The organism is Parageobacillus caldoxylosilyticus NBRC 107762 (assembly GCF_000632715.1).
Lineage (GTDB): Bacteria > Bacillota > Bacilli > Bacillales > Anoxybacillaceae > Saccharococcus > Saccharococcus caldoxylosilyticus.
In genome coordinates, this window is record NZ_BAWO01000056.1 from 1 (window position 1) to 42,113 (window position 42,113).

The 42,113-nt window shown below is 44.7% G+C and carries 42 protein-coding genes and 2 pseudogenes; 6 read left to right on the forward strand and 38 right to left on the reverse strand.

Features of this window, described 5'->3' with window-relative positions; all coding sequences use genetic code 11:
• Positions 1-247: 247 nt before the first annotated feature.
• The 7 genes and pseudogenes from GCA01S_RS21050 to GCA01S_RS20655 form a co-directional block, all read right to left on the reverse strand.
• The gene (locus GCA01S_RS21050; RefSeq protein WP_071997959.1) at positions 248-640 is read right to left on the reverse strand and encodes an RHS repeat-associated core domain-containing protein; all 393 of its coding nucleotides are present in this window, start codon (positions 638-640) and stop codon (positions 248-250) included.
• 61 nt (positions 641-701) lie between these two features.
• Positions 702-791, reverse strand: a pseudogene (locus GCA01S_RS21490) (phage terminase small subunit); the annotation flags it as partial.
• 182 nt (positions 792-973) lie between these two features.
• On the reverse strand, positions 974-1,225 hold the full coding sequence (locus tag GCA01S_RS14760; RefSeq protein ID WP_042411000.1) for a hypothetical protein: 252 nt from the start codon (positions 1,223-1,225) through the stop codon (positions 974-976).
• A 207-nt stretch (positions 1,226-1,432) separates the two neighbouring features.
• The gene (locus tag GCA01S_RS14765) at positions 1,433-2,599 is read right to left on the reverse strand and encodes an IS256 family transposase (RefSeq protein WP_042411001.1); all 1,167 of its coding nucleotides are present in this window, start codon (positions 2,597-2,599) and stop codon (positions 1,433-1,435) included.
• 145 nt (positions 2,600-2,744) lie between these two features.
• A pseudogene (locus GCA01S_RS14770) lies at positions 2,745-3,638 on the reverse strand (RHS repeat-associated core domain-containing protein); the annotation flags it as partial.
• A 394-nt stretch (positions 3,639-4,032) separates the two neighbouring features.
• Positions 4,033-4,653 (reverse strand): hypothetical protein, encoded by a 621-nt coding sequence (locus tag GCA01S_RS14775; RefSeq protein ID WP_221198415.1) that lies wholly within the window; start codon positions 4,651-4,653, stop codon positions 4,033-4,035.
• Positions 4,654-4,663: 10 nt separating this feature from the next.
• On the reverse strand, positions 4,664-4,906 hold the full coding sequence (locus GCA01S_RS20655) for a hypothetical protein (RefSeq protein ID WP_042411005.1): 243 nt from the start codon (positions 4,904-4,906) through the stop codon (positions 4,664-4,666).
• Between the two features lie 696 nt (positions 4,907-5,602).
• On the opposite strand from GCA01S_RS20655, the gene GCA01S_RS14785 reads away from it, so the two are divergent.
• Complete coding sequence (locus tag GCA01S_RS14785; protein ID WP_042411008.1) at positions 5,603-6,058, forward strand: MarR family winged helix-turn-helix transcriptional regulator; 456 nt, start codon at positions 5,603-5,605, stop codon at positions 6,056-6,058.
• 234 nt (positions 6,059-6,292) lie between these two features.
• Here the strand turns inward: GCA01S_RS14785 and GCA01S_RS14790 are convergent, their stop codons facing one another.
• From GCA01S_RS14790 to GCA01S_RS14845, 12 genes are all read right to left on the reverse strand, one after another.
• Positions 6,293-6,811 (reverse strand): acyltransferase, encoded by a 519-nt coding sequence (locus tag GCA01S_RS14790; RefSeq protein ID WP_042411010.1) that lies wholly within the window; start codon positions 6,809-6,811, stop codon positions 6,293-6,295.
• Between the two features lie 3 nt (positions 6,812-6,814).
• Positions 6,815-7,456 (reverse strand): pyrophosphatase PpaX, encoded by a 642-nt coding sequence (gene ppaX, locus GCA01S_RS14795; RefSeq protein ID WP_042411012.1) that lies wholly within the window; start codon positions 7,454-7,456, stop codon positions 6,815-6,817.
• Positions 7,456-8,391, reverse strand: coding sequence for a nucleoside recognition domain-containing protein (locus tag GCA01S_RS14800; protein WP_042411013.1), 936 nt, complete (start codon positions 8,389-8,391; stop codon positions 7,456-7,458). The genes ppaX and GCA01S_RS14800 overlap by 1 nt, the downstream gene beginning before the upstream one ends.
• A gap of 17 nt (positions 8,392-8,408) precedes the next feature.
• Positions 8,409-9,218: a prolipoprotein diacylglyceryl transferase gene (gene lgt, locus GCA01S_RS14805; protein ID WP_042411014.1), complete on the reverse strand. Its 810-nt coding sequence runs from the start codon at positions 9,216-9,218 to the stop codon at positions 8,409-8,411.
• A gap of 18 nt (positions 9,219-9,236) precedes the next feature.
• On the reverse strand, positions 9,237-10,172 hold the full coding sequence (gene hprK / locus GCA01S_RS14810) for an HPr(Ser) kinase/phosphatase (protein WP_017435686.1): 936 nt from the start codon (positions 10,170-10,172) through the stop codon (positions 9,237-9,239).
• A 123-nt stretch (positions 10,173-10,295) separates the two neighbouring features.
• Complete coding sequence (locus GCA01S_RS14815; RefSeq protein ID WP_042411015.1) at positions 10,296-10,655, reverse strand: phage holin family protein; 360 nt, start codon at positions 10,653-10,655, stop codon at positions 10,296-10,298.
• A gap of 31 nt (positions 10,656-10,686) precedes the next feature.
• A complete protein-coding gene (locus GCA01S_RS14820) occupies positions 10,687-11,766 on the reverse strand; it encodes a DUF4097 family beta strand repeat-containing protein (protein ID WP_042411016.1) in 1,080 nt (359 codons plus the stop codon).
• A 21-nt stretch (positions 11,767-11,787) separates the two neighbouring features.
• Positions 11,788-12,114 (reverse strand): DUF4870 domain-containing protein, encoded by a 327-nt coding sequence (locus tag GCA01S_RS14825; protein WP_042411062.1) that lies wholly within the window; start codon positions 12,112-12,114, stop codon positions 11,788-11,790.
• A 91-nt stretch (positions 12,115-12,205) separates the two neighbouring features.
• Entirely contained in the window at positions 12,206-15,070 is a 2,865-nt protein-coding gene (gene uvrA, locus GCA01S_RS14830) for an excinuclease ABC subunit UvrA (protein WP_042411018.1), read from the reverse strand.
• 10 nt (positions 15,071-15,080) lie between these two features.
• A complete protein-coding gene (gene uvrB / locus GCA01S_RS14835; RefSeq protein ID WP_017435681.1) occupies positions 15,081-17,060 on the reverse strand; it encodes an excinuclease ABC subunit UvrB in 1,980 nt (659 codons plus the stop codon).
• A gap of 158 nt (positions 17,061-17,218) precedes the next feature.
• Positions 17,219-17,440 carry a CsbA family protein gene (locus tag GCA01S_RS14840; RefSeq protein ID WP_042411021.1) on the reverse strand — a complete coding sequence of 74 codons (222 nt, stop codon included), beginning with the start codon at positions 17,438-17,440 and terminating at the stop codon, positions 17,219-17,221.
• A gap of 15 nt (positions 17,441-17,455) precedes the next feature.
• Positions 17,456-18,631: a PDZ domain-containing protein gene (locus GCA01S_RS14845; protein ID WP_042411023.1), complete on the reverse strand. Its 1,176-nt coding sequence runs from the start codon at positions 18,629-18,631 to the stop codon at positions 17,456-17,458.
• Between the two features lie 233 nt (positions 18,632-18,864).
• Here GCA01S_RS14845 and GCA01S_RS14850 point away from each other — a divergent pair, with 233 nt between their 5' ends.
• From GCA01S_RS14850 to GCA01S_RS14860, 3 genes are all read left to right on the forward strand, one after another.
• Positions 18,865-19,383 (forward strand): MerR family transcriptional regulator, encoded by a 519-nt coding sequence (locus GCA01S_RS14850; RefSeq protein WP_042411025.1) that lies wholly within the window; start codon positions 18,865-18,867, stop codon positions 19,381-19,383.
• A gap of 159 nt (positions 19,384-19,542) precedes the next feature.
• Positions 19,543-21,213, forward strand: a complete 1,671-nt coding sequence (locus GCA01S_RS14855; protein ID WP_042411027.1) for a DUF6044 family protein — start codon at positions 19,543-19,545, stop codon at positions 21,211-21,213.
• A gap of 15 nt (positions 21,214-21,228) precedes the next feature.
• The gene (locus tag GCA01S_RS14860) at positions 21,229-22,221 is read left to right on the forward strand and encodes a glycosyltransferase family 2 protein (protein ID WP_017435676.1); all 993 of its coding nucleotides are present in this window, start codon (positions 21,229-21,231) and stop codon (positions 22,219-22,221) included.
• Between the two features lie 95 nt (positions 22,222-22,316).
• Here GCA01S_RS14860 and GCA01S_RS14865 read toward each other — a convergent pair whose 3' ends face one another.
• The 17 genes from GCA01S_RS14865 to flaG form a co-directional block, all read right to left on the reverse strand.
• The gene (locus tag GCA01S_RS14865) at positions 22,317-23,759 is read right to left on the reverse strand and encodes a S41 family peptidase (protein ID WP_042411029.1); all 1,443 of its coding nucleotides are present in this window, start codon (positions 23,757-23,759) and stop codon (positions 22,317-22,319) included.
• Between the two features lie 212 nt (positions 23,760-23,971).
• Positions 23,972-24,676, reverse strand: coding sequence for a pirin family protein (locus GCA01S_RS14870; RefSeq protein ID WP_042411031.1), 705 nt, complete (start codon positions 24,674-24,676; stop codon positions 23,972-23,974).
• Positions 24,677-24,699: 23 nt separating this feature from the next.
• Positions 24,700-25,104, reverse strand: a complete 405-nt coding sequence (locus GCA01S_RS14875; protein WP_042411064.1) for a DoxX family protein — start codon at positions 25,102-25,104, stop codon at positions 24,700-24,702.
• A gap of 128 nt (positions 25,105-25,232) precedes the next feature.
• Positions 25,233-26,567 carry a murein hydrolase activator EnvC family protein gene (locus tag GCA01S_RS14880; protein ID WP_042411032.1) on the reverse strand — a complete coding sequence of 445 codons (1,335 nt, stop codon included), beginning with the start codon at positions 26,565-26,567 and terminating at the stop codon, positions 25,233-25,235.
• 37 nt (positions 26,568-26,604) lie between these two features.
• Entirely contained in the window at positions 26,605-27,498 is an 894-nt protein-coding gene (ftsX, locus tag GCA01S_RS14885; protein WP_042411036.1) for a permease-like cell division protein FtsX, read from the reverse strand.
• Complete coding sequence (gene ftsE, locus GCA01S_RS14890; protein ID WP_017435670.1) at positions 27,488-28,174, reverse strand: cell division ATP-binding protein FtsE; 687 nt, start codon at positions 28,172-28,174, stop codon at positions 27,488-27,490. The genes ftsX and ftsE overlap by 11 nt, the downstream gene beginning before the upstream one ends.
• A 192-nt stretch (positions 28,175-28,366) precedes the next feature.
• A complete protein-coding gene (gene cccB / locus GCA01S_RS14895) occupies positions 28,367-28,699 on the reverse strand; it encodes a cytochrome c551 (RefSeq protein WP_042411037.1) in 333 nt (110 codons plus the stop codon).
• Positions 28,700-28,758: 59 nt separating this feature from the next.
• Positions 28,759-29,619, reverse strand: coding sequence for a YitT family protein (locus tag GCA01S_RS14900; protein ID WP_042411039.1), 861 nt, complete (start codon positions 29,617-29,619; stop codon positions 28,759-28,761).
• 141 nt (positions 29,620-29,760) lie between these two features.
• A protein-coding gene (prfB, locus tag GCA01S_RS14905) for a peptide chain release factor 2 (protein ID WP_155835584.1) occupies positions 29,761-30,862 on the reverse strand; the annotation gives its coding sequence in 2 pieces (ribosomal slippage) (positions 29,761-30,789 and positions 30,791-30,862; 1,101 coding nt in all).
• Positions 30,788-31,003, reverse strand: coding sequence for a hypothetical protein (locus GCA01S_RS20580; RefSeq protein ID WP_017435666.1), 216 nt, complete (start codon positions 31,001-31,003; stop codon positions 30,788-30,790). The genes prfB and GCA01S_RS20580 overlap by 75 nt, the downstream gene beginning before the upstream one ends.
• The gene (gene secA, locus GCA01S_RS14915) at positions 30,982-33,495 is read right to left on the reverse strand and encodes a preprotein translocase subunit SecA (protein WP_042411043.1); all 2,514 of its coding nucleotides are present in this window, start codon (positions 33,493-33,495) and stop codon (positions 30,982-30,984) included. Before secA ends, GCA01S_RS20580 begins: the two co-directional genes overlap by 22 nt.
• 176 nt (positions 33,496-33,671) lie before the next feature.
• The gene (gene hpf, locus GCA01S_RS14920; RefSeq protein ID WP_017435664.1) at positions 33,672-34,217 is read right to left on the reverse strand and encodes a ribosome hibernation-promoting factor, HPF/YfiA family; all 546 of its coding nucleotides are present in this window, start codon (positions 34,215-34,217) and stop codon (positions 33,672-33,674) included.
• Positions 34,218-34,380: 163 nt separating this feature from the next.
• Positions 34,381-34,767, reverse strand: coding sequence for a hypothetical protein (locus tag GCA01S_RS14925; RefSeq protein WP_042411045.1), 387 nt, complete (start codon positions 34,765-34,767; stop codon positions 34,381-34,383).
• An 11-nt stretch (positions 34,768-34,778) separates the two neighbouring features.
• The gene (locus GCA01S_RS14930; RefSeq protein WP_042411047.1) at positions 34,779-35,132 is read right to left on the reverse strand and encodes a flagellar protein FliT; all 354 of its coding nucleotides are present in this window, start codon (positions 35,130-35,132) and stop codon (positions 34,779-34,781) included.
• Positions 35,132-35,533, reverse strand: a complete 402-nt coding sequence (gene fliS, locus GCA01S_RS14935) for a flagellar export chaperone FliS (protein WP_042411066.1) — start codon at positions 35,531-35,533, stop codon at positions 35,132-35,134. The genes GCA01S_RS14930 and fliS overlap by 1 nt, the downstream gene beginning before the upstream one ends.
• 89 nt (positions 35,534-35,622) lie before the next feature.
• Positions 35,623-37,218: a flagellar hook-associated protein 2 gene (locus GCA01S_RS14940; protein ID WP_042411049.1), complete on the reverse strand. Its 1,596-nt coding sequence runs from the start codon at positions 37,216-37,218 to the stop codon at positions 35,623-35,625.
• Positions 37,219-37,233: 15 nt separating this feature from the next.
• Positions 37,234-37,593, reverse strand: a complete 360-nt coding sequence (gene flaG / locus GCA01S_RS14945; RefSeq protein WP_042411051.1) for a flagellar protein FlaG — start codon at positions 37,591-37,593, stop codon at positions 37,234-37,236.
• A 396-nt stretch (positions 37,594-37,989) separates the two neighbouring features.
• On the opposite strand from flaG, the gene GCA01S_RS14955 reads away from it, so the two are divergent.
• Both GCA01S_RS14955 and GCA01S_RS14960 read left to right on the forward strand, forming a co-directional pair.
• On the forward strand, positions 37,990-38,529 hold the full coding sequence (locus GCA01S_RS14955; RefSeq protein WP_042411053.1) for a hypothetical protein: 540 nt from the start codon (positions 37,990-37,992) through the stop codon (positions 38,527-38,529).
• Entirely contained in the window at positions 38,526-39,059 is a 534-nt protein-coding gene (locus GCA01S_RS14960) for a hypothetical protein (protein ID WP_042411055.1), read from the forward strand. The genes GCA01S_RS14955 and GCA01S_RS14960 overlap by 4 nt, the downstream gene beginning before the upstream one ends.
• Positions 39,060-39,252: 193 nt before the next feature.
• On the opposite strand, the gene darG is transcribed toward GCA01S_RS14960, so the two are convergent.
• Together darG and GCA01S_RS14970 are read right to left on the reverse strand one after the other, a co-directional pair.
• Positions 39,253-40,287 (reverse strand): type II toxin-antitoxin system antitoxin DNA ADP-ribosyl glycohydrolase DarG, encoded by a 1,035-nt coding sequence (gene darG / locus GCA01S_RS14965; RefSeq protein WP_042411058.1) that lies wholly within the window; start codon positions 40,285-40,287, stop codon positions 39,253-39,255.
• 14 nt (positions 40,288-40,301) lie between these two features.
• Positions 40,302-41,909 carry a hypothetical protein gene (locus GCA01S_RS14970; protein WP_042411060.1) on the reverse strand — a complete coding sequence of 536 codons (1,608 nt, stop codon included), beginning with the start codon at positions 41,907-41,909 and terminating at the stop codon, positions 40,302-40,304.
• Between the last annotated feature and the right edge of the window lie 204 nt (positions 41,910-42,113).

Sequence of the window (42,113 nt, forward strand, 5' to 3'; positions counted from 1 at the left end):
ACACCCCTTCTTTTTATAGAGAGGCATTATTATCTTTTAAAAGATAATAACGCCCGAAAATAATATAACTAGAAAGGAAAACTTGTTACAACTTTACCGGATGGTTCCCTAATGACTCTTACTCTATTAGTAGGTTTCCCCCTAGTATCTGTTCCTACGGGTCTTTTAAATGTTTTTTCATGGATGGTTCTACCATATCTACCTGTTCTTACGGGCTTTGTCCTCGCAGTTGCTCTAGTGGTTCTCTTTAAAGTTCTATTACTTTTAAACTTACTTTTTGGTTTTTCCCATCTTTCATCTTTTTATTAGATTTAGGACCGGGCTCCTCTTTAATATGGTCCCAGTCTATCTCCCCAAGTTTTTTTCCTAAATACCACGCTCCATAGGCCCCGACAACAGCAGCAGTACCAATTAACATTACTTGTCCAACACCAGGAACAAAATAAAGCCCTACAGCATAAGCAAACTTCCCATCCGGATCCACCACCATCACCGGATTGTTGTTCGCATACGTATATCCGTTTTGCGTGAGAATGTCATCCGCATCCCCCGGATCTGGATCCAAAGAAAGGAACACGCCATGCGTTGGATGATAGTACCGTGCCGTCCGGTAATACCTACCCGTTTCCTCATCGTACAATATTCTATATATGTAAAGAAATTCTGTGCAACCAGTCTTTGTTCCTCCTATTGAAAAAATTACGCCACGACTGTGTTGTTTCACTAGCGATGTCTTTATATTTCATCCCTTTTACATAATCTTTTTCAGCTTTAATGTGATCAGCCGCCATCTACACCACCTGCCACCTCCGACTATTTGTGTTTGTTTTGTACAAAAGAAAAAGCACCACAATGGGTGCAGTAAATAACTATCAAAAGGAGAAAAGAATTTTGCCTCTCTCCTCCTTCCATTAATACTTTTGTGAAAAGACTTTAAGACAAATAGTTTCATAGTTTTATACATTATTTGAAGTTATACAGGTATATCAAATATAACTAATAAAAGGAAAATTAAACCTGCAGCTAGTGATACCATACCAAATAGAAAACCAATTGCAATACCAGAGAGTGGGTTTTCAATAAATATGTCAAATATTATTATTAGAAAGGCTTGTAATTTTCCAAATCCTGATTTTTCTTGTTTGATTTCTTGTATAGCTTTATATACAGAAACAGTAGTCAAAATAATTCCTATACTTAAGAAACCAAATATTAGTAAATACAACCTCTTCATCCTTTCATATACTTATTTTAAATCATATATACTTTTCCGGTACCGTCAAGAATTTTGTGTAATGTAAGATAGATAGGGTATCTCTGAAATGGATTTGAAATGGATAGGGAACCGGTTTCCTTCACACAGGAGACTGAATATTCAGTCTCCTGTGTGGAAAGGGAGAATTCCCTTATTTTGTTTATTTACAGTATTTGGTTAATGATAACGTTCTTCAAACATTCGCTCGAGGGCTTCCTGTGCTTCGGCAAATCCTCGTAACTTTCGTCCTGCCCATTTCTCATTAAAATCTTGAATGGTCAAATATACGACTTTTTCAGCGGCTTCTAAACTATTCAAACTGTTCATCGGCTTTAGACGTTTCCGAATCTCCTTGATCGTTCGTTCGATGGCATTGGTCGTATAAATCACACTTCGAATACTGCTTGGATAATCCATAAATGTAAGGAGGACATCCAACTCATTGGCCCAAGATTGGACTTCTCTTGGATACTTGCTCGACCATTTTGACTCAAACTGTTCAAACATCTCCAGTGCAATTTTTTTATTCGGAGATCGATAAATGAGTTTCAAATCTTCCGCCATTTCGAATTGGTCTTTTTTCCGAACACGATGGAGCGTGTTACGGACTTTGTGAACGACACAACGCTGTACATCAGCTTTCGGATAAACGGCCTTAAAGGCTTCCTCCAGCCCCGGAAGACCATCGAATACGCCCAGAAGCACTTCCTTGACGCCTCTTTGGTAGAGCTGTTGAAGAATCTCCTGCCATCCATAGGCACTTTCCTGTCCTCCTATGAAAAAATCAAGAATTTCACGATACCCTTCTTCGTTGACCCCCAACACCACATAAATGACTTCTTTCTCCACGGTTTCGCGACGAAGTTTTACGTATAAACCATCCAAATATAAGACGGAATAACGCTTGTGCAGTGGACGAGTGTGCCATTTCTCGATGTCTTCCTTCACGACATCGGTAATACGACTGATCGTTGCAGGAGAATAGGCATTGCCTAGAATTCGTTCAATAAACTTGCCAATTTCACGCGTACTCATGCCACTTTGATACATCCTGATGATGGCTTCCTCGAGCCAGCCGGTGTGGCGCTGGTAAGGAGCGAACAATTGGGTTTGAAATTCTCCGTTTCGGTCTCTAGGGACCAAAAGACCTTCAATCCGGCCATATTGCGTATCTAGATTTCGTTGATAGTAGCCGTTTCTCATATTCGATGTTCCGGCCTGCTCTATTTCGAGGAAATTCTTGATTTCTTCCCGCATGATCAGTTCTAATTTTTCCTTTACAAACTGACGAATGACACTTTCCAGTTGATTTGCCCAGTCTACATTCGGTATACTTTTAGACATAGGTAGGGTTCTCCTTTCTCTGGAATGTTTTGGTCCAAATCAGAGAATACCCTACCTTTTTTCTTTTGATCTAGTAAAATGCTTTACACAAAATTTTATACATCATCACTTTTCCTAATTATTTACATTTATAATATTCAACATCCTATCTTTTTTTTCTCCAACTCTTATACTTACTTTTGTCCCAAACATAAGCTTTCCCAAATAAGTGTTTTCCATAAGCAGAAATTGCTCCTTTAGCTGCTCCTAAATGATAACCTATAACAGCTCCTCCTATAGTCCCCACTCTTGGAACTGTCTTTTTACCGACTAACCCTCCATAAGCTTTTCCTATTTTAATATAATTATAGAACGCGGACCATCCCGAACCTGCTAAACCACCATAAATTGCACCAGTTACCGCGCCTTTAGCAGCACTCTTACCAACTTCTTTATATACATACTTCTTTTTACTCCATCTTGTAAATTTCTTATCATACTTCTTTATATACTTATAAACTATTGCATATTTCCCATTAGGATCAACATACATGACTGGGTTATTATTCGCATACGCATACCCATTCTACGTGAGGATATCGTCCACATCCCCTGGGTCTGGATCCGAAGAAAGGAACACGCCATGCGTTGGATGATAGTACCGGGCGATCAGATAGTACAGACCCGTTTCTTTGTCATATTGGTATCCCGCATATCGGTATGGGTTTTCGCCCGCCAAAGCGCCGGATTGGGAAAGAATGTTCCCCCCACGCATCGTATTGATAGCGGGCAACAATGTTTCCTTGTTCATCCGTCAGGGCGATGACATCCCCATGCGCGTTATAGTGGTAAAAATACGTCTCATTGCCTTTTTTCATGGCAAGGAGTTGCCCGTTTTCTCCGTATATATATGATCTTACCACATTTCCACTTGCATCGTTTTCATACAGAACGTTTAGGCTGTCGCCTTGGTAAGGTAGTTCGTAATGATACCATTCACATTCTTTTGGATGCGCCGGCCGTCTTCGTCATACTTGTACGTCACAAATGGCGTACATTCAAGAGTTAATAGAGATGGAGTAATTCTCTCGCTGTAGTAATCGGAATAAGGGGAGAAAAAGTTGCGAAAAAAATTTCAAAAGGCAAGGAGAAAGCGAAGGTGAGCTTTTGGGAGATAAAAATGGTAGTAACTGATGATTTTTCAGCTGTTTATTGTTGATGAAAATTATAAAATTGGACATCTTTTTCAAACTGAAATTATAAAATTGGATGATTTTGGTGTACAATAAAACGAAAAAAAATATCTTGCAGGAGTTTCGTGGGTTATGTGTATAGATTGTTGCTCTTGTGGTTTATTCGCCACTCCACCCTTTCTAAAAAAGAAACCTTGAAAGGCTTATAGCCAATCAAGGTTCTCTTTGTTTTATTTTTGTGCCCGGGATAAGCATCTACATTTACTTAACGCCGTTAGAATAATTTAAGAAAAGAGTATCAGCAATTTCTTGTGAAAGTTGTTGATTTACAAAATTGAGTTCCACCCACGATAAAACTGTTTTATCAAAAGAACGCCAAGTTTTTAAAATCTGCAATAAACCCGTACCATTGTTTACATCTTGAATCCCTAAAACACAAACCCCATAACTTCTTTCTCCCCATATTGCCCATTTCATTGAAGGAGGTAGCCAAATAACGGTATAAGAATTGTATAGCACCGCATCCGCCGGGCTTTCCTCAGGGCCTAATTCAAGAACATCTAAATATTCATCAGGTGATAAATTGACAGGGAGTTTCATCCAATTATAATAATTAAACTCTTTATAAAAATATTCTACTGGATTAGGATCTAACACTGCGGTAAGGACATAATCATCTTTCGTTTCTTTAGATAATTGTTGGATTGTGCTCCAAAAATCTTCGTCCATTGCCCAGTCAAACTCTTCAAACAAAAAATAATTGAATTGTTCTCGGAATACCTGTTTAGGCAATCTATTTTCTAAATAAAACGCATCACTAGCCATTTCTATTAACTTATTAAATTCCTTTTTGTCCCTAACAAATAAAGCTTCTAAATTCACTGAAATCACCCTATTTTAACCTAATTTTTAAAGTCATTCTTTTACTCCCTTTTGGATAAAAGTCAGCAGTTGAACCGCCTGTGGATTTAGCACCGTCACGAAGAACATATTTTGCGCCATCTTTTGTCAGTATTATTGTTTTTCCGTCTTTAGATATTGATTTTTTCCACCCATCTCTAAGTAGATTTTTTTCGAACTCTGCTTTAGATATATTAGTCGCTCTGTTAACATAACGGCTACCAGGTTTAGTCACATCTTCATATTTACAAGCTTTACATGTATCCTTGCTTTTTAAACTTTTTCTTAACTTTCTTTATTGCCTTTGACAAAAATTTAAATGCTTTGGAACCTAATTTGAATAACCAGGATACAATAATCCTATATTCTCTATCTGGATCGGCAAAAATGCGGTATATAACCAACTATTTGCCGCTTTAATTACGTATGTGCTGTTGAAATGGCTGTATGACCAAACGGAGAAAATGCAATGATAGAGATTGTAATTTTACTTACAGGATTGTGCTTTATGTTTATATTTTTTGGAAGTTCACCCATCCTGAAACAACGAGATGAATACAGCAAAAAGAACCCAACAGATGATTCTACCTACCACCCTATTAAATACCCAACTCCTGTAATGAACCTCTTCCACCTACACTCCGTTAAGAGGTGGGAGACTTCTCAGTAAATATGTTAAACGCTGAAATGTATAAAACACCGGTTTCGGAGTATAATCATCCCTTGACAACTAATGAAATTGCATTGTGATTCGCATCACGATAAACTAACTTTAGTAAATAAATATTTTTTATAAGCCTGAAAAATATTTAATTAATATTTACTTTTATTTCCAACCATATAGCCAAAACACATATAATTATTCACTAAAATCTAAATAATTGTTTACTAAATGTCATGCGTTTTTGAAAAAAGGAAAGGATGTATACAAATGACACGGATTCAAAAAGTCGCCGAAAGCTTTGCTCAACTTCTTCCTCTGTTTGATAACAAAGTTTTCAAACCGATCATCCAGGCTACCCCGATTCCGAAAAAAAAATCGGATTTAACTCATTTGCAGTTTCACATTTTGGAAACTTTGTTCCATGCAAAGACAGGGATCTCGATGACGGAGTTGGCCCAACACTTGAGAATTTCCAAACAGCAGTTGACCCCTCTAATTCGAAAATTGGAGGAAAAAGATTATGTGGTAAAAATGCAAGATTCTACTGATCGGCGAGTTGTTATACTCATGCTGACTGAAAAGGGGAAAGACATCGTAAAAAAGCGCTGGGAGGAAATTTATCATCTATTTTGTGACAAGTTAGGGAAACTCAGCGAGGATGACTTGATAGACTTGGACTATGCGATCACCAAAATGATTCGAATTATGGGCAAGCTCGAGTAAGTCTTATTTCTGAACGGCGTATGTACAGAAACAGCGGAAGCCAAAACGTACAAATCTATCTCAAAAATAAAGAGATTAGAGTTCCTTTGCAAATTGGACGAAAGTGAGAAAGGAATGGATGTGAAGAAGGAATCTGAGTGCTAAAAATCTGCCAAATGAACCTTGGGAACTGCCAAGCTCGCTGGATGAAGGAGAAACCGGTCTCCCGCCTCTACATAAATGCAGGTGGGAGACTCATTCATTGGAATGACCTTTTCTTCGCTCCATCTCTTCTTTTGTATAAATGATTCGCATCGGATTGCCGGCGACAAACGCTCCGGCTGGGACATCTTTATGGACGACCGTGCCGGCGGCGACGACGGCGCGGTCGCCGATGACCACTCCGGGAAGCACCGTCGAGTTGGCGCCAATCATCACTTCATCTCCGATAATCACATCGCCAAGGCGGTATTCATCAATTAAGTATTCATGCGCCAAAATCGTCGTATTGTAGCCAATGATGCAATTGCGGCCGATTTGAATTTTTTCCGGAAACATAATATCCGGCATGACCATAAAGGCAAGCGCCGTTTTTTCGCCGATTTTCATGCGCAAAAACGTGCGGTACAGCCAGTTTTTCACCGCTAAAAACGGCGTGTAGCGGCCGATTTGAATGACGATCACGTTTTTGAGCACTTTCCAAAACGACACGGTTTTATAAATTTGCCATAGAGAATTTGCTCCTGATACCGGATATTTTGTCGTCCGTCTCACCTATTATTCCACTCCTACAATCGCCAATAAGTCGCTCATTTTTTCCAGCATAAAATCCGGTTCATATTGTTCCAAATACTCCCGACCTTTAATCGTCCACGCTACTCCCGCTGTTTTTGTGCCAGCGTTTTTTCCTGCCAAAATATCGTGATAATTATCACCGACCATTAACGCTTCATCCGGCGTTGATTGCAGCAAGTCCAGCGCTTTATAAATCGGCTCCGGATCCGGTTTCGGGCGCTTGACATCATCGAGGCCGATGACGCAATCAAAAAACGGCGCAAGCCGCGTTTTTTGCAGTCCCATCACTGCCGTCTGATGAATTTTTGTCGTCACAACGCCGAGACGGAACCCGTGCTGGTGCAACGTTTCGATCGTTTCATACACCGTTTCAAATTCGCGGATGAGCGCGTCATGATGCGCAAGATTGAATGAGCGATACGTATCAACCATTTCTTGCGTGCGCAACGGATCCAATGCGCTGAACGTTTCATGCAGCGATGGGCCGATAAATGGCAATACATCCTCACGTTTGTATTTGCCGGGATAGTAGATTTCCAACGTATGCAAAAAGGATTGAATAATGAGTTCATTCGTATCAATTAAGGTTCCATCGAGATCAAATAAAATGGTGCGAATCGTCATTATGCGGCTTCCTTTCTTTTTGTTTCTCCAACACGATTCCAAATAAAACTGATAAGCATAGTTAATAAAATAGCGGTGGCCAGCCGGATGAGAAGCAGCGGCCATACCGGAATTCCAAGTGGAACAAATACGAGCGTATCTTCCACAACGGCGTGACATGACACAAGAAAAATAAAGGCCAATGTTAAATCACGTTTCGATACGCCGTCTTCTTTTACCGCCTGAATCATCACCCCCGCGCCGTACGCTAAACCGAACACGAGCCCAGCTGCCAATGTCAAAGAGGTGTTTTCTTTCATGCCAAGCACTTTTGTCACCGGCGCCATCCAACGCGAAAAAATATGGATCCATTTTAACTCTTTTAATATTTGAATTCCAAGCATAAGTGGAATCACGATCACCGCCAACTGCACGATCCCAAGACACGCTTTTTTCACCCCGTCAAACAAAATCGCGCCCCAGCTTGTCAACTGCTCTGGAGAATTCGAAACAAAACCGTATTGTGCTGTTTCGCTCCCCCCATGCCAAAGATAATGAATCAATAGAGCGGAAACAAGCGCGAGCCCGATGCGAACAATAATCATTAGCGCAATGCTCATGCCGGTGCGCGACGCGACGGTCGACTCGATGAGCAAGTTATGAGAAAACGAAAGCATGATCGCCAAAATTAATACTTCTTTTACCGTTAAGTCCAATGTTAAAATCGCGCCAATTCCGGCGTACAAGTTTAATAAGTTGCCAAGCACAAGCGGTATCGCCGCATCCCCCGGCAAGCCAATCCATTTCATGAACGGAGTGACAAGCTGAATAACCCATTGCAATACCGGTGTATGCTGCAAAATCGATACGATTAACGTAATCGGAAAAATCACTTTTCCAAGCGTCCACGTCGTTTGCAAACCGACGAAAAACCCGCGCCGCAATATGCCAGCCATCTCTCTTCTCTCCTTTGCTAATCTCGATAACGTTCCTTGGCTAACCCTTTCATTCTGCGGTATACCCATAAACATACCGAAAGTATAATGAGCGCAACGGAAACGACTTGCGCGATGCGAAGATGACTTGTCAGCATCAAACTATCGGTGCGCATCCCTTCAATGTAAAACCGGCCGATCGAATACCAAATTAAATAGCTGAGAAATAGTTCTCCGCGCCGCAAATTGACGCGCCGCAGCCACAATAGCAGCAAAAAGCCGGCAAAATCCCAAAGTGATTCATATAAAAACGTCGGATGGTAATATTGGCCGTTAATGTACATTTGGTTAATAATAAAATCCGGTAAATGCAAGCTTTCAAGAAACTCCCGCGTCACCGGACCGCCATGTGCCTCTTGGTTCATAAAATTGCCCCAGCGCCCGATCGCCTGTCCTAAAATAATGCTTGGCGCCGCAATATCCGCCAGCTTCCAAAACGAAAGCCCCCGCGCCTTCGCAAAGACGATCCCTGTCGCGACTGCGCCGATCAATCCTCCATGAATGGCAAGGCCGCCTTCCCAAATTTTCGGGATTTCCGATATATGTTTCGAATAATAATTCCACTCAAAAATCACGTAATAGGCGCGCGCACACAAAATCGCAATGGGCACGGCGAACAAAACAAGATCGACAAACGTTTCTTTCGGCAGTCCGCGCCGCACTCCTTCTCTTGTCGCAAGCCATAGCCCGATTAATACTCCCGTTCCGATAATCACCCCGTACCAGTAAATGGTGATCGGACCAAGATGCAAAAAGACACGGTCTAGCGGCTGAATCGTCGACTCCATCCATTCTCCTCCTAACTATTATTCGTAATCGTGCTCCCCGTCTTCAATTGCATCGGTCAAACGCGCGGAAAACTCCTCTGCGGCGTTGACTCCCATCCTCTTCAAACGAAAATTCATCGCAGCGACCTCGACAATGACGGCAAGGTTTCTTCCCGGACGAACCGGTATTGTCAATTTCGGCAATTCCGTATCCAAAATTTTTACTTTTTCTTCTTCGAGGCCAAGACGATCATATTGTTTATTCGGATCCCAAAGTTCCAAATCAATCACTAGTGAAATGCGTTTATGCGTCCGCACCGCACCGGCGCCAAATAATGTCATCATATTAATAATGCCTAACCCGCGAATCTCCAGCAAATGCTCAATTAACTCCGGCGCGCTGCCAACCAACATATCTTCATCTTCCTGGCGGATTTCGACACAGTCGTCCGCGACAAGGCGATGGCCGCGCTTGACTAGTTCCAGAGCCGTTTCACTTTTGCCGACCCCGCTTTTCCCAGTAATTAATACCCCGACACCGTAAACGTCGACCAACACGCCGTGCACCGCCGTTGTCGGGGCGAGTTTGCTCTCCAAATAATTCGTCAACCGGCTCGAAAGACGGGTCGTTTTCATTGTCGAACGCATCACCGGCACCGACTGCCGCTCGGAAGCTTCGATCAGTTCCGGCGGCACTTCCAATCCGCGGGAAATAATAATTCCAGGAGTAATATCGGTGCAAAGTCTCTCCATTCTCGTTCTTTTCTCTTCCGGACTTAACGTTTCATAAAATGACAGTTCTGTTTTGCCCAATAACTGAATGCGCTCAGCCGGATAATAAGCAAAATAGCCTGCCATTTCAATGCCAGGACGGGATAGGTCACTTGTCGTAATCGGGCGGTAAATGCCTTCCGCACCGCTGACTAACTCTAACTGAAATTTTTCGATAATATCTTTCGTACGCACTTTCGGCATGTCGGCATTTCTCCCCTTTCCTTGTCTTTTTCCATTTTAGCACTTTTCTTAATTTCATTGAATGAAAAACATCGCTGCAAACAAAAAGAGGCGGAAACCTCTCTTTGTTCCGCCCCTAATCGCCTATTTTTGCCGCAGCGGCTCAATAATCGCTTTTTGAATAAGCAAATGGAAAAAGGAAAGAACGATCGAAGCCAACAGCGCGGTGCCAAACCCGTTGATTTCAAACGCATCTCCCATCAGCGCCGCGGTCATCTTCAATGTAATCGCATTAATCACGAACAAAAATAATCCGAGCGTTAAAATCGTCACCGGCAGCGTAAGCAAAATTAAAATCGGACGCACTACCGCATTTAATATCGCTAAAATCATGCTGGCGATAAAAGCGGCGCCGATGCCGCTGAATCGAATGGAATCAAAATATCCATCAATCGCCACCAATAATACCGTATTCACAAATACGCCAATTAACCAGTTGAGCATCTTATCACCATCTTTTTATGATCACTTTCGGCTACTTGTCGCCGTCTTCAGCCACATGTAGGGAAACAGAGCCCGCTTTGGAATCCACATAAATATGAAACGGCGGCTTTGCGCTATTTTGACATTGAAAACGAATTGCTTTTTGCGCGGTTTCTTGCTTTTCTTCCACTAAAAATGCATTCGGATGACGGTACACTAATCCACCTAGGTTCGTTCTCATTTCTCCTTCCAAGCATATATCGCGCGGCAAAAGCAACGTAATGTTTCCCGTCACCGTTTTTCCCGTCACGACTCCATCTTCTCTTTCCGTCGCGTACGTAATTCCGCCGCTAAACGTCCGCAGCCGCGCATAACGATAATGGCCATCGAGCTTGACTTCTCCATGAATCGTTTCCGCTTCGACTTCCTCGAATGTGCTGTGTTCAAGCACGATCGACCCATTGGCCGTTTCCAACTCCGCCTCTTTACCGACAAGACGGTGCAGCATCATACTCCCATTCACGTTTTTAATGTGCAGCTTATCCATGTGGACGTCTTCTATATTTATATTGCCATTAAGCAAGCGAAATTTTGCGTCTTGAAGCGATGTTTTCGGAATATAAATAACGGCATCGGTTTTCATAAACGGCTTGGAAACGGAAAAGTGCAAACAACCATCCCGCGCGGAAAATACCGCCTCTTCGGTAAAGGCGCGGCGCGCTGCATCCGCCGATTCCGAACGGTACACTTTTGCTTCGCATTCAATGCGGACATCCGCTTGGTCCCATGGTATCATCTTTATATTTCCATTGGCAATATATACATCCATTTCTTGCAGCTTTGCATCGCTTTGATGGAAAACATGTTTTATTTCAAATGCGTTGGCAAATTGGAAATCAAATTCTTTTACCTTTTTGACAGCCATATCGAAAAAGTCCACCAGTTTTTCTTTGAGAGAGGCCATTTTGACCGAATGCTGCTTGGCGTCCGCATACGGTCCGGACGCATAAGACGATGATGAAAAACCGTTATCGCTCTTTTTTTGGTCTAACTGTTCCAGCAGCATCAACGCTTCTTCCACCGTCAGTTTTCCTTCTTTGACCATGTTAAGTATGCGCTTTTTTTCCTCCATGGGGCGCTCTCCTTTCATTATTTATTTTAACACTTGAATCCCCCTAATAATATTCCAAATGACCACAACCAAGTTAACGATCCCTGCCGCAATAAAACCAATCCATACTAGGCCGCCGCCAACCCAAAATGACACGTCGCTGCCTCTCCCTGTCCATCCAGCAAAAATAGAGCTGACGATAAACAACAAAATGGTCAGAGCTGGAATCAAATGGGAAAGCAACGCTTTTTTTGCATGGCGTTTTACTTCCGGATGATCGGTGACAAAGTAAACGACAATCGGAAAGATGAATCCGGCAAAGAAAATGCTGAAGTAACATAAGGATGCAAGCACTTTATTGGAATTCACCAACAAATTCCTCCTTTTGTTCTATATAATTTATATACGGCAGCCATGCAGAAAAGTTTCGCCGGGCATATGGTAAAAAAACGGCAAAGGCTTATGCCCTTGCCGTTTCATACAGCGCCCGCATACGCTCGCGGTCGCGTTCCAATATCGGTTTTAAATAGCGGCCGGTGTAGGAGTTTTCTGCTTCCGCCACCTCTTCCGGCGTTCCCGTTGCAACAATCTGCCCGCCATGCTCGCCGCCTTCCGGGCCAAGGTCGATAATGTAGTCCGCTGTTTTAATGACATCGAGATTGTGTTCAATGACAAGAACGGTATCTCCGTTATCAACCAAACGCTGCAATACTTTCAATAAACGGGCAATGTCATCGACGTGAAGGCCGGTCGTCGGCTCGTCCAAAATATAAAGCGTGCGCCCGTTCGAGCGGCGATGCAGCTCCGCCGCCAATTTGACGCGCTGCGCTTCCCCGCCGGATAATGTCGTCGCCGGCTGTCCAAGCTTCATATATCCGAGCCCGACATCGTAGAGCGTCTGCAGTTTCCGTTTAATTCTCGGGATATTGGCGAAAAACTCGAGCGCATCTTCCACCGTCATCTCCAGCACTTCGGCAATATTTTTGCCTTTGTACGTCACTTCAAGCGTTTCGCGATTGTACCGCTTGCCATGGCATACTTCGCACGGGACGTACACATCCGGCAGAAAGTGCATTTCAATTTTAATAATGCCGTCGCCATGGCACGCTTCACATCGCCCGCCTTTCACGTTAAAGCTGAAGCGGCCTTTTTTGTAGCCGCGCACTTTTGCTTCGTTCGTGGCGGCAAATACTTCGCGAATATCGTCAAACACGCCGGTATAGGTCGCCGGGTTCGAGCGCGGCGTCCGTCCGATCGGCGACTGGTCGATGTCGATCACTTTTTCTAAATGCTCCAGTCCTTTGATCGCTTTATGTTCACCCGGTTTTGCTTTGGCGCGCTGCAGTTTTTGCGCCAGCGCCTTGTACAAAATTTCGTTGACGAGCGTGCTTTTTCCCGAACCGGACACGCCGGTGACCGCGACAAACGTGCCAAGCGGAATTTTCACCGACACGTTTTTTAAATTATTTTCTTTCGCACCGACAATCTCTAACCATCGTCCATCCGGCTTGCGCCGTTCGGTCGGAACCGGAATAAACTTTTTCCCTGACAAATATTGTCCGGTCAGCGAATTTGGATTATTCATCACCTCTTGCGGCGTCCCGGCGGCGACGACTTTGCCGCCGTGAATGCCCGCGCCCGGCCCGATATCGATTAAATAATCGGCAGCCAGCATCGTATCTTCGTCATGCTCGACGACGATCAGCGTATTGCCAAGATCGCGCATGCTTTTGAGCGTCGCGATCAGGCGGTCGTTGTCGCGCTGATGCAGGCCGATCGACGGTTCGTCCAACACATACAGCACCCCTGTTAGCCGCGAGCCGATCTGCGTCGCCAAGCGAATGCGCTGCGCCTCTCCGCCGGAAAGCGTCCCGGCGGAACGATTCAGCGTCAAGTAATCGAGGCCGACGTTTTTTAAAAAGCCGAGCCGCTCGGTAATTTCGCGCAAAATGAGATGGGCGATTTTTTGTTCTTTTTCGCTCAGCTTCAAATTAGCGAAAAACTCGAGCGCCTCCGTAACCGACAACGCCGTCACTTCGCCGATATGTTTGCCGCCAACGAGCACGGCGAGGCTTTCTTTTTTCAAGCGGTTGCCTTTGCACGTCGGACATGGCTGCTGTGCCATATATTTTTCCATTTGCTCGCGGATGTACTCGGAGCTTGTTTCGCGGTAACGGCGCTCAATGTTCGGAATAACGCCTTCAAAAACGATATATTGCTCGCGGATTTGCCCGAAATCGGTCTGGTAGCGGAAGTAGATCGTCTCGCCGTCGCTTCCGTATAAAATTTTATCAAGCTGCTCTTTCGGCAAATCTTTTACTGGCACATCCATGTCAATGCCGTAATGGTGGCACACCGCCTCTAACAGCTGCGGATAATATTGCGAGCTTTGCGGCTCCCACGGGGCAATCGCATGTTCACGCAGTGTCAATTCGTCATTAGGGATGACCAAATCCGGGTCAACTTCAAGTTTGGCACCGAGACCGTCACAGTCCGGGCAGGCGCCATACGGACTGTTAAACGAAAACAGGCGCGGCTCGAGTTCGCCAATCGAAAAACCGCAGTATGGGCAGGCGTGTTTTTCGCTAAATAGCAGTTCCTCCTGCCCAATGACATCGATCAGCACCTTTCCATCAGCCAGCTTTAGCGCAGTCTCCAACGAATCGGCCAGCCGCGGAGCAATGCCTTCTTTCATCACGATGCGGTCTACTACCACTTCAATCGAATGCTTTTTGTTTTTTTCCAACTCAATGTTTTCGGTCAGCTCCCGCATTTCTCCGTCGACGCGCACGCGTACATATCCTTGTTTGCGGATATCTTCCAGCGTTTTAGCGTGCGTCCCTTTGCGTCCGGAAACAATCGGAGCGAGAATTTGCATTTTTGTCCGCTCCGGATAGGCAAGAAGGCGGTCGACCATCTGTTCGATCGTTTGTGACGTAATTTCAATGCCGTGCTCCGGACAAACCGGGCGGCCGATGCGGGCAAACAAAAGCCGCAAATAATCGTAAATTTCCGTCACCGTTCCGACAGTCGAACGCGGATTGCGGCTTGTCGTTTTCTGGTCGATCGAAATCGCCGGCGACAGCCCTTCAATCGCGTCAACATCCGGCTTATCCATTTGCCCTAAAAATTGCCGGGCATACGCCGACAGCGATTCGACATAGCGCCGCTGGCCTTCCGCGTAAATCGTATCAAAGGCAAGCGACGATTTCCCCGAACCGGAAAGCCCCGTCAAAACAACGAGCTTGTCACGGGGGATTTCGACGTCAATATTTTTTAAATTATGAGCTCTTGCTCCTTTGACGATGATTTTATCGGTTGCCATAGACTGATAATCATCCTTCCGCTTTTAACTCGAAAATAATGTCGCGAAGTTGGGCAGCCCGTTCGAAATCCAACGCTTTGGCCGCCTCTTTCATTTCTTTCTCCAAATCGGCAATCAGCTTTTCCCGCTCTTTCTTCGTCATCTTGCTGTAAGACGGTTTCGCGTCGTATGTTTCTTTTTCTTCCGCAGCGTACGTCGCGCGGATGACATCGCGAATTTCTTTCTTCACCGTCTGCGGCACGATGCCGTGCTCACGGTTATACGCCTCTTGAATCGCACGGCGCCGTTTGGTTTCATTAATCGCAATTTCCATCGATTTCGTAATCGTATCCGCGTACATAATGACATGGCCATTCGCGTTTCTTGCCGCGCGGCCAATCGTTTGGATCAGCGAACGTTCGGAGCGCAAAAAGCCTTCTTTGTCCGCATCCAAAATGGCGACAAGCGATACCTCCGGAATATCCAGCCCTTCTCTTAACAAGTTAATTCCAACAAGCACATCATATTTGCCGAGCCGCAAATCACGAATGATTTCAATGCGCTCGAGCGTTTTAATTTCCGAATGCAAATACGCCACTTTAATGCCGACTTCTTTCAAGTAATCCGTTAAATCTTCGGCCATTTTTTTCGTCAGCGTCGTCACAAGCGTCCGTTCATTTCGCTTCACGCGCTCCTGAATTTCGCCGATTAAATCGTCGATTTGCCCTTTGATCGGGCGGACGTCAATTGTCGGATCCAAAAGCCCGGTCGGGCGAATAATTTGCTCGACGACTTCCGGGCTATGTTCGAGCTCATACGGACCAGGAGTGGCGGAAACATAAATAATTTGATTGATTTTTTGTTCAAACTCCTCAAATGTTAACGGGCGGTTATCGAGCGCAGACGGCAGACGAAAGCCGTGGTCGACAAGCACTTGCTTGCGCGCCCGGTCCCCGTTATACATGCCGCGGAGTTGCGGCAAGGTCACATGGGACTCATCCACAATAATCAAAAAATCGTCAGGAAAGTAATCGAGCAGCGTATACGGCGTCGAACCTGGCGGCCGGAGCGCCAAATGGCGGGAGTAGTTTTCAATTCCTGAGCAAAAGCCCATTTCACGCATCATTTCCAAATCATAGCGCGTCCGCTGCTCGAGCCGCTGCGCTTCCAGCAATTTCCCCTGCTCTCTCAATTCGCGCAGCCGTTCTTCTAACTCTTTTTCAATATTTTCAATGGCAATGCGCATTTTTTCTTCCCGCGTGACGAAGTGGGATGCCGGAAAAATCGCGACATGCTCTCTCTCGGCGATCACTTCGCCTGTTAGGGCATCCACCTCGCGAATGCGGTCAATTTCATCGCCAAAAAACTCGACACGGATACAATGCTCGTCCCGTGAAGCTGGAAAAATTTCGACGACATCGCCACGGACGCGGAACGTTCCGCGCTGAAAGTCAATGTCGTTTCGCTCATATTGAATGTCGACTAAGCGGCGCAGCAAAGCATTTCGCTCGATTTCCATGCCGACGCGCAGCGATACGACAAGCTCGCGGTATTCTTCCGGCGAACCTAGGCCGTAAATGCATGACACGCTGGCGACAATAATAACGTCGCGCCGCTCAAACAGCGCCGATGTGGCCGAGTGCCGCAATTTATCAATTTCATCATTAATCTTCGCGTCTTTTTCAATATACGTATCCGTCTGCGGCACATACGCTTCCGGCTGATAATAATCATAATAGCTGACAAAATATTCAACGGCGTTGTTCGGGAAAAACTCCTTCAACTCGCTGTACAATTGCCCTGCCAGCGTTTTATTATGGGCAATGACAAGCGTCGGTTTGTTTACCTCTTTAATCACGTTCGAAATCGTAAACGTCTTTCCCGTTCCCGTTGCCCCTAACAGCGTTTGGTGCTTTACTCCTTTGCGAATTCCTTCGACCAGTTTGGCAATCGCCTGCGGCTGATCTCCTTGCGGCTGATATGCTGATACCAACTCAAAACGGTCTCCCACCGACTAGACCTCCTGTTTCTTTCATCTTATTTTCCATTGTAGCATATTGCCAACAAAGATGCATAAAAAATGCGAACCTATATTCGTTCCAAAAAAACAAACCATTTCCAACAGAAAATGGCGAACAGCACTAATGCCATTCGCCATCTCCCTTATGCCTATTTTTTTAACCGTTTCACCATTTTCTCCGCGTATAAAAAACCAACCGTCGTTGAAACAATATCGGCTAAAATTTCATGCAGCTCATCGGTATACCCTTTAAAATAGGAGGCAACAAGCAGGGCGACGGTCAATAACGTTCCAATATAATGGTTGTACGTCACGCGGGTGAATAATAAGACAAGTAAACATGGTACGATTAACGCGACAATAAACCACATATGAAGAACCCCTTATTAGACGGCTTTCGATGCCCGATTTTCTCGTTCTTTCACAAACAGCAAGCCAAGTTCATGATGTTCATCCTCATAGAGCGCTCCTTGGACGAAGCGGACTTCTCCCTCTTCATCGGCTACTTCTAATTTACAAAACGCGCGGTTTCGTTGCACCGCTTCGTAAAACTCGTTTTCTGTTTTTACCGGTATTCCATTTACTTTCACAATCACTTCACCGATTTGCAGCCCCATTTTTTCGGCCTTCGATTGCGGAAGAATGCCTAAAATGACAAGCCCTTGTTCCCGTTTCGCAAAATATGGAGGCTGCGAACGGTCTTGGCGGTGCTGGAGAAACGCCAGCCATTCCCTTCCCAGCAACGCAAGCGCAGCCGCTATCCAAGAAAACGGTGCATACCAGCAGCTAATGATGGCCAATACACCAACCACAGCAGCCAAAAGCAGCACCCTCTGCCCAGCCAGGCGCACCGACGCATGCGGCAGCATCCCTTGCATGCGCTGGGAAAATCCGAGCAAAAACGGAACAAGCATGAACGAATAAGCATCATCTCCTGCTGGAAACAACGGCCACCAGGAAAGCGGAGACGGAAGCTCCCCCGTCACCGGTAGCAGCACCGGAACAAACCAAAGCCGCTGAGCCCAATGTTCTCCAACCACTAACCCGCGTTTGCTTGTTGCCAGCTGCGGCGACGTTTTCGTCGCACCGTTGCGTAAAATAAGCCATCCCTCTACCAACAGCAATAACGCAAGCAAAATCACAAGCGCCGCCATATTTGTCCGGCCTAGCTCCGGAAAAAACCGCTGTAAAGTGGAATGATGGCCAAACAGGCTGATGATGAAAAAGGAAATCCCGATCGTATACGCCGGGGAAAGCAGCCGCATTTGCATCGTCAAGCCAATGACGATCGTCACAAGCGCAACGAGCAAAATCGTGTCGCGCGGAACCGCCATGCCGGCTATCACTGCTGCCAGCGACAACACCGCTCCGGCGGCGGGGCCGTTTCGCCAAAAAAATTTGCTTTCCTGAAACATGTCATAGACGCGAATATAAAAATGGCTTCTTTCCCGTTTTACTCGACGCCATCCGACAACAAGCGCCAGCGCGACCCCGTAGTAAAACAACGGCTGCATCAATAGACTCCCAATGCCGCGGAGCGCCTCCCATGCCCATACTGACATGCCGCCATCACCTCGCTATGCTCGCAATTCTTTTATCTACTATTCTACCAAATCGCCTGGATAAATCCTATGCTGGCATGCATATTTTTTTCAATATCTTTTGCCGACCACTGGCGGATTCTTCCGTATAACCACTTTCTTTGCCGAATCGACACTAGTTTTGTCAAGGAGAAAGGAATTTGTTTTGCAATGGAAAAAATATATAACAAGACGAAAAAGGAGGAATCGTGAAAATGGAATTAAAAACAAGTAGCGTCGCCGCACGTCTTGGCGTATCGCCAAAAACGATTCAGCGCTGGGTCCGTAAATATAATGTTCCATACCGCAAAAATGAATCAGGCCATTACGTCTTCGATGCTGAAGCCATCGCCTTGCTCGAACGGATTAAATTTGAACAAAGTGCCACATTAGAAGCGGATGCTCGACGTGAACAAAACGAAAAGCCGCAAAATAATGAGTTCTCCGCCGACGCGTTGTTTCAAGCATATGTCGAACCGCATCTTGACCAGTTCGCCTCCCGCCTCCAAAAAATCGAGAACAAACTCGACCAAAAAGCCGACGATATCGTTTCCGTGCAGCTTTTGCATCATCGCCGGGAAATTGAAGAACTAGTCACCCATCTTCGCTCACTCGAACAACGCATTGCCCGCTTAGAGGAAAGAACGAATAAGGAACAAGCGAGTAAAACGGAAAATGCAGCGCAAAAAAAGAAACGCCGTGGTCTCAGCCGCATTATGAGTCTATTTGCATGATCCCCCTCCTTCTCTCTTTTCCCTTTTCCAAGTAAAAAGAGAGAAGGAGCTTTTTTTTGAAAAAACTTCCTTAACATCTTCTTCACTTGTTTTTTATTATTTTTTAATGATAGTGATTTATAATGAACGATGCTTTACATCAAAAAGGAGCGGAAGAACATGGAGAGGAACGAGCGAGTTGCTATAGGAATTGCTATGCTTCTTTTAGCTATTTACCTTTCCCCGCTTTATGTGCTAGGAGAAAATGCGCATATCCGAGTTCATGACAACATGGATTCGAACATCGCCTGGTATAAAGTGCTGACGCGAAGCGGAGAGCTGTTCGGCCCGATTAACGCAACCATTCCTCAAGTGATTAACGGCCTTCCGCGCAACGCGTTTGGCACCGAATTCAGCGGCATCGTTTGGCTTCATGCGCTGTTTCCTTCGATGGTAGCGTATGCGCTTAGCCAGACGATTACCCGCGTTTTTGCTTTCATTGGCATGTATTTATTGTTAAAGAGGCATTTCCTGCCTGCGAAAGAGTCCTATCTCATTCGCGTCGGTGCATCATTGACATTCGCGCTCACTCCGTTTTGGCCGTCCGGAATGTTAAGCACTCTTGGCATGCCGCTGGCGCTATGGGCATTTTTAACGATCCGCAAAGGCGAAGCGACATGGAAAGAATGGCTTGTCCTTGTGCTCTTGCCGTTTTACGCGAGTTTCGTGCTTGGCTTTTTCTTTTTCCTTACCGCCATGGCGCTGCTGTGGTTGCGTGACGTTCTCGTCCGCAAACAATGGAACTGGCCGTTTTTTGGCGCGATCGCATTGATGACAAGCATCTTCTTGGCGATTGAATACCGGCTCGTTTACTCGCTTGTATTTGGCGAAGAACCAACGAGCCGAAACGAATTTCTTTCTTCGAGGCTGAGTTTCTTCCATTGCGTGCGGCTGACGTTCAAAAACTACTTGCTTGGCCATACGCATGTGATGACCGTTCATACCTTTGTCATTCTGCCTATCTTATGGATCGCTTTCTTTTTTGCTTTGGCTAAACGAAACGAAACGCTGGAAAAACAATTTCTTTTCCTATTCGTGCTCAATTTTGTCTTGTCGACATGGTATGCGTTTTGGTTTTACAAAGGATGGCAGCCGCTAAAAGAGCGCTTTTCTCTATTAAATACGTTTAATTTCGCCCGGTTTCACTTTTTGCGGCCAATGGTGATCTATTTAGATTTTGCGTTAGCGCTGCAAATTCTTTGGCAGCGGGGAATAAAGTGGCGGCGCGTTGTCCCTGTCGCCCTGGCGCTGCAGCTATTGATTCTTGGCGGTTTTAACGAAGAGATTCGCTACCGCCTCATTGGGACACCGTCGTTTAAAGAATTTTACGCGGAACATTTGTTTCAACAAATCAAAGACTATATCGGAAAACCGCCGTCGTCCTACCGTGTCGCCAGTGTCGGACTTCATCCGGCGATCGCGCAATATAACGGGTTTTACACGCTCGATACGTATAACAATTTTTATCCGTTATCTTACAAATATCAATTTCGTAAAATCATCGCCAAAGAGCTCGATAAAAGTCCTGTCCTAAAAGATTACTTTGACCATTGGGGCAACCGCGTCTATCTGTTTTCTGCGGAACTTGGGAAACATTATATGTTCCGCAAAACGTCTCATAAAAAAATTCATCATTTCGATATCAATACGAAAGTGTTTAAGCAGATGGGAGGACGCTATATTTTCTCTTCCGTCCCGATCATGAACGCGAAACAAATTCATCTTCGTTTATTAAAAACGTTTAGCGACAAACAATCCGCCTGGAAAATTTATTTATACGAAGTGGAATGAAAGGAGGAAGAGACGATGAACAAGCCGATTTTGACGATTGTCGTTCCTTGTTATAACGAAGAAGAGGTCTTGCCGGAAACGGCAAAAGAGTTGACAAACGTGCTGGAAAATTTATTGGAAGACGAGTTAATCGCACTCGGAAGCAAAATCATGTTTGTCGATGATGGCAGCAGTGACCGTACGTGGGAGTTGATTGAACAAGAAAGCAAACGGAACCCGTTTGTCACCGGCATTAAGCTGTCGCGCAACTTTGGCCATCAAAAAGCGCTGCTCGCCGGACTGGAAACAGCAAAACAAGACTCCGACTGCGTCATTTCCATCGACGCCGATCTGCAAGATGATATTTCCGTCATTCGTGAATTTGTAATAAAATACCAAGAAGGATATGACATCGTTTACGGTGTGCGGCGCAGCCGGGATACCGATACATGGTTTAAACGGGCAACCGCACAATGGTTTTATCGTTTCATGCAAAAGTTAGGCGTCCAGCTAGTATACAACCATGCGGATTTCCGCTTAATGAGCAAGCGGGCGCTCGAAGAATTAAGCCGCTATACGGAAGTCAATATTTTCTTGCGCGGAATGGTGCCGATGCTTGGTTTTCGGTCGACGCAAGTATTTTATGACCGTAAAAAACGTTTTGCGGGAGAATCGAAATATCCATTAAAGAAAATGCTGGCGTTTGCTTTTGATGGCATTACGTCATTTAGCATCGCGCCGATTCGCTGGATCACGTTCATCGGTTTTCTCTCCTTCCTTCTCAGCAGCGCCGCCGGCATATACGCGCTCATCGTGAAGTTGCTCGGCCATGCTGAATTGGGCTGGACGTCGCTGATGATTTCCGTTTGGTTTATCGGGGGCTTGCTGCTGATCGGAATCGGCCTCATCGGGGAGTATATCGGCAAAATTTATCAAGAAGTAAAGCGGCGGCCGCGGTTTACGATTGAAAAAGTGTTGCGCTCCCCGTCAGTTTCGACGCTACCGAAAAAAGAAAAGGTGCAGTTATAAACCGATTTTTCCTTATCGGTTGCCTGGTACGGGATTTTATATGATGTTTCATGCAAAACAAAGCGGGCAGCGCCCTTGGCGTTGCCCGCTTTGTTTTATTGAAATAACACTTTCATCGCCGTTTTTAATTGTACATCATGATCTTTGTTGCGGATGGCATCCATTACTTTGGCTTGCAGCACTTCGGCGGTGTTTTTATCGATTTTTCCGGTTTGTGGAAGTTTATTCGCTTTTTGGAACGCTTTGACTGCTGCCTCTGTTTTTTTGCTGAAATAGCCGTCCGTGCGGCCTGGATCAAAGCCAAGCCCTTTTAACATTTGCTGGGCATTTTTGATTTGTTCATTGTTCATATCAAACGCCAGCGTTTTTTCAATATGAAGCGGACTGACATGGAAATAATCTGGCTGCTTGACTTCAACATCCGGCTTAATTCCTTTTTTATGAATCCAGTGGCCATCTGGCGTCAGCCATTTATACAGCGTTAATTTAATGTTGCTGCCATCGCCCATTGGAATCGCCTGCTGCACCGTTCCTTTCCCGAACGATGTTTCGCCGACGAGCTTATATCCTCCCGCTTCTTTCATGGCGCCGGCTAAAATTTCCGAGGCGGAGGCGCTGCCTTTATCAATTAACACAGCGATAGGATACGGTTTTTTCTTGGTTAAATCGGAATAAAAACGCTGCTTATCGCCGTCGCGTTCTTCAATTTGCACATATGGTTTATCTTTCGGGATGAATTGTTTTAAAATTTCCTCCACGCTTTGCAAGTAGCCGCCCGGATTGCCGCGCACATCAATAATTAATCCATCAATATGCTCCGCTTCCAATTTCGACAATTTCTTTTTAAAATCTTGCGCCGTATTTTCGGAGAACGACGTTACTTCCAAATAGCCGACTTTTTTGCCGTTATACGTTTCGACAGAATCATACACCGTTTCAATCGGAATTTCGTCGCGGACCACTTTCACTTTAATCACTTCTTTTACGCCGGGACGAAGAATATCCAATTGTACGGCCGTTCCTTTTTTGCCGCGGATTTTCAGCACGGCTTCATATAAATCAAGCCCCTCTAAACTTTCTCCATTTACTTTTAAAATTTGATCATTTGGCTTTAATCCTGCCTTTTCCGCTGGCGAGTTTTTAATCGGTGCGACAATCGTCACTTTTCCATCAATCATGCTGACTTCGGCGCCGATTCCTTCAAACGAAGAGTCAAGCGACTGCGTAAATTGCTGGCTTGTTTCTTCATCCATATAGACGGAATACGGGTCGTTTAGGGTGCTAATCATTCCTTGAATCGCGCCTTCAATTAATTTATCGTCATCGACTTTTTCAACGTAGCGGCTTTTAATGAGCTCATACGCTTGCTGCACTTTTTTCATCTCTTCGTCGCTTGCAGACGCTGTGTCTTTATTAGGAATCACGAGAGAAACATCGCTTTTCGCATCCGGCTGGGCAAGCTGCATCCCCGCGTATGTTCCGCCAGCACCAACCAGCATTGATAAAACCATTAATATTGCCGTTGTTTGTTTCTTCACATTGTCTCCTCCTCACCCTATGCCATACAGGAAAGGCACCACACAGTAGGCCGTGCGATGCCTTTTATTTTCATCATATGACAGGCTTGTACCTAGTATGATTATATTTGCGTTCTCTGCTACTAGTTTACACGCTCACCGTCATTTTCTCAACTCATATGGGTGCAGAAAAACAGGCACCACCCGCCAAATGGCAGGTGATGCCTGTTGAATCACGGCAAATCAATCAGCATAAAACGCGTTCCTTGCTTGGACGCGATGCCAAGGGTAGGAATTTCGGTAATGCGCGCGGAATCGCGCCGATGCAATGTTGTTTTCCCGTTCAATGTCAGCTCTCCTTCAATGACAAATAAAAAAATTCTTCTCCCTTCCGGCTGTGTAAATGTAATCTCTTTTCCTGCTTCCAAGTCAGAAAGGTAAATCGTTAAATCTTGATGGATATGGGCAATTTCCCGTGAAGAAGGGCGGTTTGCCACAATCGGAAGCAGCGCGTTTTTCATTTTCGCCACATCAAATGTCGTCCGCTCATAAGAAGGGGTTAACCCGTTTACCTCCGGCAAAAACCAAAGCTGCAAAAAGTTCACCTCTTCTGTTGCCGACGGATTCACTTCCGAATGAATAATGCCCGTGCCCGCCGACATCCGCTGCACGCCGCCAAACGTTGTCGTCGCAGTATGTCCTGCGCTGTCTTCATGTTTCAAATGTCCTTTCAGTACAATCGAAACAATTTCCATTTCCTGATGAGGGTGCGCACCAAATCCGCGCAACGGCGCTACAAAATCGTCATTTAAGACACGCAATGGCCCAAACTGAATATTGTTTGGATCGTAATATTCACCAAAAGAAAAGCTATGATACGTTTTTAGCCACCCGTAATCGGCATGATAACGGGATTCGGCGGGATAAACCTTGATCATTCAGCCATCTCTCCTTTCATGGATCATTTACCGAAAAGGATGGCATCTAGCGCATATTGTCCTGGACCGATCAGCGCAACGCCAATAGCCACCGCAATAATGGCAAGATTATACTCATAGCCATTTTGGGTCATCCAATATCCGTTTGGACCATGCACTTTGACAATAGCCACCATCATCGGCACAACCATGAATAAAGCAGCAAGCGGAGTCCATAAACCAAGGGCAAATAAAATACCGCCGACTAATTCGCTTGCCCCTGCCGCAAATGCCATTGCCTTTCCTGGTTTTAATCCGATGGATTCCATCCATCCTGCCGTTCCTTGCAGCCCATGTCCGCCAAACCAGCCAAACAGCTTCTGTGCTCCGTGTCCGGCAAACGTCAAGCCAAATACTAAACGGATTAATAATAATCCGATACTTGCCATCATAACAAATACTCCTTTCCTATTTATCCTTATTTAATAATTCTTGAATTCGAGATAATTATAAAATAGAGTTGTGTATATTGTCAACAAAAAAACCGAGCAGTGTTTCACTGCTCGGCGTATAACCATTAATTAATATAATTAAGCGGATTGACCGCATTGGATTTTGCCGGATTCCATTGTCCACGATGCAGTTCGAAGTGAAGGTGCGGTCCTGTCGACTCACCAGTATTGCCCATATAGCCGATGACTTGTCCTTTATGAACACGCTGCCCTTCACCGACGAGGCGCGCGTCGAGGTGCGCATATACCGTTGTGTATACTTGGCCGTTGATGACATGCGTAATGAAAATCACATTTCCGTAGCTGCTAGAGAAATAGGAACGGAACACATATCCGTCTGCCGCTGCCACCACAGGGACGACAGAGCCGCGCTTGCCGATGTCGATTCCCGGATGGAACTCGTTATCAAAACTACGATAACCGAATCCGGATGTAATCGGACCGTTTGCCGGTCTCATAAACGCACCGCTTGTAACTGCCGGGACGTTCGAACTAGCGGAATCGCCGCCATCATCATGCGTGCTTCTGACAGACGCAGGAGCAGAATATGTACGTTTTGGCTGAGATGTACGTTTTGGCTGAACGGCTGCTCTTCGTCTCGCTTCTTCTTCAGCACGTTTTTGCTCCTCCAGCTGCTGGAGCTGCATTTTTACGGCTGCTTCCTGCTTTTTCAACAATTCCTGTTCTTCTTTGAGCGCCATTTTGTGACTATGATGTTCTTCTTCTTTTTGCTTCAAATTAGCCATTAAGCGGTTTTTCTCATCCATCTGTTTATTTAATTGTTGTTGCAGCTGTTTTAATTCTTCTAAATTTTTTTGCAGACGATTCCGTTTTTCCGTAAGTTCGTTCTCTTTTTTCTCTTTTAACGCTTTATCCGCCTGTTGTTCGCGAATAATTTGCTTATCGGCTTCGAAAAGCGTCGTCACCGCGCTCATGCGGTCAATAAAATCGCTGAAGCTTTGCGATCCAAGCAACACTTCTAAATAGCTGATCACTCCGCCGCTTTCCTGCAAAGAGCGGACGCGCTCTTTTAAAATCTCATTTCGTTTTTCAATACGCGCCTCTACTTCGGCAATCTCCTTTTTCAACTGCGCGATATCTTGTTCCGTTTGGTCAATATCCGCTGTTACATTGCGGATTTTCCCGCTCGTTTCTTCGACCGCTAAATCCAGCTTTTTAATTTCTTCGGAAAGCTCTTTTTGTTGGGATTGCAGTTTTTTAATTGCTTGATCGGCATGATTGATTTTTTCTTGAACGGTAGACTGCTTTGCACGAATGTCGTAGATCTCATTCCGTTTTTCTTGAATAGCGCGGTCGCTTACGGCACCTGCAAAATGCGGAAAAGCACTGAAACTCAGCGCCGTTGCCGCAACAAGCGCCAGCACTTTCTTGTTTTTCATTAATTCATTCCCCTCTCCCTTTAATCCTTTTTTTCTATTAGATTTTCAAAAACTTGCGGACCGACATCATGCTTCCCCAAACGCCGATGCATGCCCCAATAAGCAATAAAAGCAAACTAATCTGCCACATAAACGGGTTAAACGGAAGAAGCTCGAAAAATGGAATCGTAATTTTCGGCTCAAAAAATTTGTAAATATTATAATAAACGACAGAAACGGCAGCGATCGGAAAAATCGCACCGATGACCCCAAGCCATAGCCCTTCCAAAAAGAATGGCCAGCGGATAAACCCGTTCGTTGCTCCTACTAATCTCATAATCTCAATCTCGCGCCGCCGCGCAAAAATCGTGATTTTAATGGTATTGGAAATGAGAAACATCGCGGTAAACAACAGTCCGATGATCAGCACAAGCCCAATATTGCGCGCTATCTTCAACGTGCTGAATAATTTTTCCACTTGACCTTGGCCGTAATTCACTTTATGGACAAACGGAAATTTTTCAATTTTCTTCGCTGCTTTGATCGTATCGACCGGATTTGCCGTTTTCACTACATATACGTCGCTTAACGGATTGTCCTGCTCAAACAAACGGAATGAGGATCCTTCCTCTCCGAAGCTTTTAATTAATCGTTTCAGTTCTTCGTCCTTCGAGGAATAACGAATTTCCTTCACTTGAGGAATTTTCTCGATCTTCGCGCGAAGCGCTTGTTTATCTTGATTGTTCGCCGTGACATCAATATGAACGCGGATTTCGACATCGTTTTCGATTTTTTTCGCAAAATGATTCATGTTAAACATGACTACTAAAAACACACCGACTAGCAATAGTGTGACCGTTACCGCACTGATGGAAGCAAACGTCATCCAGCCATTGCGGCCAAGGCTTTTCACACTCTCACGCATATGACGCTGCAGGGTACTAAGCCTCATAGCCGTATTCCCCTTTCGCCTCGTCACGGACAATTTTTCCATTTTCCATCGCGATAACACGTCGGCGAATCGTATTCACAATTTCGCGATTGTGCGTCGCCATAACGATCGTCGTGCCGCGGCTGTTAATTTTCTCGAATAGTTCCATAATCCCCCATGATGTTTCTGGGTCTAAATTCCCAGTCGGCTCATCGGCAATGACAATTTTCGGCGAGTTGACAATCGAGCGTGCGATGGAAACGCGCTGCTGCTCCCCGCCGGAAAGCTCGCTTGGATAGGAGCGGACTTTATGCTTTAAGCCGACTAATTCCAGTACTTCCATCACTTTTTGGCGGATCACTTTCGGCGACTCCTCAATTACTTCCAAAGCGAACGCTACATTTTCATATACCGTTAGCTTAGGAAGCAATTTGAAGTCCTGGAATACGACGCCAATGTTCCGGCGTAATAATGGAACTTTGCTGTCTTTTAATTTTTCCAGATTAACCCCATGGACCATAATCGTGCCGCTTGTCGGTTTTTCTTCGCGGTACATCATTTTGATAAACGTTGATTTTCCTGCGCCGCTAGGTCCAACGACATAGACAAATTCCCCCTGTTTTATGCGGACACTAACGTCATTTAGGGCTACTACCCCATTCGGATATGTTTTATATACATTCTGCATTTCAATCATTTTTAATCACCTAGTCTCATTGTCTTTGTTGCCATGCCTCGAGGTGTTTCGTGCCAATTCGAACATATTATACAAAATTCTGCAAGGTTTATTATAACATTATTTCGAAAGCTGTAATTTTACATTTATATTTCAAATACATTACACAAACTAAAGCCCGGCCCCGACAGGGAACCGGACTTTGGTCATTAATTATTTTTTGGACGCAAGCCATTCTGCGACTTTGTCTGCATCTTCGCCTTTAATCACGCCGGCTGGCATGCCACCGCGTCCGTTTTCAATAATCTTTTTAATCTCATCTTTCGAATATTTGCTTCCGACTTTTTGCAAGTTTGGACCGACGCCGCCTGATAAATCTTTCCCGTGACAAGAAGAGCAGTTTTGTTGGAAAATTTGCTCTGCTGCTGCGGCAGTATCCCCTCCACCATTATTGCCATTGTTGTTATCCGTTGCATTGTTGTTGCCGCCACAGGCCGCGAGCGCTAACGAAGCACCAAGAAATACAGTAGCGAGTTTCCATTTCATTGATGAACTCCCCCTATTGAAAAATAATGCATGTTTATTATAACCGATTTCACCAAAAATTATGTACGCCTAAATCCCTCGCCGAGTACTTCCGATGCATTCGTCACCACGACAAACGCTGATGGATCAATGCTTTTGACCAATTGTTTCAATTTTGTGAACTCCGATTGCTGCACGACGCACATCAGCATCGGGCGCTCGTGATCCGTATAGCCTCCATAGGCCGGCAGCTTTGTCACCCCGCGGTCAATTTCATGTAAAATCGCCTGGCGCACCTTTTCTTCCTCGTTCGTAATAATCAGCGCCATTTTTGAATAGCCGAGGCCGACTTGGACCAAATCGATCGTTTTGCTTGTCACATAAAGACCGATGAGCGCATAAAGCGCCCGTTCAATATCAAACACAAACGCCGCCGTTAAAACGATCAGCCCATCAATCAAAATGACGCACATTCCAAGCGACAGCCCTGTATATTTATGGATAATTTGCGCCGCTAAATCCGTTCCGCCTGTCGATGCCCGGCCGCGAAAGATAATGCCAAGACCAAGGCCAACGCCAATGCCGCCAAACAGCGCGCCCAATAACGGGTTATGAGTGGCTGGATCAATTCCTTTCGTTACATACACGACAAATGGCAAAAACACCGTTCCGACAAGCGTTTTGATGCCAAACTGCCGGCCCAGCAGCACGACGCCGGCAATAAATAACGGAATGTTGAGCGCCCACTGGACATACGCCGGCTGCCAGCCAAACAGCGCATACATGATCGTGCTAATGCCGCTTACCCCGCCAGAAGCGACGCGGTTTGGCAATAAAAAGACGTTGAACGCTACCGCGACGATGGCAGAGCCAATCAATATGTACACATATTCCATGACAAGTTCTATTTTTGGATGTCTAGACCGATTTCTTCTTCCCATTCGCCAAACCTCCCATGAGAGTATAGCACGACCATTCCTGCAAGTAAATGACAGCGAAATAAAGCAGTAACGCAGTAAAGTTAGTTTGCACAAAAAAAAGGCATCTACTATCGAACGAGCGATAATAGATGCCTTTTTATCTTATTTTAGTTTCGAACGCAAATACGCATCAATAAAGATATCGATCTCGCCATCCATCACCGCTTGCACGTTTCCGACCTCGACGTTGGTGCGATGGTCTTTGACCAGCGAGTAAGGATGGAACACATACGAACGAATTTGGTTCCCCCAGCCGATTTCTTTTTGTTCGCCGCGAATTTCGGCAAGCTCGGCTTGCTGTTCTTCGAGTTTCTTCTGATAAAGCTTCGCTTTTAGCATGTTCATCGCTTTTTCGCGGTTTTTAATCTGCGAGCGCTCCGATTGACATGTCACGACAATACCGGTCGGAAGGTGGGTGATGCGCACCGCCGAATCGGTCGTATTGACGTGCTGCCCTCCGGCGCCGCTGGAGCGGTACGTGTCGACTTTAATCTCTTCCGGGCGGATTTCAATTTCAATATCATCATCCAACTCCGGCATGACTTCACAAGAAACGAACGACGTGTGGCGGCGCCCCGACGCGTCAAACGGCGAAATCCGCACGAGCCGGTGCACGCCTTTTTCCGCTTTTAAATAGCCGTAGGCGTTATGCCCTTTAATTAAAAGCGTGACGCTTTTAATGCCTGCTTCTTCCCCAGGCAAGTAGTCCAGCGTTTCGACTTTAAACCCTTTTTTCTCCGCCCAGCGCGTATACATTCTCAGCAGCATCGAAGCCCAGTCTTGCGATTCGGTACCGCCTGCGCCCGGATGGAGCTCTAAAATCGCATTGTTTTTATCATACGGCTCATTTAATAAGAGCTGGAGTTCAAATTCGCTAAAGTCTTTCGTCAATTTTTTCGCTTCCGCGACCAGCTCCTCCTGCAAATCTTCATCCGGTTCTTCTTTGATTAATTCATACGTCACTTCTAAATTTTCAAAGCGCTCTTGCAATGCTTCAAATTCGCTCACTAAGTCTTTCAGCGCATTGGCCTCCGAAATCACCGTTTGCGCTGCTTTTTGATCGTCCCAAAAGTTTGGCGCGGCCATTTGTTCTTCTAGCTCACGAATGCGCGCCTGCTTTGCTTCGAGGTCAAAGAGACCCCCTTATTTCCGCTAATCGCTTAGCCATTTTTTCCAGTTCGTGTTTAATCTCGATTAAATCAATCATCATACCTTCACCTCGTTGCTTATTGTACTCAAATTTTTTTATTTTCGCCAAGGGATTCATATCCCGTTTTCTCGCAAAACAAAGTGAGAGGAAATCCCCCCACTTTGCCATTTCAATTATGCGTTTTTCCCGCAGCAATGCTTATACTTCTTGCCGCTGCCGCAAATGCAAGGGTCGTTGCGGCCGATATGCACCGCCTTGCGGTACGGTTTGCGCTTCGTTTCTCCTTCTCCCTCTTTTGGATGAATCGCTTCGCCTTTCGCCACTTCCTGGCGTTCGAGATTGCTATGGATTTCCGCTTTCATAATATATCTTGCCACTTCTTCTTCAATGGAAGCGATCATGTTTTCAAACATCACATATCCTTCCATTTGATATTCGCGAAGCGGATCGATTTGTCCGTACGCGCGCAAATGGATGCCCTGGCGCAGCTGCTCCATCGCATCGATATGATCCATCCATTTCATATCGACGGCGCGAAGGACGATGACGCGTTCAAATTCGCGCATGTGTTCCGGCGGAATTTGCTGCTCTTTTTCATCATAGCGCGCTTTGACCTTTTCCCAAATGAGCTCGATCATTTCTTCCGGCTCTTTTCCGCGCAGATCGTTAACGGTCACATCGCCTTCCGGCAACAAGTTTGCGTTCACGTAATCGATAATTCCTTTTAAGTTCCACTCTTCCGGAAGTTCCTCTTTTGGCGTATGCGTGTTAACAACGCGCTCAATGACCGACTGAATCATTTTTTCGATAATGCCGCGGAGGTTGTCGGAATCGAGCACTTCATAACGCTGGCGATAAATAATTTCGCGCTGCTCGCGCAATACATCATCATATTGAAGCAGCTGTTTGCGCGCATCGAAGTTGTTGCCTTCGACCCGTTTTTGCGCCGATTCCACCGCTTTGGTCACCATTTTGCTTTGGATCGGCTGCGAGTCATCCATGCCTAAGCGGTCCATCATCGCCATTAAGCTTTCCGAACCAAAGCGGCGCATGAGTTCGTCTTCAAGCGACAGATAAAATTGCGATACCCCCGGGTCGCCTTGACGTCCGGCACGGCCGCGCAACTGGTTATCGATCCGCCGGCTTTCATGGCGCTCCGTACCAATGACCGCCAACCCGCCGAGCTCTTTCACTCCTTCACCGAGCTTAATGTCGGTACCGCGTCCAGCCATGTTCGTTGCGATCGTAACGGCGCCTTTTTGGCCGGCTTGGGCGATGATCTCCGCTTCTTTCGCATGGTTTTTTGCGTTCAATACATTATGCGGAATGCCCCGTTTTTTCAACATGTCCGAAAGCAATTCCGATGTTTCAATCGCCACCGTCCCGACCAGCACCGGCTGCCCTTTTGCATGGCGCTGGGCGATATCTTCCACCACGGCGCGGAATTTGCCTTCCATCGTCCGGAAAATCAAGTCTGGACGGTCTTCGCGGATCACCGGCTTGTTGGTCGGAATGACGACGACTTGCATGTTATAAATATTGCGGAATTCTTCTTCTTCCGTTTTCGCCGTCCCTGTCATTCCCGCCAGCTTTTCGTACATGCGGAAATAGTTTTGGAACGTGATCGTCGCGAGCGTCATCGATTCGTTTTGAATTTCCAGTCCTTCTTTTGCCTCGATCGCCTGATGCAGCCCGTCGCTGTAGCGGCGTCCATGCATTAAGCGGCCGGTAAACGGGTCGACGATAATGACTTTGCCGTCTTCGACGACATAATCGACATCGCGATGCATCGTGACATGCGCTCTTAGCGCCAAGTTAATATGATGGTTTAGCGTCACGTGCTTTAAGTCGAACAGGTTATCAATGCCAAACGCTTTTTCCGCTTTGTTAATGCCTTCTTCGGTCAGCTGCACGCTTTTCGTTTTTTCATCGTACGTATAGTCGACATCTTTTTTCAGCGTGCGCACAAACGCATTGGCCTGAATATACAGCTTCGTCGATTTTTTCGCCGTACCCGAAATAATCAGCGGCGTCCGCGCTTCGTCAATCAAAATCGAGTCAACCTCGTCAATGATTGCGTAGTGAAGCGGCCGCTGCACAATGTGCTCTTTATAAAGCACCATGTTATCGCGCAAATAGTCAAAGCCAAATTCGTTGTTGGTTCCATACGTAATATCGGCATTATACGCCGCCTGCTTTTCTTCGCGCGACATGCCGCTTAAGTTCAAACCGACGGTCAATCCTAAAAACTCGTACAGCTTGCCCATCTCCGTCGCGTCGCGGGTCGCCAAATATTCGTTGACCGTCACCACATGCACGCCCCGCCCCGTCAAGGCGTTTAAATAAACCGGCATCGTCGCCGTCAGCGTTTTCCCTTCCCCTGTTTTCATTTCGGCGATATTTCCTTCATGGAGGACAATACCGCCCATGATTTGCACTTTATATGGATATAAGCCAAGGACGCGCTTCGCCCCTTCGCGCACGACGGCAAACGCCTCAACAAGAAGATCATCCAGCGACTCTCCTTGTTGATAGCGGGCTTTAAACTCTTCGGTTTTTTGCCGCAGCTGCTCATCCGACAATTTTGCCATCTCCGGGCCGAGCGCATCGACCTGATCGGCGATTTTCTCTAAACGATTCAGTTGGCGTTTGTTGGGATCAAACACCTTTTTTAATACTCCAAGCATAGAAAAACGCTCCTTATTCGATAGAGTCACTAATTTACATCATATCATGTACACGAATGAGTGACAACTAAGACGCGGGGAAAGAGGACAGGGAAACCGAGGAAACAGAAACATGAAATCAAACTATGTCGTTAGCGGATGGAACATCCCCTGCCAAAAGTTGGCAGGGGATGGGGTCAGTTCGCTTCAATTAAGCCGTATTTCCCGTCTTTGCGGCGATACACGATGTTCGTGCGGTTTGTTTCCGCATTTGTAAAGATGAAGAAGTTATGCCCAAGCAAGTTCATTTGCAAAATCGCTTCTTCGCTGTTCATTGGTTTTAAGCTGAAATGTTTGGTGCGGACAATTTCAAATTCTTCTTCATTCTCCGCGGCCGCATGGTTAGGCGCGGCAACTGCTTGTTTTGCCTCTTTATCGCGATCGCGCAATTTGCGGTTTACTTTCGTTTTATGCTTGCGGATTTGTCTTTCTAATTTATCGGCAACTAAATCAATGGCCGCATACATATCGTCATGGCGTTCTTCCGCCCGCAATAACAAATTCGGCATTGGAATCGTCACTTCAATTTTTCCTTGTTTATCATTATATACTTTTAAATTCACATGGACATGTACATCTTCCGTGTGATCTAAATATCTTTCCAATTTCCCGATTTTTTTCTCTACATACTCACGCAATGCCGGAGTTACTTCGATGTTTTCCCCGCGAACGTTATAGATCATTGCTGATCCCCCTTTAAATTAAACTATGGTTTCTATATTCTACAATACCCATAAAACCCCTGCCTGAATCGGCAAAATGTTTTTTTGAAAATTTTGTGAAAGGGCAAAGAAAAGAATAAAAGAAATAAAAACACCGGGCCCCACGCCATGGAGCCCGGTGTTTTCATTGCTCCACATACCGTTTTAACAGCTGGGTGGTGGTCATCTTCCACGCTTGAAACGCGGGGGAAAGATGCTGCTCGATAATACGCTGCTTCATGTTCGTATCGCCAAAATTTCCATCTAATTTATACGCCTCTTCGAGCACATCGGAAAACAGCCGCAAGTGATAGACGATGTCCGTTTCCTCAGCAAACAGCTGGCATAAATGTATGTTCGTCGAACCAATCTGGGCAAACGCCGCAAAAATATCGGCTAGCACCTCGTCCCCCTGCGTCCGCTCGTAATTCACAAAGCTTTCTTCGACATAGGCAAACCCTTCCTCAATCGTATCAAGAAGCTCCACGTATTTTTGCACCATTTCGATTTGCGGAGTCGTTAACACAGTCATCTTATCACAACCTATCGTTTTTTATCGTAAAACATTCCGTCCATTGCTAAAGATTGCTCATATGGATTTATGTAATGATGATTCGCTATTTTCTTCTGACGCATCATTGTTAAATCGCGCTGAATTTGCCGCTTCAGCTCCCGCAATTGCGCATCAATCTCTTGATTCCACTGTACGATTTGCCGGCCAAGCCGCTGTTCTTCCTCGCTATACGGCGGACGAAGCTCGGCCATGAGCTTTTCCCGCTCGGCAAGCAGCTGCTCGATGGCGGCGATCTTTTCGTCGCGCGCTTCCGCTGTTATCGGCATAGCGACAAGGTCCCGAAGCTCTTTTGTCACCGCCCATATCTCGCGAACGACTCTCATTACGCCTGCCCGCCTTGCGCGTACTGCCGCTGCCGGTTGATTTGGATTACTTGCTTCCACGTATCGCGAAACTCGGTCACATACCCTTCGACTTCATCCAAAATCGCCGCATCGTTTTTCACGTTCGCCTCGACAAGGCGGCGGTAAATGTAATCGTACATCGTCATCATCGACTTCGCTACGTCATATTCCATATTCAGCGTCACCATCAGCTCGCGAATAATGTTTTGCGCTTTAATTAAATTTTCGTTCCGCGCCGGAATATTGTTTTCCTCAATCGCCTTGCGCGCCAGTTTGATAAACTTTAAGCAGCCGTTATACAGCATCAGCGTCAGCTCGCCTGGCGACGCTGTCTGCACGGCGTTCACCTGATAGTTTTGATACGGATTGTTCATGGTCATCTCGGTCACTCCTTTTTCGGTCATGATGGAATCACACGCTTCAAGAAGCGAGGCATTACGCAGCGCAAGCATTCATCCAGCTTTTTTCGTTATCCCTGCATTCCCCCGCCAAAGGCATTCATTAAGTACATGCTTTGCTGATTGGCGCGCTGGATCGCTTCCTCCATCGCCGTAAACTGTCGCCAATAGCGGTCCTCGACTTCTTTGAGATGGTCTTCAAAACGTTTAATTTGGTCGTTTATATCATTTAAATCACGGCCAATCGCAAACTGCTGGTTCGTCCAAAGCGTATTCCCGGCTTTTTGTTCAATTTTGCCAATGGTGTCTTTAATGGTATCGCGTAATCTTTTGGCAATTCCTTTTGTGTCAAAATCAGTTCCGTTAGCGTTAAACAATTGAAAAACCGCATTCGGGTCTTTTTCAATCGCTTCGCGTAACTTTGTTTCATCAACGATGAGTTTTCCGTTTTCAAGGTAATTGCTTGAAGTGGTAATACCAATTTCCGAAAGGGTATCATAATTAGAATTAATATTGTCACCACTTACTTTACTGTAAACATCCAAACGCATTTGGCTTAAGCCACCTGATAAAATGGGGTCACTGCGAAGAAGACCGCTTTTTGCTTTTTCTTCCCAAAGCTCAATTTGCTTGTCCGTCATCGCTTGTTTTTGCTCATCAGTAAGCGGCGGATAATCGCGATAACGTTCTTCGGATATTTTCGCATTAATTTTACCAATGATTTCGTTGTATTTGTCGACAAACCCTTTAATCGCATTAAACATTGCATCGACATCAGTTGAAGTAGTTATATTTATCGTTGCAGTCGGGTCAGCTTTTTTTAACGTATATGTGATACCGTTAATCGTAAATGTATTTTCTTTTGTTGTCATGTCATATCCATTCAATGTAAACTTTGCATCTTGTCCATCTGTCCTTCCAGCACCATCCTGAGCAATTTCGTTACCTGAAGACGCATCTGTAAAACCAAGTGCCTTGAAAAAATTCACTGCATCAGCGCTTGCATCACTCGCAAGTTTGATGTGTGCACCACTTCCTGTTTTGTTAGAAGAAAACACCATTTTTTGTTGAGCTGCATCATAAAACACTGATACATTTAGATCGGTTGTTTGGTTAATTTTTGTGATAACGTCATTTAAAGAATCCTGAGAAGGATCAACAGTTACTGTTACCCCACTCTTTGATGTACCATCAGGTAAGTCAACATCTAACTTAAGTGTAATTAATCCAGAAAAAGAGTAACTTCCTCCACCGGTAGTAAATGTAAACGTATTTAAATTTGCATCCTGGTCAAGTTTGCCTCCACCATTAATGATAATTTGATCTTTTGAAACCCACGTTGTTACTGTCGCAATTTGATTAACCTTAATTTGATTTGTAACATTTGGTGCCGTTGAGATAGCCGTAACTGTTACCGCACTTTCATCTGAGCTCGTGACCTTCTTTTTTAACATGCTGCTTTGCAATGTTAGATTGTCAAAAATATAGTTATCAAGATCTTGCAACAACGTGTTCATCGAACGATAATCATCGCGCTGCCACTCTAAAATTTGCTTTTTTTGATACAATTTATCGAGCGGCATCCGTTCCGCTTTCATTAAATCGCTGACGATTTGGTCGATATCCATGCCGCTTGCCAAACCGCCAATGTGCATCGTACTTGCCATTTTCACTCACCACCATTAAATTTTTTTATCGACAATCAAGCCGACAAATTCCATCATCGCCGCGTACATATCCAACAGCTTTTTCGGCGGAATTTCGCGAATCACTTCATGTGTCTGTTCATCAACAATTTGGACGTAATACTCCTGTAACTCGTCATGCAGCTCAAACTTAATGGATGTATGGCTTGGCTGCAAGAATTCGTTTAAGCCTTTTACGACTTCTTCCAGTTTTTCTTTCGGGAGGTCTTGCTGCGGAGTTTCTGAAGTGCTCGCATGGTTGTGCTTTTGCGATTCTATCACACTAGTTTCCTTTTCATTGCGAATACGTTCATAGAAAGAAGATAGAGAATGTGAAGAAACCCGTTCCACCGACATAAACGCCCGCTCCTTTGCATGAACACTATCTATTGTTTATATCGGATGGAGATGGGGAGTTGTGAAGGGGAAAAGAAAATAAAAAAGCAGGGGATTATTTCTTGTGTACAATATATTCATACTCTCCCCCGAATCCCTATAAAATATTGTTCTTCTACCTCTATTTGCTCCTTGCTTGTGTGAAAAATATATAATTCCTTCCCCGGAAAAGTTTTGTGTTGCTGCTTATAACCATTCCATGCATCAGGCGCACTATGATACCGATCGATTACTGCCATTTTACAGAAATTTTTCATATATCATTTGTTTCATCATCATTTCCTACAGCATCTACCTGTTAGCCGCCAAATAAGATATAATAAAAATGACAAATATTGTATAAAGGAGAGATTGTAAATGGGAATGGAGAATTTAGAAGAATTTTTAACAAAGAAAAAGGAACAAACCGAAAAAAATAAAATTGACTGGGAACAGAAAAAACAGCAGTGGCTGATGGAAATTGCAACGTTCTACAAACAAATTCAATCGTTCCTTACACCTCTTCAAGAAAAGGGACTGTTATCTTTTGAATGGGAAGAAGTAAAGAAATATGAAGAATACCTTGGCGAATATACGGCAAAGAAATTATATGTAAACTTTCCTGATCAAAAAGTAGTCATAGAGCCAATTGGAAAAAATATTATAGGCGCTATGGGGAGAATAGATATGACTGGTAAAAATGGTAGTATTACGTTTTTATTAGTAGATAAAGAAGCAGAATCCCCAAAAATTATGGTTCATTTCAACGATGGACTGTCAAAGGGCTTAGAAAAAATTCGTGAAACGAAAAATCCCGAATATGTTTGGAAAATCGCAACTCCTCCCCCAAACATAAAATTTATTGACTTGAACAAAGATTCTTTTTCTGATGCATTATTAGAGGTCGTTGCCAAGTGAAAAGTCGCATCACATTTTCGGGGGAGAATAAAAACCTTGAAGACATTGTGAATTTGTATAATCTATGTAAAAGCGCACTTTTAAAATGCAAAGAAAATATCAAAAAAGGGTTAGAGATACCCGAAGAATTCATCGGTTTTACACCAGAGGAATTAGATCAATATTTTAGAGATAAAATTGAAGAACTGGAAAATCTAATATGTTTAGACTTACTAGCCGCCGTGGAAGCAAAACTGAGAATAGATTATTTAACAAGAGTATATAATCGTAAAAAAGATAACCTTAGCCGGATATTTCGATCGATTTACAAAGAAAAAGCAGAACGCGCTTCTCTCGAAGAAGATATTCTCGAAAACTGGAAAGAGCAGCATCCTCAAATGAAAAAATATATTAGCGATTATAAAAGCGCGCTGCAATTGCGCCATTGGTTGGCTCATGGGCGGTATTGGACACCAAAGCTGGGAAGGGATTATGACCTATTAACAGTATACACGATATGTAAAAACTTAGTCGATTATTTGCAAATATAAAGAGGATCATTAACGAAGAAATTGTAATTTAGAATAGCACATTTGACTTCATCATCTTTTATAGGTTCTAGACGTATTTTTATTGATCAGGGTAGAAAACTTGGTAATAAAAACTCTTAAAAATAAAGTTTATACTGATCATAAAAGCCTCACTCCCTGAACGAGCAAGGCTTAATCTACAAGCAATTTTTTACTAATTAAGCATCCCTATTCCTTTCAAATGTTGCCAAGCTTTTGTAATATGCTTTTCTTTAAATATCTTCCGCTTTCGTTCGTTCCAGCTGTGAATCTCTTCAATAATGGAATGAACATCGTCTTTTATATCCGGATTTTCTTTCACAACCCAATGTACGGTTGAAAGCAATTCCAGCCCATATGGAGTTTCAAACCCTTGAATGACATTCCGCACTTTTTCTAAATGTTCATCAGCTTCAGAATCACCCTGCAAATACTGTTCAGCTTCTTGTACCGCATTCGGTAGTAAATAAATTTCCGCATCCCGATTGCGGTCTCCAAAACCTCGAATAAAATGACCGTCCAAACGCAGTAACACATGATTTAAGTTGTCCGCATACGGACCGTATTTCCCTTTCTCAAACCGCAATCTCATCGGCTCGCCGACAACCTGAAGAAAATAAGCCAACTTCTGAACTTCCAGCAACGACAACTTATACCCCGGAATGGAATAATCATTCATTAACATTAGCAATAACGCTCGAGATCTTGTCATCTTTGGAGGTTTTGTGCGTATCTTTATTTGATCAGGATTTGGACTCCCAGCAGGCTCATATAAATGCACTTCCACATCTTTTAAATGTTCAAAAGCGGCTTCGATTTTCGGGCGCACTTCATCCCATCTAAGCCCGCCATTTCCACAGCCAAGCGGCGGAAGCGCAATCGATTTTATATTAAGCTCCTTAACCACCTTTATCAAATCCGCCAACCCTAGTTCAATATCTTCCATCCGAGATTTATTTTTCCAATGGCGTTTTGTAGGAAAATTAATAATATATTTTGGGTTCAATAACGATTTAGTGGAAACGACATGCATTTTGCCTGGCTGCACTTCCTTGCGGCGGCAAGCCTTTTCATACTCCGAAAACATTTCCGGGTAAGCCTGCTTAAATTGCAGAGTGATTCCTTTCCCCATCACGCCGACACAATTGACCGTATTCACCAAAGCTTCTGCTTCATCTTCCAAGAGATTGCCTTGTTTTAGGATGATCATTTGCATCACCTTCTTCAGTGACAATAAGAGCTATGAACATGAAGCTGTATCCCATTACTAATCAAAAGGGTTGCAATTCTGCGAAAACCATTTTCCCGAAAATCACCAGGCATGATCGCAATCAACGTATAATCAGCGAGCGAATGGTAAAACTGCATTTTTCGGTCCGCCTTCTCCGTATACCACTTGTAACGCGTCGAACCATATAGCCCGAAATACTCGACAATCCACTTTCTGTCGTTTTGCTCGATCACCCAGTCAGGGATGTATACTTCGTCATATTCGTGGTTCACAAAACGACATCCTTCTCTTTCCACTTTCCCATCAACAACCGCGCGAATCAAAAAGTTATGGATTTCTAGTTCTTCTTTTGAATCGCACAATTGCCCGTCCACGCCTACAAGCAAGCGAAACTCCTCGGGGGAAAACGTGTATTCCGGGTAGGATTCCATAATCCAACGGTAAAATTTGCTGTCGTAATGGCGATCGACCATGCTGATAAACCGCGGGAAATGCTTGCGAAAATACGCCCGGTTTAACCGCGGCAACTCCTCGCGGCCGATCCCTCGTTTGGCACAAAACGTCCGCAGCGCCTGCGCTCGGTTTTGCGGCGAATGCCAATGTTGGTTTGGCACACGCTGAAACTCTGTCACATCATACTTACCCGGAAACACCGCCTCTATAATCTCAATCGGCGAACCGTGATATTCATGCAACAGACCAGTCAACCCTTCCTCCACCAGCCGCTGTTTCGTCATAAAGCGCGGGACATCCTGCTCGGCTACTTTCTCCCTGTTAATCAAATCCATAATCTCCCGTTTCACATTGTCAATATCTTTCCAGTAGCCATTTGGTTTGGTACGAAAATCATCGAGTGAAAACTGATTGGGGAAAAGGTATTGTATAAACTCTAGAGGCGAATTACGGTAATGTTTTAAAGCCGCACTAAAACGATGCTTCATCAGCATTTGCCGCGTCACTTTCTTCGGCACGTCTTCAAACCGAATCTTTTCCTGACGAAGCATGTCCATAAATTGCTCTTTTAAAAATTCGCGGTTCGTTGCATAACCTTGAGGAATTTTTTTAAAATCCGTTTCTTTAAAACGGCCAGGGTATAGGGCATTCATGAAGCGGTATGGAGAATGGCCGTGTTGCTTCAAAGGGTTGGAAAATCCCCACTCAACGAGCAAATCGTAATTCACCTTTCGCGGTATCTCCGCAATCCTTATTCCTTCCCTGCGCAAATGCCATTCCAATCGGTTACGTATATTTTGAATATTGTTCCAGTAATTAATCGGCACCCGGCTGAAATCAAATTCATTGTATCGGCCAGGATATACAAATTGAATTAATTTACGAACAGACTTAAAACGATTTAACGCTCCCCAAAGCTTCTGTTCCCTTATGACAGCTCGGTTGATCTTGGGGATTTGTTCCTTTTTTAAGCCAAGATTAACTTCTAATGCATAACGAACAATAATGATCACGTTTTCGTCTTTTTCCCATGTACCTGAAGGAAGGGCCTTTCTTTTTCCGCTGATGAGCTCCTTATAGAGGTTCACAACCGGTAATTGAGCTAGCTCAGAAGGACAAATGCTTCGATAGTAATTTAGATTATCCATATGATCACCTCTACTTTATTATAGCACAAATACGAACATATGTTCCATAAAAGTTTAAAGAAATAGAGCCTGCTAATCAGTAGACTCCTCCTTTTCACTGTTAAAATTGGAAATCATGATAGTGTCCACCCCTTAGTAGTTGGTTTTAGTTACTGTAATGATTTCCAAGATGTTCGATTTTTTATGTGCTTTTATACACCGCTT

What these genes read in the sequence shown, in the direction of transcription:
- hpf (WP_017435664.1), bottom strand. Translation starts at nt 34,217, where the DNA reads ATGATCTATAACGTTCGCGGGGAAAACATCGAAGTAACTCCGGCATTG.
- GCA01S_RS14900 (WP_042411039.1), bottom strand. Translation starts at nt 29,619, where the DNA reads ATGGGAAGAAGAAATCGGTCTAGACATCCAAAAATAGAACTTGTCATG.
- GCA01S_RS14925 (WP_042411045.1), bottom strand. Translation starts at nt 34,767, where the DNA reads ATGACTGTGTTAACGACTCCGCAAATCGAAATGGTGCAAAAATACGTG.
- GCA01S_RS14930 (WP_042411047.1), bottom strand. Translation starts at nt 35,132, where the DNA reads ATGAGAGTCGTTCGCGAGATATGGGCGGTGACAAAAGAGCTTCGGGAC.
- uvrA (WP_042411018.1), bottom strand. Translation starts at nt 15,070, where the DNA reads ATGGCAACCGATAAAATCATCGTCAAAGGAGCAAGAGCTCATAATTTA.
- GCA01S_RS14765 (WP_042411001.1), bottom strand. Translation starts at nt 2,599, where the DNA reads ATGTCTAAAAGTATACCGAATGTAGACTGGGCAAATCAACTGGAAAGT.
- GCA01S_RS14955 (WP_042411053.1), top strand. Translation starts at nt 37,990, where the DNA reads ATGGGAATGGAGAATTTAGAAGAATTTTTAACAAAGAAAAAGGAACAA.
- GCA01S_RS14970 (WP_042411060.1), bottom strand. Translation starts at nt 41,909, where the DNA reads ATGGATAATCTAAATTACTATCGAAGCATTTGTCCTTCTGAGCTAGCT.
- GCA01S_RS14785 (WP_042411008.1), top strand. Translation starts at nt 5,603, where the DNA reads ATGACACGGATTCAAAAAGTCGCCGAAAGCTTTGCTCAACTTCTTCCT.
- ftsX (WP_042411036.1), bottom strand. Translation starts at nt 27,498, where the DNA reads ATGAGGCTTAGTACCCTGCAGCGTCATATGCGTGAGAGTGTGAAAAGC.
- ppaX (WP_042411012.1), bottom strand. Translation starts at nt 7,456, where the DNA reads ATGACGATTCGCACCATTTTATTTGATCTCGATGGAACCTTAATTGAT.
- GCA01S_RS14870 (WP_042411031.1), bottom strand. Translation starts at nt 24,676, where the DNA reads ATGATCAAGGTTTATCCCGCCGAATCCCGTTATCATGCCGATTACGGG.
- GCA01S_RS14940 (WP_042411049.1), bottom strand. Translation starts at nt 37,218, where the DNA reads ATGGCAAGTACGATGCACATTGGCGGTTTGGCAAGCGGCATGGATATC.
- GCA01S_RS14815 (WP_042411015.1), bottom strand. Translation starts at nt 10,655, where the DNA reads ATGCTCAACTGGTTAATTGGCGTATTTGTGAATACGGTATTATTGGTG.
- ftsE (WP_017435670.1), bottom strand. Translation starts at nt 28,174, where the DNA reads ATGATTGAAATGCAGAATGTATATAAAACATATCCGAATGGGGTAGTA.
- GCA01S_RS14875 (WP_042411064.1), bottom strand. Translation starts at nt 25,104, where the DNA reads ATGGCAAGTATCGGATTATTATTAATCCGTTTAGTATTTGGCTTGACG.
- darG (WP_042411058.1), bottom strand. Translation starts at nt 40,287, where the DNA reads ATGATCATCCTAAAACAAGGCAATCTCTTGGAAGATGAAGCAGAAGCT.
- GCA01S_RS14855 (WP_042411027.1), top strand. Translation starts at nt 19,543, where the DNA reads ATGGAGAGGAACGAGCGAGTTGCTATAGGAATTGCTATGCTTCTTTTA.
- hprK (WP_017435686.1), bottom strand. Translation starts at nt 10,172, where the DNA reads ATGCCGAAAGTGCGTACGAAAGATATTATCGAAAAATTTCAGTTAGAG.
- lgt (WP_042411014.1), bottom strand. Translation starts at nt 9,218, where the DNA reads ATGGAGTCGACGATTCAGCCGCTAGACCGTGTCTTTTTGCATCTTGGT.
- GCA01S_RS14850 (WP_042411025.1), top strand. Translation starts at nt 18,865, where the DNA reads ATGGAATTAAAAACAAGTAGCGTCGCCGCACGTCTTGGCGTATCGCCA.
- flaG (WP_042411051.1), bottom strand. Translation starts at nt 37,593, where the DNA reads ATGTCGGTGGAACGGGTTTCTTCACATTCTCTATCTTCTTTCTATGAA.
- GCA01S_RS14860 (WP_017435676.1), top strand. Translation starts at nt 21,229, where the DNA reads ATGAACAAGCCGATTTTGACGATTGTCGTTCCTTGTTATAACGAAGAA.
- GCA01S_RS14840 (WP_042411021.1), bottom strand. Translation starts at nt 17,440, where the DNA reads ATGTGGTTTATTGTCGCGTTAATCGTACCATGTTTACTTGTCTTATTA.
- fliS (WP_042411066.1), bottom strand. Translation starts at nt 35,533, where the DNA reads ATGACCATGAACAATCCGTATCAAAACTATCAGGTGAACGCCGTGCAG.
- GCA01S_RS14820 (WP_042411016.1), bottom strand. Translation starts at nt 11,766, where the DNA reads ATGGAGGAAAAAAAGCGCATACTTAACATGGTCAAAGAAGGAAAACTG.
- secA (WP_042411043.1), bottom strand. Translation starts at nt 33,495, where the DNA reads ATGCTTGGAGTATTAAAAAAGGTGTTTGATCCCAACAAACGCCAACTG.
- GCA01S_RS14800 (WP_042411013.1), bottom strand. Translation starts at nt 8,391, where the DNA reads ATGGCTGGCATATTGCGGCGCGGGTTTTTCGTCGGTTTGCAAACGACG.
- GCA01S_RS14845 (WP_042411023.1), bottom strand. Translation starts at nt 18,631, where the DNA reads ATGTCAGTATGGGCATGGGAGGCGCTCCGCGGCATTGGGAGTCTATTG.
- cccB (WP_042411037.1), bottom strand. Translation starts at nt 28,699, where the DNA reads ATGAAATGGAAACTCGCTACTGTATTTCTTGGTGCTTCGTTAGCGCTC.
- GCA01S_RS14880 (WP_042411032.1), bottom strand. Translation starts at nt 26,567, where the DNA reads ATGAAAAACAAGAAAGTGCTGGCGCTTGTTGCGGCAACGGCGCTGAGT.